We start from the raw sequence: 55,728 nt of genomic DNA on the forward strand, positions 1-55,728 counted from the left end.
ACGATCTTCGGCGTGGCGTCGGGGAAGTTGAGTGCGGCGACCAGCGCGTTGCGATCGGACACGGTGAACACGTGCGCCTCGTCGGCGGACGAACCGCCCGTCGTGCCCTGCGGCAGTGCGGTGGTGGGCTGCGAGGCCCAGCCGTCGTTCGGTGCGATGGTCTGGCGTTCAAGGCCGTGACCGGCGTGAGCGCATGGCATCAAGGCCAGTGCGAGCGTGGTCAGGACGATCTTCGTGCGATTGCGCATCGGTGCCGCTCCTTCTAGTCAGGAAGAGGCGGACGTCGGCGGTCAGGCGTGCGACGCCCGCAGGATGACTACGCAAACGATCAACAACAAAGCCCCTCTCCCGCGCGCGGGAGAGGGGTTGGGGTGAGGGCAGGCGAAGCGGTCGCGCAAGATCGCCCTCATCCGCCCTTCGGGCACCTTCTCCCGCGAGCGGGAAAAGGGCCTTGCCATCACGATCAGAACTTGTAGCGCGCACCCAGGAAGTACTGGCGCCCGGTGTGGTGGTAGACCGAGGCGCGATCGCCGATCGAATCGACCCACTGGTCCTGGAACTCGTCGGTGAGGTTCAGGCCTTCCAGCGTCAGTTCGAAGTGCTCGTTGATCTTGTACGAGGCCGACATGTCGATGGTCAGCGTTTCGGCCGTGCCTTCCACGTCGTTGTTGTTGCGGCCCGGCACCGTGGTCAGGTAGTCGTCGCGATACGCCGCCGACACGCGCGCGCTGAACTTGTCGCCTTCGTAGTAGAGCGTGGCGTTGTACGCGTTCTTCGACAGGCCGGTGAGGTCGGTGCGCAGCGAGGTCGCGCCGGCCGCGGTCATGTACTGGATCTTCGAATCGACGTAGGTGTAGTTCAGCTGCACGCCGAAATCGCTCCAGAAGCCGGGCAGGAACACGAACGGCTGCTGGTAGGTGAACTCCAGGCCCTTGAGCGGACCGCCTGGCGTGTTCAGCGGGATGTTGAACTGGAAGTCGTCGTTCACCGTCGCGCCGGTGCCGGCGAGCAGGCTCTCCGGAAGGCCCGAGGTGTAGTACGGGCGCGTTTCGCGCGAGGTCTGCACGAAGCTGTCGATGTCCTTGTAGAACAGACCCAGCGCCAGCAGCGATTCCTCGGCGAAATACCACTCGAACGACAGGTCGGCCGTCTTCGCGCGGAACGGATCGAGCAGCGGGTTGCCGCCGTTCACAACGCGGTTGCCGCCGGACACGTTCACCGTCACGCCTGGCGTGAGGTTGCCCAGGCCCGGACGGGCCATCACCTTCGCCGCGGCGAAGCGGATCAGGAAGTCCGGCGTCACGTCGGCGACGAGGTTCATCGACGGCAGCGTGTCTTCATAGCTGCGCTCGACCGTCGTCAGCACGGGCTGTCCGCCGACCGTGGACCAGCCGGTAGAGCTCTGGCGCGTGGTCACCTGGCGCAGGCCGATGTTGCCGCTCAGCGGCAGCGAGCCGATCTGCGTGTTGAAGTCGCCCTGCAGCCAGAAGCCCTGGTCGCGCTCGGTCACGGTGCGGTTGTTGCCGAGCACCGACGACACGGTGTCGCTGACGGCGAAGATGCCTTCGTCGCTGTAGAGGTCGAACGCGCGGTTGAACGCGTCGATGTCGGGAATCAGCCAGCGGCCGTCGCCGACGTTGCGGATGTCTTCCAGCTGGATCGTGCGCGTGAAGTCGGCGAGCGTCGTGCCGGCCGGCAGCGCGGGCACGACCAGTTCGGATGCGCGGCGCTCTTCGCGCGATTCGAAGGTGTATTCCTTGAACTGGCCGCCGCCCTTCAGCGTGAAGCTGTCGGTCAGCGCCCACGACATGCCCAGCGACACGTTGTCGATGGTGTTGTCGGCGTACTGCGGGCGCAGGCGGATCTCCGACACGCCGTTGATGAACGCCCACTGCGCCGGGTCATTCACGTCGAAGCCGTTGGTGATGACGGGCAGGCGGTCGTTGTTGCGGTAATCCCAGGTGTAGTTCTGCGCGTTGGTGCGATCCAGCGTGATGGTCGTCTGGATCGGGTTCTCGAACTCGGACTTCGCGCGGCCGCCTTCGAAATGCAGCTTGAAGTCGTCGGTCAGTTCGTGGTCGGCGTAGAAGTTGAACTGGGTGAACTTGGTTTCCAGTTCGTCGTAACGCGCTTCCGAACGCACGTCCACGTTGTTGAAGCGGCCGTAGACGAGGTTGCCGCGCTCGTCGACCACGCTTTCCAGTACCACCGTTTCCGGCTTGCCGCTGGCGCCGGCCGCGCGGCAGGCCGCACCCGCGGTGCCCGCGGCGCACGCGCCACGGCTGAAGGACAGGCCGTTGAGGAAGTTCTCGGTGCGCGTGGCGTCCAGGTCGGCGTACATGAGGTCGAGGCCGAGCGAGGTCTTGTCGGTCGGATCGAACTGCAGCGACGCGGTGACGCCCAGGCGCTCCTGCTCGTGCTCCATCACGCCGTAGCGCGGGATGCGCGGATGGAAGACGCTGGCCGACTCGGCCGCCGGCGTGCCGGCGAAACCGCCGCTGCTGGTGCCGTTGTCCCAGCGCACCGTGCTGTGGCCTTCTTCCAGCAGGCGGCGCTTGGTGTAGGCCACCGACAGCAGCGCGCCGAACTTGTTGTCGGCCCAGGTGTTGCTGACCAGCATCGTCGCGCGCGGGTCGAGGTCCGACGCCAGGTCGTTGTAGCCCAGCTGCGCGCCGGTGACGAAGGTGAAGCCGTCGTAGTCGAACGGACGCGCGGTCTGCAGGTCGACGGTCGCGCCGAGCGCGCCTTCCTCGATGTCGGCCGAGGAGGTCTTGCGCACCGTGATGCTGTTGAACAGCTCGGAGGCGAAGACGTTGAAGTCGAAGCCGCGGCCGCGGTTCGCGCCGCCGGAGCTGTCGGTGCCGCCGGTCGTGGTCAGCGCTTCCATGCCGTTGATGCGCACGCGCGTGAACTGGCTGTCCAGGCCGCGCACGGAAATGTTGCGGCCCTCGCCGGCGTCGCGCGAGATCGACACGCCCGGAATGCGCTGCAGCGATTCGGCGAGGTTGAGGTCCGGGAAGTCGGCGATGTCCTCGGCGACGATCGCATCGACCACGCCGATCTCGCTGCGCTTCTTGTCCAGCGCCTTCTCCAGCGCGCCGCGGAAGCCGGTGACGGTGACCGTGTCGAGTTCGGTCGGCGGCGCGTCCGCGGCGGGCGCGGCAGCGGTCGTCGTGGTCGGTGCGGTGGACGAGGCCGCTGCGGCGTCCTGCGCGAGGGCGCTCGCGGCGCTCAGCTGCAGCGCAAGGCCGATCGAGGCGGCAAGCAAGGTAACCGGTGTCTTTTTTGGTGCACGCTGAAATTGCATAGGTTCTCCCCTCCCATATGGCACTACAGCTCAAAGGCGCTTGTTGACTGGCTCAGGACGCTTGCTAAGGTGTTCCGTACGGTGGAATGACACCGATGGTCAAAACCCTAGCACCTGAGTTGGCGGATCGCATGCTGCGGTGCGCCATGGGCTCGCCGGAGCCCGGTCGCGGCAAGGCGGGACGGCCCGGGAAGCAGGCAGAATCGTCGCGGTTTTCGAATCGATGGGAGCAGGAATGAGCGCAATGAGGAACCCGGCGTGAGCCGCGTGGTCTGTTTCGGTGAACTGCTGCTGCGCCTGTCCGCGCCGGGCCGCGAGCGCGTGCTGCAGTCGCCCGCGCTGGACGTGCACATCGGCGGTGCCGAGGCCAACGTCGCCGTTCTGCTCGCGCAGCTGGGCCATGATGCGGCGATGGTGTCGACCGTCGCCGACAACGCGCTTGGCGCCGCCGCAGTCGGCGAACTGCGCCGCCAAGGCGTGGACACGCGTGCGGTGCGCGCGGCCGATGGGCGCATGGGCCTGTACTTCCTGTCGCACGGCGCGATGCAGCGTCCGAGCGAAGTCCTGTACGACCGCGCCGACTCGGCCTTCGTGCGCCATGCCGGGTACGACTGGGACGCGCTGCTCGACGGCGCGCAGTGGTTGCACCTGTCCGGCGTGAGCCCGGCGCTCGGCCTGGCGACGGCGCAGGCGACCATCGACGCGGCGCGCGCCGCGCGGCGCCTCGGCGTCAAGGTGTCCTTCGACGGCAACTTCCGCGGCAAGCTCTGGCAGGCGTGGGACGGCGACGCCGCCGGCCTGCTGCGGCAGATCTTCGAGGAAGCCGACATCGTCTTCGCCGACCATCGCGACATCGCCATCGTGCTCGGCGAACGCGTGCCGTCCGAAGGCGAGCGCGCCGTCGCCGAAGCCGCCACGCGCGCCTTCGCCGCGCTGCCGAACCTGCAATGGCTCACCTGCACGCTGCGCACGCAGCACAGCGTCGATCGGCACACGCTGTCGGCGGTCATGGTCGAACGCGACGGCACGCGTCGTCGCGCGCCGGATTACGAACTGGACGGCATCGTCGATCGCATCGGCACCGGCGATGCGTTCGCCGGCGGCGTGCTGCATGGCCTGATCCAGGGCATGGCGCCGCCGGAAGTGCTGCATTTCGGCCTCGGTGCCGCGGTGCTCAAGCATTCCATCCCGGGCGATTTCTGCCTGGCCAGCGCGCAGGAAATCCACGACGTGACGTCGCAGGCGGGCTTCCATGTCCGCCGTTGACGCGCAGGCGCTGCTGCACGGGCATCGCGTCATGCCCGTGTACACGCCCGCCAGCGTGGACGAAGCGCGGGCCGTGGCGCGCGCGCTGCAGGCCGGCGGTATCGGCGCGATCGAAGTCACGCTGCGCACCCCGGCGGCGATGGGCGCGGTCGCCGCGCTCGTGCGCGAATTGCCCGACATGCGCATTGGCGCGGGCACCGTGCTGGAGGTCGAACAACTGCGCCGGCTGAAGGACGTCGGCGCGGCATTCGCCGTGTCGCCCGGCAGCACGCCCGAACTGCTGGCCGCCGCGGTCGATCTGGAGATCGCGTACCTGCCGGGCGTGGCGACGGGCAGCGAAGTGATGGCCGCGCTCGCCGCGGGCCATCGACTGCTCAAGGTGTTTCCGGCCGAACCGATCAATGCGCTCGAACTGATCGACGCCTGGCGCGGCCCGTTCGCGCAGGCGCGCTTCTGCCCGACCGGCGGCATCGACGCCGCGCGTGCCCGCGAGTACCTGCGCCGATCCAACGTCGCCTGCCTCGGCGGCTCGTGGCTGACGCCGGCCGATGCGTTGCGCGAGGGCGATTGGGCGCGCGTGGAAGCCCTCGCGCGCGAGGCGGTGGCGCTCGCGGCGGAGTGACGCAGCGCGTCGAAAACCGCGCATCCAAGCACCGTGCCGGCACCCGGAACCGGTCGGGATCGCCAAACCTGCCTAATTCCCGCACTTTTTCGTGCAAAACCACTTGGCGGCGCGTTGGTGTTGCCCTACATTCCGCTTGCCTAGCTGCGGTTTACGGGCATCCATCAACCATCGAGTATCACGAGACACATATGGCGAAGACGAAGAAAGTGGCAAAGAAGGCCGCCCCGAAGAAGGCCGCTGCCAAGCCGGCCGCTCCGAAGCCGATCAAGGAAGTGCTGTCCAAGTCGGGCCTGGTCGCGCACCTGTCGGAAACGACGGGCGTGGTCGCCAAGGACGTCCGCAACGTGCTGGCCGCGCTGGAAGGTGCCGTGCACGCTTCGGTCAGCAAGAAGGGCGCGGGTGCGTTCACCCTGCCGGGCCTGCTGAAGATCACCGCCGTCAGCGTTGCGGCCAAGCCGAAGCGCAAGGGCATCAACCCGTTCACCAAGGAAGAGCAGTGGTTCGCTGCCAAGCCGGCCACGGTGAAGGTCAAGGTCCGTCCGCTGAAGAAGCTGAAGGACGCCGCGGCCTGATGACCGCCTGGATGCGGCGCGCGCACGCGGCCGCATCCTGTTGACGCATTCCGGGTAAGGGCAGGAACGAGGGACGAGTCGGCGGTTTACGCCGCATCTCGCGCCTGGTTCCTGCCCTTATCCGTTTTTGTATTTGTAGAAGCGACGAAGGAACGCGATTGCGTGTCGTCGCCAGCGGCGATCGGTCAATCCGCCGCGTCCAGCCAGCCCCGCGCCACCGCTTCGGCGACATCGGCGGGCGTATCCAGATCCAGCGCCAGTTCTGGCGCATCCAGCGTCCAGGCGCTATCCAGCGCGCTCAGTCGCGCGCCCAGGCCCGCATCGCCGCGCAGCGTGCGCGCATCGTCGAGCAATCGCGCACTGACCACGACCGGCACGCCGAGGCGTTCGCCGTGGCGGGTCGCCGCGCAACCAGCGGGCGCGTGCGCGGCGCCGTCGAGGAGCGCGCGCAGGTGGTGTTCGTCCATCGCGGGCTGGTCGCAGACCAGGATCAACGCCGGCAGCTCGACGCCATGCAGCGCGTTCGCGGCAGCGGCAAGGCTCGTCGACAGGCCCTGCGCCCAGTCGGAATTGGCGATCAGCTCCAGCCGATGATCCACCGCGATCACCTGCAGCGCCGCCGCCACGTCGTGCGCATGCGCGCCGGTGACGACGAGCAGCCGCGCCGGATGCGTCGCTGCCGCAAGCCGCACCGCGCGATGCACCAGCGCCTCGCCGTCGCGCGTCAGCAGTTGTTTCGGTCGGCCCAGTCGCGTGCTGCCGCCGGCGGCCAGGACGATCGCCGTGTGCCTCACGCGGGCGTGCCGTGCAGGTGACGCTGCAATTGCGCGGCGATGCTCAGCGCGATCGCCTCCGGCCCGCTGCCGCCCAGGTGCAGCCCGACCGGCGAATGCAGGCGCGGCAGCAGCGCCTCGCGCGCGTCCCCGGGCAGCACGCGGAACAGGTCGTCGCGACGACGCACCGGACCCAGCAGGCCGATGAAGCCAATCGGCGATGTTGCCAGCGCGTGCAGCGCCTCGCGATCGAGTTCGAAGTTGTGGTGCATCACCAGTGCGACGTCGAACCGTCGCATCGGCGCGACGAGGGCCTGCGCCGGCGTGAGTGCCGGCGCGTGGTCGGCGAGCGCGCCTGCACCGCTCCAGCGCGGGCGGCGTTCGACGAGCGTGGTCGTCGCGCCGAAGGCGCGCAGCATCGGCAGCAGGAAGGGCGTTTCCGGCCCCGCGCCGAACACGATCACCGACGGTGCCGCCGGCACGGTGATTGACCAGCGCGATTGCGCATCGGGCCAGGAAGGCGCTGCGGCCAGCACGCGGAAGGTGCTTTCGTTCGCCGCGTACGCAAGTTCGACCGTGCCGTCAGCATGGACGCCGAGCCGCAGCGGTTCGCCTTCGCCCCACGCCTCGACGTGCGTGATCCAGTCGCCAAGCAGCGCAAGCGGCAGCAGCGCGATGCGCAGCCGCCCGCGGCAACCGACGGCCGATCCCGAAAGCAGGTCTTCGTCGAAGCGCGTGTCGATCTCCATGAAATCGACCTGGCCCGCGCGCGATGCGTCACCGGCGCGCTGGGCGATTTCCGGCTCCAGGCAACCGCCGCTCAGCCAGCCGACCTGCGCGCCATCACCATCGAACAACGCGAGCGCACCGGCGCGCACGTAGGTCGAGCCGCTGGTTTCCAGCACGACGGCGAGCGTGGCGGAGGTGCCGCGCCGCAATGCGGCGACGGATGCCTCGAGCACGGCGCGCGCGCCGCCGACAGGCATCGCACCGGCGGATGTCGATGTGGAGGCGAACGTGTTGTCGGGGATTCGCGAGAGGTCCATTGGCGAAGGATCTGCGGCGCGCCGACGCGGCAACGTGATCGGCAGGGTACGGGAGCAACTCGGCACAACGCGCGATGCCGGAGGATCGGGCAAGGATCGGCGACGAACGGGCTAGCGGCCCCGACCATGTCGGAGGTCTACTGTAGCGGCCCGGTCCGCCGCGCGAGGCGACGGTAAGACCCGGTCGCCCCCAGCCGCCGCGAGGGATTCCATGAAGCTGCAAGTCAACGGCATCGAACACGATGTCGACGCGCCGCCCGACATGCCCCTGCTGTGGGTGCTGCGCGACGTGCTCCACCTCACCGGCACCAAGTTCGGTTGCGGCATCGCGCAATGCGGCGCCTGCACCGTGCACGTCGATGGCGCCCCACGCCGCGCATGCGTCACGCCGGTGTCCACGGTGGAAGGCAAGGTCGTCACGACGATCGAAGGCCTGTCGAAGGACGGCATGCACCCGGTGCAGCGCGCCTGGACGGAGCTGGACGTCGTGCAGTGCGGCTACTGCCAGTCCGGCCAGATCATGTCCGCCGCCGCGCTTCTGGCGAAGGTGCCAGCGCCGAGCGATGCCGACATCGACCAGGCGCTGTCCGGGAACATCTGCCGCTGCGGCACCTATCAGCGCATCCGCGCGGCGGTGCACCGGGCAGCGGAGTTTGGAAAGGCTTGAAGTTTCAACAGGACCTTCCCTCATCCATCCCCGGGGTCAGAGCCCCTCTCCCACCGGGAGAGGGGTTGGGGTGAGGGGCAACGGAGTGTCGAGGTCGAACCGCCAGTGCAGTGAGGCGCTGCGAGTTCGATGCCTTGCAGCCCCGTTCCCCCTCATCCGCCCTTCGGGCACCTTCTCCCGCAGGGAGAAGGGAAACAGAACGCGGAGACGCGACATGAATGCACGGCTGAACTCCTCCCGTCGCACTTTCCTCAAGTCCACCGCGACGATCGGCGCCGGCCTGGTCGTGGCCTTCGTCGTGCCCGGCGCGCGTCGCTTCGCGCAGGCCGCGCCCGAGGCGGCCGCCGCCGCATCCACCGGCCTTGAACCGAATGCCTACCTCCGCATCGCGCCCGACGACAGCGTCACGGTGCTGCTGGCGCATTCGGAGATGGGGCAGGGCATCTGGACGACGCTCGCGATGCTGGTCGCCGAGGAACTCGACGCCGACTGGACGCGCATCCGCGTCGAACACGCGCCCGCCGCGCCGCCCTTCGCGCACACGGCCTTCGGCATGCAGATGACCGGCGGATCGACCACGACCTGGTCCGAATTCGACCGCTACCGCCAGGCGGGCGCGACCGCGCGTGCGCTGCTGGTCGCGGCCGCCGCACAGAAGTTCAACGTGCCGGCCGCGCAGGTGCGCACCGAGAACGGCACGGCAATCGCGGGCGATCAACGCGCGCGTTACGGCGAACTGGCCGTGCAGGCCGCCACGCTGCAGGCGCCGGCGAAGGTCGCGCTGAAGGATCCGAAGGACTGGAAGCTCATCGGCCATCCCACCAAACGCCTGGATTCGCCGGAAAAGATCACCGGCCGCGCGCAGTTCGGCATGGACGTGCAGTTCGAGGGTTTACTCACCGCGGTGGTCGCACGCGCGCCGGTGTTCGGCGGAACGGTGAAATCCTTCGACGCGACCGCCGCCAAGGCCGTGCCGGGCGTGCGCGACGTGGTGCAGGTGCCCAGCGGCGTAGCCGTGGTGGCCGATCACTACTGGGCGGCCAAGCTGGGCCGCGACGCGCTGAAGGTCGAGTGGGATGCCGGGCCCAACGCCGCGCTCGATACCACATCACTGCACGAGCAGTTCCGCACGCTCGCGCTCACCGATGGCCTGCTCGCCAAACAGGCCGGCGACGCGAAGGGCGCGCTCACCCGCGCCACGCGCACCCTGGAGGCGCAGTACCACGTGCCGTACCTGGCGCATGCGCCGATGGAACCGCTCAACGCCACGGTGAAGTTCGAGAACGGCGTGTGCGACATCTGGACCGGCACGCAGTTCCAGACGCTGGACCAGCAGGTCGCCGCGAAGATCCTCGGCATCACCCCCGACAAGGTGAACATCCACACGACCTTTCTCGGCGGGGCGTTCGGCCGGCGCGCCACGCCGACGTCGGACTTCGTCAGCGAAGCGGTCGAAGTCGCCAAGGCCGCCGGAAAGCCGGTGAAAACCGTCTGGACGCGCGAGGACGACATCCGCGGCGGCTACTACCGGCCGATGTACGTGCAGCAGGCGCGCATCGCGCTGGACGATGCGGGCAAGCCCGTCGCGTGGCACCACGTGCTGGTGGGGCAGTCGATCCTGATCGGCTCGCCGTTCGAGGCGATGATGGTGAAGGGCGGCATCGACGGGACGTCGGTGGAAGGCGTGGTCGATTCGCCCTACATCGTCGATCTTGCCGACCATCGCATCGACCTGCATTCGCCACGCACGGGCATTCCCGTGCTGTGGTGGCGCTCGGTCGGCCACAGCTACAACGGCTTCATCATGGAAAGCCTGGTCGATGAGCTGGCGCATGCCGCGAAGCAGGATCCGGTGGAATACCGCCGCGCGCTGCTGGCGAGGCACCCTCGCCATCTGGCGGCGCTGAACCTGGCGGCGGAGAAATCCGGCTGGGGCTCGCCGCTGGCACAGGGCCGCGCGCGCGGCGTCGCGGTGCACGAATCCTTCGGCAGCTTCATCGCGCAGGTGGCGGAAGTATCGATCGATCCCAATCCCGGCCCGCGGCACCGCGTGCGCGTGCATCGGGTGGTGTGCGCGATCGATTGCGGCGTCGCGGTCAACCCCGAGGGCGTCCGCGCGCAGATGGAGTCGGGCATCGCCTTCGGCCTTGGCGCCGCGCTGCACAGCGCGGTGACGTTCAAGGACGGGCGCGTGCAGGAATCCAACTTCCACGATTACCGCGTGTTGCGCATGGACGAGATGCCGCAGATCGAGGTGCACATCGTCCCGAGCACCGAAAAGATGGGCGGCGCCGGCGAACCCGGCACGCCGCCGATCGCGCCGGCGGTGGCCAACGCGATCTTCGCCCTCACCGGACAGCGGTTGCGCGAACTGCCGCTGCGCCTGCCCGACACGGTCGCCTGAGGAGAACGCCATGCGGGCTTTCCGCTCACTTCCGCTCATCGTCCTGGCGCTGCTGGCCGCGTGCGCGCCGAAGGTCGATCCCGAACAGCAGGCGCAGGCGCTGGCCGCCTTCTCGACGGTGGAGAAGGTGTTCCAGCATCCGCGCTGCAGCAACTGCCACATTCCCGGCGATGCGCCGCTGCAGTTCGACACGCAGACGCCGCACATGATGAACGTGGTGCGCGGGCCCAAGGGCGAGGGCGCGCCGGGTTTGCCGTGCGCGTCCTGCCACGGCGACGCGAACCTGCCGGAAAGCTACGGCCTGAACGCGCCGCCGGGCGCGCCGCACTGGGCGCTTCCGCCGCCGGACCAGAAGATGGCGTGGATCGGCGTTTCGTCGCACGAGCTGTGTTCGATGATCCAGGACCGCAAGCGCAACGGCGATCGCGACATGGAGGCGATGTTCAAGCACGTCGCCGAAGACAAGCTGGTCCTGTGGGGCTGGGCGCCGGGCGGCAATCGCGTGCCGGTGCCGGTGCCGCACGATGAATTCGTGCGCGCGTTCCGCACGTGGATGGACGCCGGCGCGCCGTGCCCGGAGGCACCGGCGCGCGGTTGATCCGTCGTCCGTCCCAGGAAGCGGCTCTGCCGTCATCCGCGCCTTCGCGAGGATGACGGCAGCGAAGGGCATCAGGCGGTGCCGCGCCGATGCGCCCACGCATACAGCGCCGGCAACACCAGCAGCGTGAGCAGCGTCGACGACACGATGCCGCCGATCACCACCGTCGCCAGCGGACGCTGCACTTCCGAGCCCGCGCCGACGTTCAGCGCCATCGGCACGAAGCCCAGCGACGCCACCAGCGCGGTCATCAGCACCGGGCGCAGCCGGCCGAGCGCACCGTCGACGATGGCGTCGTGCAACGGCATCCCGGATTCGCGCAGGCGGCGGATGAAGCTCACCAGCACCAGCCCGTTGAGCACCGCCACGCCCGAGAGCGCGATGAACCCGACGCCGGCGGAAATCGACAGCGGAATGCCGCGCAGTGCGAGCGCGATGACGCCGCCGGTCAGCGCGAGCGGCACGCCGCTGAACACCAGCGCGGCGTCCTTCGCCGAACCGAACGCCCAGAACAGCAGCGCGAGGATCACCACCAGTGTCACCGGCACCACCACGGCCAGTCGCTGGCTCGCCGAAATCAGCTGCTCGAACGTGCCGCCGTAACCGATCCAGTAGCCCGGCGGCAACGTCACGTCGCGTTGCACGCGCTGCTGGAGTTCGGCGACGAAGCCGCCGAGGTCGCGTTCGCGCACGTTGGCGGTGACGACGACGCGGCGTTTTCCATCCTCCCGGTTGATCTGGTTCGGGCCGAGCACGGTCTCGATCCTCGCCACTTCGCGCAGGGGCACGGTGCGCGGCGCGCCGGCGGCCCAGGTCGCATCGCGGCTGGATTCGTCGGCGTTGCCGCTTTCGCGCAGCGGGATCGGCAGGTCGGCCAGTCGCGCAGGATCGGAGCGCAGCGCTTCGGGCAGGCGCACGACGATATCGAAACGGCGGTCGCCTTCGAACAATTGCCCCGCCACTTCGCCGCCGATCGCGGTCGCAACGGTGTCCTGCACATCGCCCGGGTTGAGCCCGTAGCCGGCGAGCGCGCGGCGGTCGGGCGCGATCGACAGCAGCGGCAGTCCGGTGGCCTGTTCGCTCTTCACGTCGGCCGCGCCCGGCACCGTGGCCATCACGGTTTCGACCTCGCGCGCGACGCGTACCAGGGTGTCGAGGTCGTCGCCGTACACCTTCACCGCGACGTCCGCGCGCACGCCGGAAATCAGCTCGTTCATGCGCATCTGGATGGGCTGGGTGAACTCGTAGTTGTTGCCGGGCAGGCGTTGCGCGACGGCTTCCATTTCCGCCAGCAGGCGCGCCTTCGGCTTGCGCGGGTCGGGCCACTCATCGCGTGGCTTCAGCATCACGTAGGTGTCGGTGACCGAAGGCGGCATCGGGTCGTTGGCGATTTCCGCCGTGCCGATCTTGCTGAAGACGCGCTCGACTTCCGGCATCGCGCGGAAACTGCGCTCCAGCTGCGCCTGCATCGTCACCGCCTGGCTGAGGCTGGTGCCGGGAATGCGCAACGCGTGCACGGTGACGTCGCCTTCGTCCAGGCCCGGGATGAACTCGGTGCCCAGTCGCGTTGCGAGCAGTGCGCAACCGGCGACCAGCACGCCGGCGGCACCGATCATCACCGCGCGATGCGACAACGACCATGCCAGCGCGGGCCGATACGCGCGCTGCGCCCAGGCGACGACGCGGCTTTCCTTCTCCGCGACGCGGCCACGCAGGCACAGAGCGATCGCCGCCGGCACGAAGGTGAGCGACAGCAGCATCGCGCCGGTGAGCGCCAGCACGACGGTAATCGCCATCGGGTGGAACATCTTTCCCTCGATGCCGGTGAGGACGAAGATCGGCAAATACACCGCGGTGATGATGCCCAGGCCGAACAGGCTCGGACGGATGACTTCCGCCGTCGCCGATGCGGTGAGGTCGTGGCGTTCCTCGTCGGTGAGCTCGCGCGCCAACGCGTGCTGCGCTTCGCCGAAGCGGCGCAGGCAGTTCTCGACGATGATCACCGCGCCGTCGACGATCAGGCCGAAGTCGAGCGCGCCCAGGCTCATGAGGTTGCCCGAGACGCCGCCGCGCACCATCCCGGTCATCGTGAACAGCATCGACAGCGGGATCACCGCGGCGGTGATCAGCGCCGCGCGCAGGTTGCCCAGCAGCAGGAACAGCACGACCAGGACCAGCAGCGCACCTTCGACGAGGTTCTTCGTCACCGTCGCGATGGTGCGGTCCACGAGTGCGGTGCGGTCGTAGACGGCGTGCGCCTTGACGCCCGCGGGCAGGCTCGCGTTCGCCGCCTGCACTTTGGCCGCCGCAGCCTGCGCGACATCGCGGCTGTTCGCACCCACCAGCATGAAGACGGTGCCGAGCACGACTTCGCGGCCGTCCTGCATCGCCGCGCCGTTGCGCAGTTCCGGGCCTTCGCCGACCTGCGCGACATCGCGCACGCGGATGGGGACGCCGTCGCGACGGTCGAGCACGATGTCGCGGATCGCGTCGAGGTCGGCCACCTGGCCCGGCACGCGCACGAGGAACTGCTGCCCGTTGCGTTCGATGTAGCCAGCACCGACGTTGCGGTTGTTCGCCGCCACCGCGGTCACGACGTCGCGCAGGCCGAAGCCCAGCGCGACCAGGCGCGCCGGATCGGGCGTGATGTGGATCTGCCGCGCGTAGCCGCCGATGGTGTTCACCTCGGTCACGCCCGGCGTATTGCGCAGCTGCGGGCGCACGACCCAGTCCTGCAGCGTGCGCAGGTCGGTGGAATTCCACGGCGTGCCGTCGGGTTTGCGCGCGGCGGGATCGGCTTCGACCGTGTACATGAAGATCTCGCCCAGCCCGGTCGAGATCGGCCCGAGTTCCGGCTCCAGGCCTTCGGGCAGCTGCGATTTCACCTGCTGCAGCCGTTCGGCCACCTGCTGCCGCGCGAAGAACAGGTCGCTGCCGTCCTTGAAGACGACGGTGACCTGCGACAGCCCGTAGCGCGACAACGAGCGTGTGTAGTCGAGTTTCGGCAACCCGGCCAGCGCGGTCTCGATGGGGAAGGTGACGCGCTGTTCGGCTTCCAGCGGCGAAAAGCCCGGCGCCTGCGTGTTGATCTGCACCTGCACGTTGGTGATATCGGGCGTGGCGTCGATGGGCAGGCGCTGGAAACTCCACACGCCCAGTGCGATCAATGCCGCCGTCAGCGCCATCATCAGCCAGCGGTGGCGGATGGCGAAGCGGATGAGTCTTTCGAGCAGGCCGGCGTCAGTGGTCATGGGACGCCCCCGACTTCTCGATGTCCGCCTTCACCAGATAGCTCTGTTCGACCACCACCTCATCGCCTGCGCGCAAGCCCGACAGCACTTCGACCTGCGACGCGTCGCGGCGCCCGAGTTCGAGCGGCCGCACCTCGTAGGTGTCGCCGACGCGCACGAACACGACATCCCAGTCGCGGAAGCGCTGCAACGCCGACAGCGGCACCGCCATGGCGACCGGCTGCCGCGCGACGGTGACCTTCGCGCTCACCGCCGAGCCCGGGCGCCACAGCCCATCGGCGTTGTCGAGCGTCGCGCGCGCGACCGTGCTCTGGCTGGCGGTCGCCGTGCCTGGCAGGACGCGCTCGAGCGTCGTCTGTGCCTGCACGCCGTCGCTCATGCGCGTGACCGTCACCGGCACGCCTGCGCGCAGGTGCGTGGCGTCGGCGCCGAACACATGCAGGTCGACCCAGAGCGTCGACAGGTCGGCGATCTCGAACAGCGGCGCGCCTTCGCCCGCGACCGCGCCGACCGCGGCGTTGCGCGACAGCACCACGCCGGAAATCGGCGCGGCGACGGTGTATTGCGACAGGCTCAGGTTGCTTTCGATGCTCGCGAGCGGCTGCCCGGCGCGCACGGCGTCGCCGACGTTGGCGCGCAGGGCGCGGATCGGACCCGGAAAGCGCGCCATCGCGCTGGCGACGCGGCCTTCGACTGGCGTGAGCAAACCCTGGACTTCGTGCTCGTCGGCGATCACGCCCGGCCCGGCCTTCGCGACGCGGATGCCCGACTGCCGTGCGACGGCGGCGGCGATGACGGTGCGACCCTCATAGCTCGGGAAGTTCCAGCGCAACGTGCGGCCGTCGATGCGCGCGGTGACGACGACGTCGAACGAATGCGGTTCGCCGACGATGCTGTCGGCCATCAGCCGGCCGTCCTTTCGGGCACGCAGTGCGTGCGTTTCGCGCACGTTGCCCAATCGTGTGAGGGCGACATCCACTTCGCCCGCCGTCGCAGGCAGCGGCTCGTCGTCGCGGTAGAGCCAGGCTTCGTACTTCGGCGGTGTGCCGTCTTCGGCGATGGCGAGTTCGACGGTGATGTCGTCCTGCCGCAGCAGGCGACCGCCGTGCTCGCCGCGCGCATCGGCGTCGGCGCGGTCGCCTTCTGCGGCGTGATCGTGGCCGGCGCCACTCGTTCCGGAATTGCCGCAGCCGGCCAGCGCCAGCGCGAGGAGTGCGATCGTCAGTCGGAGTTTCATGGCGTGGGTTCCTGTTCCGTGCGCGCGGCGGGCTGCACGAGGGCGTCCCCGGTCAGGCGCTGGATTTCGATGAGGGCGCGGTGGGCCTCGAGTGCGGTGTCGAGCTGCTGCCGCGCAAGGGCGGTGCGTTCGGATTGCAGCTGCGCCCATTCGAGGTAGCTGATCGCGCCGGCGCGGTAGGCGCGTTCGGCGGCGGCTTCCGCGCGCGCGAGCGTGGGCAGCACGTCGTCACGAAGGCGCAGCACTTCCAGCTGCGCGACGCGATAGCGGCCGTGCGCATCCACGAGCGTCGAGTACAGCGAGATGCCCCGCGATTCGCGTTCGACGTTGAGCATCGCCAGTCCGGCTTCCGCGGCGCGGATCTGCGGCTGAGCGCGACGCGCCCCGCCCAGCGGCATCGACGCACTGGCGACGAGCGCGACGTCGTCGGTGTCGTTGAACGCGCGCACGCCCAGCTGCCAGTCGATGTCGCCCTTCGCCTGCGAACGGGCCAGCTGCCGGCGCGCTTCGCCGATGCGGCGCTCATTGGCGAAGCGCGCGAGGTCCGGCGTGCGTTCCAGCGTCGCGGCGAGCGCGTCGAAGTCGGCGATGGCGGGAAGCGCCAGCGGGTCGGTATCGCTCGTCTCGAAGCGCGGCTCGCGTTCGCCCCACAACGCGGCGAGGTGCTGCCGCGCAGCGTCCATCGTCTGCGCCGCACGCCGCTGTTCGAGCTGCGCGCGCGCCAGCGCGGCCTGCGCGGTGAGCAGCACCGATTCCGGCGATGCACCGGCCTGGAAGCGATGGCGCGCAGCGGCGACGGTGCGCGTGCGCTGGGCGATGTCGGCGTCGGCGAGGTCGCGTCGATGCTTCGCGCCGACGACGTCGAGGTAACGGCGCGCAGTTTCGGCCAGAAGGTCGAGGCGCGCGGCTTCGCGCTCGGGCGCGAGGGCGTCGATGCGGCCCTGCGCGAGCGCACGGCGTGCGTCGCGCTTGCCGCCGCGTTCGAGCACCGACGCCAGGCTCAACGTCAGCTCGGCGCCATCGACGCCACTGTATTCGCCGGTGCCGGGCGCGTTTTCCAGTTCGACGCCGGCGCGAAGGGCGGGGCGTTGCAGGGCTTCGTCGAGTTCGGCCGCGAGGATCTCGCCGCGCAGCGCGGGCAGACGAAGGTCGGGATGGGAAGCGGCGACGCGCGCGAACGCGTCGTCCAAGGTCAATCGATCGCCGGCCCGCGCGGGCAACGCCGCAACGAGCACGACGACAAGCGCGGCGGAAGCCGCGAGTCGCGAAAACATGGGAACGCTCCGATGTGGGAATGACGGAACGCCGGCGCGAGGCCGGCAGGACGGTCAGACGGCGATCGGAGGACGGAACGGCGCCGGATGCGGCGTGGGCGCGAAGGCGACGGTCTGCGCGGGCAGCGGCGAATCCAGGTGGATCCACGGCAGCGCGAGGTCCAGCCGCGGCAGCACGGCGGCCTGCTGGCCGCAGCAATGGGTCAGGTGGAGATGGCTGTCGTCGTGCGGCTTCGGGTCGTCGCCGGTCGCAGGCGGGATCGATGCAGCCGCATGGCCCTCGGCGTGCGTGTGGCCGTCGCCAGCCACGGCGGCGTGCGCCAGGAGCTCGTGCATTTCTTCCGCGATCGCCATCGACGGCTTCAGCACCACGCCGCACAGCAGCAGGCCGAGCAGCATCAGCCGGAAAGCGTAGGCGAGGGCGGGGGCGCGAAGCATCGGCGCAGGGTACGCGGCGGACGCCGCGAAACACAATTGCGCATTGCCGCGAAGCCGTCACATGCGCTGCCTAGCCTGTGCCGGCTTTTCGCAGGGGAACGTGCAATGCGGTTCGCGGGTCTGGCGGGTGCGGGTTTGCTGATGCTGGCGCTGGCCGGATGCGAGGGCGCGCGGGCGCCCGCGGCGCAGGAGGTCTCGGCCGCGGGATCCGAAGCGCTGCCCGCGCCCGTGCTCGAACAGATGGAAACGCAGCCGCTGCGCGCGCGTGCCGAAGCCGCGCTGCGCGACCAGCGCCTGCACACGCCGGCCGGCGACAACGCGGTCGAGTACTACCTCGCATTGCGCGAACGCGAATCCGATCCCGGCGTCGCCGCCGCGCTGGGCGAGATGCAGCCGTACGTGCTGATCGCCACGGAGCAGGCGCTCGCGCAGCAGCAGCTGGACGAAGCGCGCCGCCTGGTCGGCCTGCTCGCGCGCATGGACGCGCACGCGCCGGCGTTGCCGCGTCTTCGCGAATCGCTGCGCGTGGCGCAGGAACGCGCCGATCGCGAGGAAGGCGCGCGCATCGCCGATGCCGCGAAGCCTGCGCTGGCGACACCGGTGCAGGTGATGCCCACCGCGCCGCCGACCCCCGCCCGGACGAGCCTGCCGGTAGCGACCGTCACGCCCGCGCCGATGGCGACGATCGCGACGCCGCCGCCCGCAACGCCCGAGCCCGTGACGCCGAAGGAAGCCGCGCCGCCCGCGCCGGTCGCGCGCACCGAGCCGGCGCCGACTGCCTTGCCGCGCCTGCTCCAGGACGCCGCGCCGCGCTATCCGCTGGCCGCGCGCAATCGCCGCATCGAAGGGAGCGTGCAGGTCGCCTTCACCATCCAGCCCGACGGCCGCGTCACCGACGCGCGCGCCGTGTCGGCGCAGCCGGAGGGCCTGTTCGAGCAGGCCGCGCTCGCCGCCGCCGCGCGCTGGCAGTTCGAAGCGACTTCGCGCCGCGTGACCACCACGCGCACCGTCACCTTCCGCCTGCCGCCGGATCCGAACACCTGATTGGCGCGCCACGGCGCAGCGGCGACAATGCGGGCATGAACACCACCGCCCCGCTGCTGGAAACCGTCGAATTCGAAACCGGCCCGTCGCCGACGTGGACCGTGCTCTGGCTGCACGGCCTGGGCGCCGACGGCCACGACTTCGCGCCGATCGTCCCCGAACTGGTGCGGCGCGAATGGCCGGCGCTGCGTTTCGTCTTCCCGCACGCGCCGGTGCGCCCGGTGACGATCAACAACGGCATGCGCATGCGCGCGTGGTACGACATCGTGCATTTCGATTTCGACGCGCTGCACACCGACGCCAACCGCAATCGCGCCGACGAGACCGGCGTCGCCGAATCGGTGGCGCAGGTCGAGGCGCTGATCGCGCGCGAGAACGAGCGCGGCATTCCGGCCGAACGCATCGTGCTGGTCGGCTTCTCGCAGGGCGGGGCGATCACGCTGTCGGCGGGGCTGCGCCGTCGCGTTCCGCTCGCCGGGCTGGCCGGATTGTCGACCTACCTGCCGGAAGCTCCCGCGCAGGCGGCCGCGGCGCTGCAGGCGGCCGCGACGTCGCAGCCGCTGTTCATGGCGCACGGGCAGTTCGACCCCGTGGTGCCGGCGGCGATCGGCTTGCGCAGTTCTCAAGCCATGAAGGCCATGGGCTTCGACCTGGAATGGCACGACTACCCGATGGCCCACCAGGTCTGCGCGGAGGAGATCCGCGACCTGGGCGACTGGCTGTCGCGCCGTTTTGCGGGCTGAGCGTCCCGACGATTGGTAAGCCGGCCCCGCCCGGGGCTATCCTCCCCCTGAACGGCTCTGCCGGCCTGGGGATGGACGCGCCGATGAGGGTAGTGATCGCCGATGACGAACCGCTGGCGCGCGAGCGCCTGCGTGGGCTGCTCGCCGAACAGCGTGGCGTGGAGGTCGTCGCCGAGGCGGCCGACGGCCAGAACGCGCTGCACGCCTGCGCCGAACACCGTCCCGACCTGGTGCTGCTGGACATCGCGATGCCGGGCATCGACGGGCTGGAAGCCGCGCGCCACCTCGCCGCATTCGACCCACGCCCGGCCGTGGTGTTCTGCACCGCGTACGACGCGCACGCGCTGTCGGCCTTCGAGGCCGAGGCGATCGATTACCTCGTCAAGCCCGTGCGCGCCGAACGCCTGGCCGCCGCGCTGGAGCGCGTGCGCACCTTCGCCGCCGGTCGCGAGAAGAACGGCGACGGCAATGGCGCCGGCCCCGTCGGACAGCGACGCAGCCACCTGTGCGCACGCCTGCGCGGCAGCCTGCGGCTGATCCCGATCGAGGACGTGCACTACCTGCACGCCGAGGAGAAGTACGTCGTCGTGCACCACGCGCGCGGCGAGGACCTGATCGAGGAATCGCTGAAGTCGCTGGAAGACGAATTCGGCGAGCGTTTCGTGCGCATCCACCGCAACTGCCTGGTCGCGCGGCACGAGATCGTCGAGCTGCGCCGCGCGCCCGACGGCCACGTGCAGGCCGTGCTCCGCCATGGCAAGGCGCCGCTGGAAGTCAGCCGGCGGTGCGTGGCGGGGTTGAAGGAAACGCTCAAGCACCTCTGATCCATGGCAAAACGGCTGCGGCGCCTTTCCGCGATAATGTCGCGATGAAGACGCTGCGCATCGCCACCCGAAAGAGCCCGCTCGCCCTCTGGCAGAGCGAGCACGTCGCCGACCGCCTTCGCGCGACGCATCCCGGCCTGACGGTGGAACTGGTGCCGATGAGCACGCGCGGCGACGAGGTGCTCGACCGCTCGCTCGCGGCGATCGGCGGCAAGGGGTTGTTCCTGAAGGAACTGGAGCTGGCGATGCTCCGCGGCGACGCCGACTGCGCCGTGCATTCGCTGAAGGACGTGCCGATGGAACTGGAGCCGGGCTTCACGCTGCCGGCGATCCTCGCGCGCGCCGACTACGCCGACGCCTTCGTCAGCAACCGCTACGCCAACATCGCCGGACTTCCGCAAGGTGCGCGCGTCGGCACGTCGTCGCTGCGACGCCAGGCCCAGTTGCGCGCGCTGCGTCCGGACCTGCAACTCGCCGACCTTCGAGGCAACGTCAACACGCGGCTGGCGAAGCTCGATGCGGGCGAATACGACGCGATCGTCCTGGCCTGCGCGGGATTGCAGCGCCTGGGTTTCGACGACCGCATCCGCGATCGGCTGCAGGCGCCGCAGTGGTTGCCCGCGCCGGCGCAGGGCGCGGTGGCCATCGAATGCCGCGACGACGACTTCGCCACGCGCGAGCTGTGTGAGCGCCTGGACGATGCCGCCACGCGCACCTGCGCCGAGGCCGAGCGCGCCATGAACCGCGCGCTGCACGGCAGCTGCCACGTGCCGGTGGCAGCGTTCGCGCAATTGGACAACGGGCGACTGCACCTGTCGGGCCTGGTCGGTTCGGCGAGCGATGGTGCAATCATCCGTGCCGAAGGCGAAGGCCAGGGCGATGCGCCCGAGGCGCTCGGAAAGGACGTCGCCGCACAACTGCTCGCGCAGGGCGCGGGCGACCTCATCGCCGCTTCGCACTGAGACGGCTCGCCGGCCCTGCAAGCGGCCCCGCACGGTGGCGGCGGGCTCGCGTCGTGACGACGCATCGACATCGCCGACACGGCCGCCTCACCGGGCGCGACCTAGCCTGTGCGCGGTCCTGATCCGGAGTCGGACATGCTCCAGACCGCATCGATCCTCTTCGCGATGACCGCGCTCGGCGGCCTGCTCATGGCGGCGATCCGGTTCGCGACCAAGCACAATCCACCCGCATGGCTCGCGATGGGACACGGCCTGCTGGCGGCCTCCGGCCTCACGCTGGTGATCTACGCGCTGTGCACGCAGGCGGTGCCCCCGACGGTGTTGTTCGCGCTCGTGCTGTTCCTGCTGGCCGCGGGCGGCGGGGCCATCATGAGCCTGGCGTACAAATGGCGGCAGCGACTGCTGCCGGCGTGGCTGGTGATCGCGCACGCGCTGATCGCCGCGATCGCGCTGGTGTTGCTGCTGCTTGCGGTCTTTGGCGGCAGTCCCGACCAGGCGGGCTGACCGCTCCTGCTGGAACCGCCCTGCTAGAACCGCCGACGCAGCTCGATGCTGCTTTCCGCCGTTTCCTTGCCGCCGCCGCTCTGCGTGTCGTGGCGGATCGCGAAGTCGCTTTCCAGCGTCCAGTTCGGCGCGAGGTTCACGTCGAAGCTCATCGACTGCTTGACGAAGGCCTCGCCGCGTCCGCTTTCGAACTGCACGCGCTGCGTCCACGTGGCGCGTTCGCCGACTTTCTGGCCGAGGTTGAGTTCGCCGCGCAGCACCGGGCCCGCCTGGTTGATGCCGTCGTCGTACAGCGGCGCGAGGCGGTAGCCGGCGCCGAGCGTCAGGCCGACCTGCGTCGGGCCGTCGCGCATCACCTGCATGCCGTAGCGCGCGCCGATGCGGAAGTCGTTGGAGTACGACGCCTTGCTGTCGCGCGGCGTGGCTGGCGCGCTGAGCGACGTGTAGCTCTGGCTGCCAGGCAGGCGCAGCGTGCGGTGCCGCGCGTCGCCGTTGGACTCCACCGGCATGGGTGCCGCCATCGCGACCTGCCACTCCTCATCGCCGCAGCGCGTGGAAAAGCAGTACAGCCGCATCTGCGCCGGATCGCTCGCGATGGCCATCAGCGTCGGGTCGCCGGGGGTGACCGGCATCGGCAATGTCACGAAGGGGCCGCCGAGCAGGGCGAGCCCGAGCACACCGAGCATCGTCGTGAATGGGGAACGGGGAAGTGTCCATGTTGCCCATGGAAACGGTTACAGGCAAATCGGACGCGTCCGAAAATCCGTTTTCGTTCAGGGACTTCAGTAGTAAAGCGTCACCAGGTGCCGGGCCTGGGCGAAAAACAGCCAGCGTTCGACCAGCGTTCCGGCCAGCGCCAGAAGGGCCCCGAGGGTGAACACGGGGCCGGCCAGCGCGGGATTCGCCCACGCGAACCACGACGCCACCATCGGTACCACCGCGAACAGCACCAGCGCGATGAAGCGCAACGGCCGCGCATGCTTGCGCGCGAGCACGTAGCCCATTTCCTTGTTGATGTAGTTGGCCTGCGTGTTCGGGCGTTCGAACACGTCGACATCGCGTCCGGGCAGGCCGACGGCCTCGCCGCGCGTGGCGCCCAGCGGCTGGCGGTCGATGCGATACCAGTACAGGAGCTTGAGCACGCCGGCGACGATCGCCAGCGCGAAGGTCACCAGCAGGATCACGCCGAGCGCCTCGTCCGACAGCGCGGCCCAGTTCACCAGCGCCATCAGCACCAGCCAGCCGGTGAGCACCGCGAAGACGAAGTACGCCGGCAGCACCAGCGGATGACGCCACGCGGGAATGGGCTTCAACGAGGCGTAGATCATCGCGGTGCTGGCGATCGTGCACAGCGACAGCAGCGCCATGATCGCGGCCAGCAACGGCATCGCGATCCACAGCGATTGCGGCAATGCCCCGGCAATGCCGAGCCCGAGCACGGCCAGCATCGCGACCACGACCAGCGCCGTCGCCACGGCGAACACGCCTTCGCGCGAGAGCCACGACGTGCGCCACTGCGAAAAGGCGCGCCACGCACGGCCGGGCTTGCCCAGGTGCAGCATCGAACTGAGCAGACCGGCGGTGGTGAGCACGAGGCCGAGCATGAGCAGCACGCCCCACAGCAGGATGGTCGTGCCGTTGGCGGGCGCGCGGCCCTGCAGCGCCGGCAGCAGGATCAGGCCACCGGCCCACAGCAGCAGGCCGTAGCCTGCGCCGGAGAGCGTGGTGAAGGCGATGACGGAAAACGCAGGATGCATGCGAGAGGACTCAGCGGCTGAGTACGCGGTCGAGCCAGCGCAGCATCGGCGGCAGCGCGGCGGTGTCGAGGGTTTCGTCCTGCGCGGGCGCGGCGGCGGTGGTTTCGCCGGTGCGACGCGGACGCGGCGGCAGGTATTTGTTCACGGGCTGGTAGCCCAGCTGCGGCAGCAGGTCGACGCCGCCGCGCTCGGCCACGAGCTTTGACACCTTCGATTCCGGATCGCCGAGGTCGCCGAAATGCCGCGCGCGCGTCGGGCAGGCCTGCACGCAGGCCGGCTGGCGTTCTGATTCGGCGAGGTTCTCGTTGTAGATGCGGTCGACGCACAGCGTGCATTTCTTCATCACGCCTTCGACTTCGCTGTACTCGCGCGCGCCGTACGGGCAGGCCCACGAGCACAGCTTGCAGCCGATGCACTTGTCCTCGTCGACCAGCACGATGCCGTCCTCGGCGCGCTTGTAGCTGGCGCCGGTCGGGCACACGGTCACGCACGCGGGCGTTTCGCAATGCAGGCACGAACGCGGGAAGTGCAGCGTCATCGCCGGCTGCGGCATCGGGCTGGACGCATAACCTTCGGTCGCGGCGACCTCGTAGCTGTGCACGCGGTTGAACCACACGCCCGACGGGTCCTTGCCGTACGGCTTCTCGTCGGTCAGCGGCGCGGCGAATCCGCCGGCGTTCCATTCCTTGCAACTCACCGCGCAGGCATGGCAGCCCACGCAGGTGTCCAGGTCGATGACGAGCCCGAGTTTCTTCTTCGACGGCGGCGGCAGGTCGGTCATCGGAATCTTCAGCGTTTGCGGGAACTGATCAGCCAGACGCCGATCGCGAACAGGGCGATGCCGAAGGTCACGCTCGGCAGCATGCCGATCAGCACCGGCACGATCGACGTGCCCGTTTCGGCCGGGGCGATCGGATCGAACACACCGAAGCTGATGAGGATCATCACCGCGAAGCCGAGCACGATGCACAGCCAGCCGGCGAAGAGTCGGATGGATTTCATGACGAGGTTCCTTCGCGCTTCGCACGGAATTGCGCGCCGTAGCGCAGCGGCGCGTCGTCCGCTTCGCCCATCGCCAGCGGCGCGAACTGCGGCGAGCTTTCCCTCACCGCGCCGTCCTTCGGCGCAGAGCGCGCGATGCGCACGCGCAGGTCGAACCACGCCGCCTGCCCGGTCACGGGGTCGGCGTTGGCGTAATCGCCGCGCGGGGTGATGTCGGAAATCAGGTGGTTCAGCAGGAAACCCTCGCGGCCTTCCGGCGCGTCCTTGCCCAGCTTCCACGCGCCGCGGCGCTTGCCGATGGCATTCCACGTCCAGACGGTGTCGGGCTGCACGTTCGCGGCGAACTTCGCCTGCACCGTGATCGTGCCGTGGTGCGAGGTGACCTCGATCCAGTCTTCGTCACTAATGCCGTGGCGGGCCGCGGTGTCCGGATGCAGGTACAGCCAGTTGCGCGTCGCGATCTGCCGTAGCCACGCATTCTGCGAACCCCAGGCGTGGTACATGAACATCGGACGCTGCGTGACGGCGCTGAGGGGGAAATCCTCGCGCGTGGTCTGGCCGCCCTCGAAGGGCTCGTACCACGTCGGCAGGGGATCGAAGTACGTCGCCACGCGCTCGCGGTGTTCGTCCGGCGGCTGTACCGCGCCGTGGCCCTGCGCGGCGAGGCGGAATTTCTGGATCGTTTCCGAGTAGAGCTGCAGCACGATCGGGTCGGCGTGGCCCAGGAAGCCCATCTTCTGCGCCCAATCGAGATAGCCGCGGTTGGCCATCTTGAAATAGCGCGCGTCCTCGGGAACTTCGCTTCGCCAGAAGCCGCCGTTGTCGATGTAGCGCTGCAGCTGCTGCGGATTGGGCTGCCCCTTCGCCTCGACTTCCCCATGCGCACCGCGCCAGCCGGCGAGCAGGCCGACGCCCGGCGCGCGTTCATGGCGGACGATGTAGTCGGCGTAATCGCGGTACTTCGGCGATCCGTCCTCGTTCGTGAGGCCGGGCAGGCCGATGCGCGCGCCCAGGTCGATCAGCACCGACTGGAAGCCGCGAACATCACGGCCTTCGCGCTGTTTCGCCGAGTCGAGCACCGGATGGCGAATGGCGTCCGCTGCGCCGTCGGCGTCCGAAATCGGCCGGTCGAGCAGGCTGATCGCGTCGAAGCGTTCCAGGTACGTCGTGTCGGGCAGGACGAGGTCGGCGTAGGCGACCATCTCGGAGGCGTACGCATCGGCATAGATGATGCGCGGAATGCGGTACACGCCATCGTCGCGTTTGTCGGTGAGCCACGCGATGGTCTGCGCGGTGTTCATTGACGAATTCCAGCTCATGTTCGCCATGAACATCATGAGTGTGTCGATGGGGTAGGGATCGCCCGCCCACGCGTTGCGGATGACGGTGTGCATCATCCCGTGCGCCGACAACGGATACGCCCACGAGAACGCGTGGTCGATGCGGCGCGGCGCGCCGGCCTCGTCGACGACGAGGTCTTCGGGCCCGTGCACGAATCCCAGCGGGGCGGCGTCGAGCACGCCATTGGCCTGGCGCGCCTTGCCGGGGCGATTGGGGGGCGGCAGCGGCTTGGGGAACGGCGGCTGGTAGCGGAATGAACCCGGCGCATCCACCGCGCCGAGCAGCATCTGCAGCACGTGCAGCGCGCGGCACGTGTGGAAGCCGTTGCTGTGCGCGCTGATCCCGCGCATCGCATGCATCGACACCGGGCGACCCTGCATCGAATCGTGTTCGCGACCCCACGCATCGGTCCACGCGATGGGCAACTTGAACGCGCGATCGAACGCGGCTTCGGCCAGTTCGCGCGCGATGCGGCGGATCGTGTCGGCCGGAATGCCGCAGCGCTCGCTCACCGCATCGGGCGAGTACTGCGGATCGAGGTAACGCTGCGCAACCAGATGGAACGCCGGCACCGCGCGACGGCCATCGCGCAGCGTGTATTCGCCGACCACGCGCGGCGCGATGCCGGTATCGTTGGCGCGCGCGAAGCGATGCGAGTCGATCGCGCACAGCGGATGCCCTTCCAGGTCGCGTGCGAACAGGCCGTCTTCCGCGCCGCCCGGATCGTCGACGACCAGCCAGTGCGCGTTGGTGTAGCGCACCAGGTAATCCAGGTCGATGCGGTCGGCGTTGAGCAGCTCGTGGATCAGCGCGAAGGCGAACAGGCCGTCGGTGCCCGGGCGGATGCCGATCCATTCGTCCGCGATCGCGCCATAACCGGAGCGCACCGGGTTGACCGCGACGATCTTCGCGCCGCGCGCCTTGAGCTTGCCCAGCCCGAGCTTGATCGGATTGGAGTCGTGGTCTTCGGCCACGCCCCACAGCATCAGGTACTGCGTGTGGTCCCAGTCGGGTTCGCCGAATTCCCAGAAGCTGCCGCCGACGGTATAGAGCCCCGCGGCGGCCATGTTCACCGAGCAGAAACCGCCGTGCGCGGCGTAGTTCACGGTGCCGAACTGCTGCGCCCACCAGCCGGTGAGCGCCTGCGACTGGTCGCGACCGGTGAAGAAGGCCAGCTCGTCGGGATTGCGTTCGCGGATCGGCTTCAGCCAGGACGTGGCGATGTCCAACGCCTCGTCCCATTCGATCTCGCGGAATTCGCCCGAACCGCGCCCGCCCACGCGCAGTAGCGGCTTGTCCAGTCGCGCCGGCGAGTAGTGCTGCATGATCCCGGCCGAACCCTTGGCGCACAGCACGCCCTGGTTCACCGGGTGGTCCGGATTGCCCTGGATGTAGCGGATCTGCCCGTCCTTGAGCCACACCTTGATGCCGCAACGGCACGCGCACATGTAGCAGGTGGTGGTCTTCACCTCGTCGCCGATGCTGGGCGAGGTGTCGATGGCTGGCTCGGGCTGGCGCATCCGGTCATTGTGCCTGCGCGCGGCACGGGACGACACAGCCCGTGTTCCCACTGCGCTGCAGGTATTGCACGGCGTGACGGTGTTTTGCGCGTGCGTTCGCCGATGTTCCCGGCCTGCGATGCCGCGCGGCGCGTCCCTCACGCGGCGTGCAAACGTGACCGCAGTATCGTAGTCGCCCGGTTCAGCGGGCCCGACGCACCCTTGCCGCTGGCGGCCGCCATGGCGCGGTGCGATCCTTTCCCTCCGCTTCCTCGACCGCGACCCATGGAACGCATCGAACGCATCCACGCCCTCCACCGCATCCTCAGTGCCGCGCGCTATCCGGTCACGGTGCAGCGGCTCCAGGAGGACCTGGAATGCTCGCGGGCCACGGTCTACCGCGACCTGGCGTACCTGCGCGATTACCTGATGGCGCCGGTGGTGGGCAACGGCGAGGCGGGATTCCGCTACGACCACAGCGAAGGCGAGCGCTTCGAACTGCCCGGCCTGTGGCTCAGTTCCGAGGAGCTGCATTCGCTGCTCGCCGCGCAGCAGTTGCTGGTCCGCAGCGGTGGTGGCGTGCTGTCCAATGCGCTGGCGCCGTTGCAGCACCGCATCGAGAAGCTGCTCGACGAACACGCCGGCGGACGTCGCGTGCCGGTCGAGCGCGTGCGCGTGATCCCGCACCGCACGCGCCGTCTCGACGAGACCGCGTTCCGGACCGTCGCCACCGCGGTACTGGATCGCAAGCAGCTCAGTTTCGAATACCGCGCGCGCTCCACCGACGAGCAGACGCGCCGAACGGTGTCGCCGCAACGCCTGACGCATTACCGCGAGAACTGGTATCTCGACGCGTGGGACCACAACCGCGAGGCGCTGCGCAGCTTCGCGGTGGACCGCATCAGCGCGGCGAAGCTGTCGGAGACGGCCGCGCGCGACGTGCCCGACGAGGAACTCGACAAGCACCTGGCCTCCAGCTACGGCATTTTTTCCGGCACGCCCAAGGGCTGGGCGACGATCCTCTTCACGCCCAAGGCCGCGCGCTGGGTGGCCGACGAGCACTGGCATTCGCAGCAGCAGGGGCGCTTCCTGCCCGATGGCCGGTACGAGTTGAAGGTTCCCTACAGCGCCGGCCGCGAACTGCTGATGGACGTCATGCATTACGGCAGCGATGCGGAAATCGTCGAACCGCCCGTGCTGCGCGAGCAGGCGCGCGCCTTGCTGCAGCTGGCGCTTAGCAATTACGAAAGGTGAGGCGGGCCGCTCTCCCGTCGTGATAAGGGTTGGGGTGAGGGTCGGGGCGAGCGACCGCGCTCGTACTTGCGTGGATTTCCGCACTTCGTATTCAAGACGGTGTGCAGCGAGGCATCGGGTATCGGCGTTGCCACTCACCCCAACCCCTCTCCCGTGGGGAGAGGGGCCAATACGCCGTCGCAGCCCCTGAGATGCCCCGCCCGCAGGCTGGCTCCATTCCAACGGAGACCGAGCCATGCAGACCCGTCCCGACATCCATTCCGGCCTCGACGTCCTGATGCGCCATGCCGTCGCCATCGGCGTGGCGATCGTCGCGCTGCTGCCGGCCGCGCGCGGTTTCAGCCCGACCTTCGGCTGGATGCCGCTGTGGCTGGTCGCGATGCCGCTGTGCGCGTGGTGGGCGCTGCACCGCTTCCGCATGCCGGCCCCCGAGGCCGACGAAGCCGCCGCGCCCGTCCGCATGCGCCGCCGTGCCGGGGCGCAGGCGCGTCGCCGTCGCGTGTCGATGCCGCGCAGCCGCCACTCGCAGGCCGCCTGAGCGGGACGCCCGCTCCGGCACAGCCGCGCGACGTCCGGCGACGGCGGCGGCCTTCGCGCGCTGTGCTAGCGTTCCGGGTCCATTCCATGCACCCGGAGCGCCGATGTCGAAGCTGTCGATCGCCTGCCAGACCCTGATGTTGTGCACGGGCCTGGCGGCCGCGACCCTGGCCGGCGCCGCACCCAAGGAGTCCCCCGCCGTGTCCGCCGATCCCTACGCCTGGCTCGAAGACGTCACCGCCGAGCGTTCCCTCGACTGGGTCCGGGCGCACAACGCGCAGGCCGAATCCGAACTGGCCACCTCGCCGCAGTTCAAGCAGCTTGAATCCGACATCCGCGCCATCCTCGATTCCGACGCCAAGATTCCCGGCGTCGAGAAGATCGGCGACTACTACTACAACTTCTGGAAGGACAAGCAGCACGAGCGCGGCCTGTGGCGCCGCACGACGCTGGATGAGTACCGCAAGGCGTCGCCGAAGTGGGAAACCGTCATCGACCTGGATGCCCTGAACAAGGCCGAAGGCGAGAACTGGGTGTGGCACGGCGTGGATTGCCTGCGTCCTGACTATTCGCGCTGCCTGATCGCGCTGTCGCGCGGCGGCGCCGACGCCGACGTCACGCGCGAATTCGACCTGTCGACGAAAGCCTGGGTGAAGGACGGCTTCTTCCGCGACGAGGCCAAGGGCGCGCTCGGCTGGATAGATCGCGACACGGTGTACGTCTACACGGATTTCGGCCCCGCCCCGAATGGCGCGTCGTCGATGACCAGCTCCGGCTACCCGCGCATCGTCAAGGAATGGAAGCGCGGCACGCCGATCGGGCAGGCCCGCGTGGTGTACGAGGGCAAGCCCACCGACATGTACATCGCGGCGCTGCGCGACCACACGCCGGGCTTCGAGCGCGATTTCGTCAGCCGCACGCTCGCGTTCTACAACGACGAGCTGTACCTGCGCGATGCGTCGGGTGCCCTGGAGAAGATCGACGCCCCCAACTCCGCCAGCAAGTCCGTGCACCGCGAATGGCTGCTGCTCGAACTTCGCGAACCGTACGAGGCCGGCGGCAAGACGTGGCCGGCCGGCAGCCTGATCGCCACGAACTTCGACGCCTTCATGGCAGGCAAGCGCGAGTTCACCGCGCTGTTCACGCCGACCGAGCGCACGTCGCTGGCGGGCTACACCTGGACGAAGTCGCACCTGGTGCTCAACGTGCTTGACGACGTGAAGAACCGTTTGACCGTGCTCACGCCGGCGGCGGGCGAGTGGACGCGCACCGACTTCACCGGCGCGCCGACGTTCGGCACGCTCGGCGTGTCGGCGGTCGATGCCGACGAAAGCGACGCCGTGTGGCTCACCGCCACCGATTACCTGACCCCGACGACGCTGTCGCTGGCGCAGATCGGCAGCAAGCCCGAAGTGCTCAAGACGATGCCGGTGTTCTTCGATGCGTCGAAGGACGTGATCGAGCAGCACTTCGCGACGTCGAAGGACGGCACGCGCGTGCCGTATTTCCTCGTGCGTCCGAAGAACCTGAAGCTCGACGGCACCGCGCCGACGTTGCTGTACGGCTACGGCGGCTTTGAAATTTCGCTGACGCCGGCGTATTCCGGCAGCGTCGGCAAGGGCTGGCTAGAGAAGGGCGGTGTGTACGCGGTCGCCAACATCCGCGGCGGCGGCGAATACGGCCCCCGCTGGCACCAGGCCGCGCTGAAGGCCAATCGCCACAAGGCCTACGAGGACTTCGCGGCGGTCGCGCAGGACCTCATCGCGCGCAAGGTGACGTCGACGAAGCACCTGGGCATCCAGGGCGGCAGCAACGGCGGCCTGCTCACCGGCAACATGCTCACGCAGTATCCGGAGCTGTTCGGCGCCGTGGTCGTGCAGGTGCCGCTGCTGGACATGAAGCGCTACAGCCACCTGCTGGCCGGTGCGTCGTGGATGGCCGAGTACGGCGATCCGGACACGGCCGACTGGGATTTCATCCGCACCTTCTCGCCGTACCACCTGTTCGATGCGAAGAAGACCTATCCGCCGACGCTGTTCATGACCTCCACGCGCGACGATCGCGTGCACCCCGGCCACGCCCGCAAGATGGCGGCGAAGATGCTCGACGCCGGCAAGGACGTGCGCTATTACGAGAACATCGAGGGCGGCCACGGCGGTTCGGCCAACAACGCCCAGGCCGCGCACATGAGCGCGCTCGCCTTCACGTTCCTGTGGAATGAACTAGGCGGCAAGTAACGCGTTCTCCCTCTCCTGCGAGCAGGGGAGGGGCTGAAACTCGAGCCGTTGTCCAACGCACAACCGGACCCCATCCATGAACCCGACCCACCTCCTGCTTTCGGCCCTCCTGATGAGCACGACCGCCCCGACCCTCGCCGCCACCGCCACGCCGCCCGACGCAGCCAAGAAGCCGCACGTCGTGAAGGCGCCGCACGGCGCGCAGCGCAACGACGAGTACTACTGGCTGCGCGACGACAAGCGCAAGAACGCCGACATGCTGGCGTACCTCAACGCCGAGAACGCCTACGCCGACGCCGTGATGGCGCCGCTGAAGCCGCTGGAAAACAAGCTGTACGAGGAGATCGTCGGTCGCATCAAGCAGGACGACAGCTCCGTGCCGTACCGCGAGCGCGGCCACTGGTATTACAGCCGCTTCGAGACCGGCCAGGACTACCCCATCTACGCGCGCCGCGCCGGTTCCATGGACGCCGCCGAGCAGATGCTGCTCGACGTGAACAAGATGGCCGCCGGCAAGGACTACTTCAGCGTCGGCGACTGGGAAGTCAGCCAGGACAACAAGATCCTCGCCTGGGCCGAAGACGCGGTCGGCCGTCGCCAGTACGTCATCCGCTTCAAGAACCTGGAGACTGGCGAGGTCTACCCCGACCAGATCACCGGCGTCTCGCCGAACCTCGTCTGGGCCGACGACAACAAGACCCTGTTCTACGTCGAGAACGATCCGGAAACCCTGCTCACCGTGCGCGTGAAGAAACACGTGCTCGGCACGCCCGCGTCGAAGGACGTGCTGGTGTACGAGGAGGAGGACGACAGCTTCTACATGGGCATCGACCGCTCGCGCGACGACAAGTTCATCTGCATCGGCGTGGAAAGCACGGTGTCGAGCGAGATGCGCTGCGCGCCGGCGGCCAATCCGGAGAAGTTCACCGTGCTCGCGCCGCGCGAACGCGACGTCGAATACCAGGCCGACCACCTCGGCGACCGCTGGGTGATCCGCACCAACGAAGGCGGCGCGGCGAACTTCAAGCTGATGACCGCGCCGTCGGACGCGACCTCGCGCAAGCAGTGGAAGGAGTGGGTGCCGCACCGCGACGACGTGTTCATCGAAGGCTTCGAATTGTTCGACGGGTTCACCACGATCGCCGAACGCTCCGACGCGCTGGAGCGCCTGCGCGTGCTCAAGAACGACGGCGCCGAGGAGTACGTGAAGGCCGACGAGCCGGCGTATTCGATGGGGCTGTCGGTCAACTCCGAGCACGACACGCCGTGGCTGCGCTACAGCTACACCTCGCTCACCACGCCGGGCACGACGTATGAGGTCAACGTGCTCACCGGCGAGCGCAAGCTGCTCAAGCGCGAACCGGTGATCGGCTACGACCCGGAGAAATACGTCACCGAACGCGTGTGGGCGACGGCGCGCGACGGCGTGAAGGTGCCGGTGTCGCTGGTCTACAAGAAGGGCTTCCAGAAGGACGGCAAGGCCGCGATGCTGCAGTACGCCTACGGCAGCTACGGCAGCTCGACCGATCCGCGCTTCAACGGGCCGGTGGTGAGCCTGCTCGATCGCGGCATGGTCTACGCGATCGCGCACATCCGCGGCGGCCAGGAGATGGGCCGCAAGTGGTACGACGACGGCAAGCTCTTCCACAAGAAGAACACCTTCACCGACTTCATCGACGTCACCGACGACCTGGTCAAGCAGGGCTTTGCTGCGAAGGATCGCGTCGCCGCGTACGGCGGCAGCGCCGGCGGCCTGCTGATGGGCGCGATCTCCAACATGGCGCCCGACCGGTACCGCGTGATCCTCTCGCAGGTGCCGTTCGTGGACGTGGTCACGACGATGCTCGATCCGACCATCCCGCTCACGACCAACGAATACGACGAGTGGGGCAATCCGGAAAAGAAGGAGTACTACGACTACATGCTGTCGTACTCGCCGTACGACAACTTGTCGAAGCAGGCGTATCCGGCGATGTTCGTCGGCACCGGCCTGTGGGACTCGCAGGTGCAGTACTGGGAGCCGGCCAAGTACGTCGCGCGCCTGCGCGACCTGGACCAGGGCAAGGCGCCGATCGTGTTCCGCACGAACATGGACGCCGGGCACGGCGGCAAGTCGGGCCGTTTCCGCCGCTACCGCGAGCTGTCGGAGATGTACGCCTTCATGCTCGACCAGCTCGGCGTGCCTGCCACGCCGGCGGCGGCGGCGTCGAAGTAGATTCCAAGGCGCCGAGCGCTTGAGCCCCTCTCCCTCCGGGAGAGGGGTTGGGGTGAGGGTCGGAGCACGATGGCGACGGCACTCGCGATGCCCGACTTCCTATGATTCACCCGTGACCACATCCTCCGACTCCCCGCCACCCCGCAAGGTCCGCTTCCGCTGGGCCTGGTGGCTGCTCGCGTACGCCAGCCTCGCGCTCGGCATCGTCGGGATCGTGGTGCCGGGCCTTCCCACCGTTCCCTTCGTGCTGCTGTCGGCGTTCGCGGCCGCGCGCGGCTCGCAGAAGCTGCACGACCGCCTGCTGGCGGACCCGCGATTCGGCCCGATGATCCGCGACTGGCAGGCGCACGGCGCAGTCTCGCGCCGCGCCAAGCGCCTGGCGGTGACGATGATGGCCGCCTGCGCGGCGATCATGTTCCTCACCGCGCCGCGCTGGTGGATGGCCGCGACCGGTACCGCGATCATGACCATCGTCGCGATCTGGCTATGGCGCCGCCCGGAACCGCCGTCGCCGCCGGGCGCCTGACGTCCCATCCCGGGCCACGCGGGCTACACTTCGGGCATGAATCCCGTCCGACTTTCCGCCCCTGTCGTTTCCTTTCTTGCCCTGCCACTGCTCCTGTCGGCTTGCGGCAACAAGGGCCCGTTGATCCTGCCGCCGAAGACCGTGCCGCAGGTCGTCATGCCGTCCGATGCGCCGCCGGCGCAGGACGCGCAGCAGATCGGCGATCCCAGCGATTCGCTCGACCAGGCGCCCAAGGCCGGCGGCAGCGACGCCGAGACGGACCTGAAGGACGAGGGCGACAGCGATCCCCCGGAAAACACCGACATCCCGTAACGGACTGCGACGATGACGCTGCGTTTCACCAAGATGCATGGCGCGGGCAACGACTTCGTCGTGCTCGACCTGCGTGCCGACACCGCCGAGCCCGGCGCCGCGTTGTGCCGCGCGCTGGCCGATCGCCACACCGGCGTGGGCTGCGACCAGATCCTTACCGTCGAACGCGCCGCCGACGGCGCCGCCGCGCGTTACCGCATCTGGAACGCCGACGGCTCGTCGTCGCAGCAGTGCGGCAACGGCGCGCGCTGCATCGCCGCCTGGATCGTGCGCGATGCGCAGGCGCGCGGCGAGGCACTCGGCGACGAGTTCGTGCTCGACAGCCCGGTCGGCGCGCACGCGGTCACGCGCCTGGACGGCGGGCGTTACCGCATCGAAATGGGCTTGCCGCGTTTCGCGCCCAACAGCATCCCGCTGCACGGCTTCGAAGGCGCGCAGGACGAATACGTGCTGTACCACAACGATGCCGTGTTCACCTTCGGCGCGGTGTCGATGGGCAACCCGCACGCGGTGATCGAAGTGGACGACATCGACCACGCGCCGGTCGAGACCGTCGGACCGATGCTGCAGGCGCATCCGGCGTTTCCGGAGTCGGTCAACGTTGGTTTCGCGCAGGTGCAATCGCGCGACCGCATCCGCCTGCGCGTGTACGAGCGCGGCGTCGGCGAAACGCTGGCGTGTGGCAGCGGCGCGTGCGCGGCGGCGGCGGTGCTCATGCGCCGCGGTCGCGTGAACCGCGACGTGACCGTCGCGCTGCCCGGCGGCGAGCTGCGCATCGCGTGGCCGGCCGACGACGCGCCGCTGACGATGTCCGGGCCGACCGCATTCGTGTTCGAAGGGGAGTGGAACCATGAATGAAACCCAGGAAAAGCTCGGGGCCCATGAAGTCGCCGCGTTCCTGCGCCGGCATCCGCGCTTCCTGCAGCAGTTTCCCGATCTCGCAGTGACGCTGGTCGTGCCGCGCGAGGAAGGCTCGGCGGCATCGCTCGCGAGCTACCAGCTGGAAGTGCTGCGCGACAAGAACCGCGAACTCTCGCGCCGCCTGCAGGAACTGTTCGGTAATGCGCAGGAGAACGAGCGTCTGTCGGTGCGCACGCACCAGCTCACGCTCGCGTTGATGCGGCAGGACACCGCCGCCGACACGCTGCGCGCGATGGCCGCGACGCTCGCCGAGGATTTCAACGGCGACCTGGTGCGCCTGGTCGTGTTCAAGCCGGTCGACGACCTGGACGACACCGAGTGGTTGCAGGTCATCGCGCAGGACGACGCGCGCCTGCAGCCGTTCCGCGATTGCCTGGCCGATGGCGAACCGCTGTGCGGCCGCCTGCAGCCGGAAAAGCACGCGCTGCTGTACGGCGTGCGCGCCGAAGAAGTCCAGTCCACCGCGTTGCTGCCGCTGCCGGGCGTGGGCCTGATCGCCGTGGGCAGCCGCGATGCCAACCGTTTCTTCCCCGGCATGGGCACGCTGTTCCTGCGCATGATGGGCGAATCGCTCGCCACGGCGCTGAAGCGTTTCGAGGGCTGATGCACCGCGTGCTGCGCGCTGCGGTTCCCCCTCTTCCGCAAACGGAAGAGGGCCGGGGTGAGGGCAAGCCACGATGAATGCCCAGGAAATTCCCGAGCCACGCGTCGCCGACATCGAGGATTACCTCGCGCACCTGCAGGTCGAACGCCGCATGTCGGCGCACACGCTCGATGCGTACCGGCGCGACCTGATGGCGCTCGCGCACTGGGCGCGGCAGGAAGGCGGCGACGCCGCATCGCTGCACAACGAACAACTGCGCGGCTTCGTCGCCGCCGAGCACCGTCGCGGCCTGTCGCCGAAAAGCCTGCAACGCCGGCTGTCGGCGTGCCGCAGCTTCTACGCGTGGCTGGTGAAGCAGGGGCGCATCGCGGCCAGCCCCGCCGCGTCGATCCGTTCGCCGAAAGCGCCGCGCAAATTGCCGCAGGTGCTCGATCCCGACGAAGCCAAGGCGCTGGTCGAAGTGCCCACCGATGCGCCGCTGGGCCTGCGCGATCGCGCGCTGCTGGAACTGTTCTATTCCTCGGGCCTGCGCTTGTCGGAGCTGTGTTCGCTGCGCTGGCGCGATCTGGACCTGAGCGACGCGCTGGTGAACGTGCTCGGCAAGGGCAACAAGCAGCGCAGCGTGCCGCTGGGTTCGCACGCGCGCGCGGCGCTGTCCGAGTGGCGGGCGTCCACCGGTGCGGCGAACGACGCGCACGTGTTTCCCGGTCGCGGCGGCGGGGCCATCACGCCGCGCGCCGTGCAGCTGCGCATGCGCCATCTTGCGCAGCAGCAGGGGTTGTTCAAGCGCGTGCATCCGCATCTGCTGCGACATTCCTTCGCCAGCCACATCCTGGAATCGTCCGGCGACCTGCGCGGCGTGCAGGAACTGCTCGGCCACGCCGACATCGCAACCACCCAGATCTACACGCACCTGGACTACCAGCACCTGGCGAAGGTGTACGACGACGCGCATCCGCGCGCGCGCCGGAAGGGCGGCCAGGGCTGAACCTGAGCCGCTAGCGGCGATCCCGGGTGTAAGGATTCCGTTTCGGCGAGCGCCCCGGCCCGCGATCGAGCCGCCGCATCGCCGCCCGCCGGCTTGAACCGGCCCGTCCGTGCCCCCACCGATGGGAAATCCCCCGGAGGTCGCATGGACCCGAGTCAGAACCCCAACGTTTTCCACGCCACGACCATCGTCTCGGTTCGCCGCGACGGCCACGTCGCCGTCGCCGGCGACGGACAGGTCACCCTCGGCCACACCGTGATGAAGGGCAACGCACGCAAGGTGCGTCGCCTCGGCCGCGATGGCCAGGTGCTGGCCGGCTTCGCCGGCGCCGCCGCCGATGCCTTCACCCTCTTCGAACTGTTCGAAGCCAAGCTCGAGAAGCATGGCCAGCTCACGCGCGCCGCGGTCGAGCTCGCCAAGGATTGGCGCACCGAACGCCGCCTGGGCAAGCTCGAAGCGCTGCTTGCCGTCGCCGACAAGGAAACCTCGCTGATCATCAGCGGCACCGGCGATGTCATCGAACCGGAGGACGGCATCATCGCCATCGGTTCCGGCGGCATGTACGCGCTCTCGGCGGCGCGCGCGCTGATCGCGCACACGCAGCTGGACGCACGCACGATCGCCACCGAGGCCATCGGCATCGCCGGCGACGTGTGCATCTACACCAACCGCAACGTGGTGGTGGAAGAGCTCTGAAAGCAGCCCCCTCTCCCGCTCGCGGGAGAGGGATGGGGTGAGGGCAGAAGTACCTCACGCCCTAACGCCCTCATCCGCCCTCCGGGCACCTTCTCCCGCAAGCGGGAGAAGGGACGACCCCGATACGACGACAACGACATGCCCATCAAGCCCGACACTTCCAACGCCACCATGACGCCGCGCGAGATCGTGCAGGAGCTGGACCGACACATCGTCGGCCAGCATTCGGCCAAGCGCGCCGTCGCCATCGCCCTTCGCAACCGCTGGCGCCGCATGCAACTGCCTGCCGAGCTGCGCAACGAGGTGATGCCCAAGAACATCCTGATGATCGGCCCCACCGGCGTGGGCAAGACCGAGATCGCGCGCCGGCTGGCGACGCTGGCCAACGCGCCGTTCGTGAAGGTGGAAGCCACGCGCTTCACCGAGGTCGGCTACGTCGGCAAGGACGTCGAGCAGATCGTGCGCGACCTCGCCGACACCGCGGTCAAGCTGTATCGCGAGCAGGCCAAGCAGCGCGTGCGCACGCAGGCCGAAGAGCGTGCGGAAGAACGCATCCTCGACGCGTTGCTGCCGCGCCGCCAGGGCGCGCCGACCGTGTTCGGCTTCAACGCCACTGAGGAAGCGAAGGACGAACCGTCTTCCCAGGAGAACGAGACCCGCGCGAAGCTTCGCAAGCAGCTGCGCACCGGTGCGCTGGACGATCGCGAGATCGAAATCGAAACCGCCGTGAACGTCGGCGTCGACATCATGGCGCCGCCCGGCATGGAAGAGATGGGCCAGCAGCTGCGGCAGATGTTCTCGCAGGTGGCCGGCGCGAAGACGCACAAGAAGACGCTGCCGATCCGCACCGCACGCACGCAGCTGACCGAAGAGGAAGCCGGCAAGCTCGTCAACGAGGACGAGGTGCGCGAGGCGGCGATCGAAGCCTGCGAGCAGCACGGCATCGTCTTCATCGACGAGATCGACAAGGTCGCCAAGCGCTCCGAGGCCGGCGTGACCGGCGGCGACGTCAGCCGCGAAGGCGTGCAGCGCGACCTGCTGCCGCTGGTGGAAGGCTCGACCGTGAGCACGAAGTACGGCCCGGTGAAGACCGACCACATCCTCTTCATCGCGTCCGGCGCGTTCCACCTTGCCAAGCCGAGCGACCTGATTCCCGAACTGCAGGGTCGCTTCCCGATCCGCGTGGAGCTTTCCGCGCTGAGCAAGGACGATTTCGTACGCATCCTCACCGAGCCCAAGGCCGCGCTGACGACGCAGTACGTCGAACTGCTGCGCACTGAAGGCGTCGGGCTGGAGTTCACGGCCGATGCGGTGGACCGCCTGGCCGAAATCGCCGCGCAGGTGAACGAGCGCCAGGAAAACATTGGCGCGCGCCGCCTGCACACCGTGCTGGAGCGCCTGCTGGACGTGCTGAGCTACGAGGCGCCGGATCGCGATGGGCAGTCGGTGAAGATCGATCGCGCCTACGTGGATTCGCACCTGGGCGAGCTGGTGCAAGATCCGGATCTGAGCCGGTACATCCTGTAACTGCTCTGACGCCCCTCTCCCGTTTGCGGGAGAGGGGTTGGGGTGAGGGCAGGCAATTGCAGAAGCAGGAACAGCGCCCTCATCCGCCCTCCGGGGCACCTCCTCCCGTGAACGGGAGAAGGGAACGCAGACCCCTCAGCGCGGCTCCACCACCACTTCCGTCTTCACCGAACTGGCGATGAAGCAGTTGCGGTGCGCCGATTCGTGCAGCTTCTCCAGCGCCGCCGCATCGGGTGCATCGCCTGCGAACGTGATCTTCGGACGCAACGTCACGTGCGTGACCGCCGCGCGACCCTCCGCGTTCTTGCCGAGCGTGCCGACGGCGTCGTCCTCGTAGGCGTCGATGGTGAAGCCCTTCTTCGCCGCGATCGCCAGCAGCGTCAGCATGTGGCACGACGAGAGCGCGGCCACCAGCATCTCTTCCGGATCCACGCCATCCGCGCTGCCGAAGTACGCCGGCGCGGCCGAACCGGTGATGCGCTGCCCGCGTTCGAAACGCACGTCGTGGTCGCGCGGGTAGTGTTCGTAGTCGAACGGCTGGCCGTTGCGGGTCCAGCGGATCGAGGCGAGGTGTTCGGACATGGTGGCGGCTTCCGTGGGGCGGGCCGCCACCATGCCACAGCGGCTTCAGCGCGCGACAGCCTCCGCGCCCGGCGCCGCCGCCTTGCGACGTGCGGTGTCCTCCGCGAGCTGGTCGCGCGCGGCCTGCTGCAGGCGCTCGATGCTCACCTTGTCCGGCGCCGCGCCCAGCCGCGCGGTGAGGTCGGCCACCACGCGCTTGTTCGCGTAGGTGTGCGGCGAATCGGGGTCATCGCCCTGCGCGGTGATGAACGAGCCCAGTCGCTTGGCGCTGACTTCGCGCGCCTGCGCCAGTTCGACCAGCTTGGCGCGGTATTCCAGCTCCCACGACGCCATGCCCGGGAACGCGTTCTGGTCGGCGAAGTGCTGCGTTTCGTGGCCGAGGAACACCACGCGGAATGCTTCGCTGTCCAAGCCCTCGGTGTAGCTCGGCACGACGGCGTACAGCGCTTCGGCCGTCGCCCAGCCGCCGGCGGAGCCGCGTTCGCAACGACCGTACGAGGTCCAGCCGCGGCTCACCCAGTCGTCGAGCAGTTCGACCTTCACCGTGTACGGGCCTTCGGGCAGCTCGACCTTCCACGGCCGCGTTTCCTGCTTGCGCCACATCATCAGCTCGCGCAGCGGCAGCGTGAGGCCCAGCTGCGCGCGATAGCCGTGCGCCAGCAGCTGCCCCTGCAGGATCGGCTCCAGTGCGTCCATGTCCTTCACGTCGTTCGCATCGGGACCGACGCGCTTGCGCAGCGTCGCGAGCAGCTTTGCTTCAAGCTGTGCGCGCTGCTGCGGCGCCTTCATCGCGTGCCACCAGTAATCCTGGTAGTCGTGCAGCACCTGGCGGGCGAAGTCGTCTGCGATGGCATCGGTGGCGAACACCGGCGCGTTGCCGTGGCGCGCGAGCATGCAGGCGCGATAGACCGCGTCCTTGTCGACGAAGCCGGCGGCCGGGGATGCGCGCAGCGCCGTGACCGCGCGCTGGCTGTCGCCCTGCAGGATGGCGTTGGTCGATTCGGCGATCGCGGCGGTGGCCGCCGGCGTGGACGCGGGCGGCGCGGCATGTGCGGCCGACACCGCGGCGGTGAGCGCGAACACCAGCGGGGCGAGGCGGAACGTCGTGCGGGACATGGGGAATCCGTTCGTGCGACGGCCGGCGGCCGCCTTCGCGCTCATTGCAGCGCGGTCGCCAAGGCGGCGTCTTGAACGGATTTGATCTTCCGGCGCAGCCGCGAGGGTGGGGCGCCCGTGGCTGCGCGCAGGGTTCGCGTGAGGTGCGCCTGGTCGGCGAATCCGCTGATCGTGGCGATCTCGACCAGCGGCCATCCTTCGACCAGCAGGCGCAACGCGCGACGACAGCGCAGTTCGCGACGCAGCAGTTGCGGCGCCATGCCGTGCGATTTCACGAACGTGCGCGAGGCATGTGCGAGCGACACGCCGGCCGCCCGCGCAAGCGAAGCGATGTCCTGCTCGCCGTGTTCGAGCTCGTGCAGGAACGTGCGTTGCCACGGTTGCAGCGTCGGCGTCGGCGCGGCATCGCACGCGGCGATCAGCTCCGGCAGCCGGTGCGGCGCGCGCGTGAACACCGCGAGCGCGTCCTTCGCATCGTGCACACGCAGCACGCGCAACGTGTCGCCGACGGCATCGCCGTCCAGATCGAGGTTCACCACCTTCGCGCCCAGCCGGCCGAAGCGGTTGCCGTGCGCGTGCCAGCGCGGATGCAGCACCAGCGTGCCGGGCACGCAGTCGACCGGGCCGTCGGCGCTCGCCTCGACATGGTTGCCGTCGATCACCAGCGCCGCGTACGCGCCGTCGTGCCGGTGCGTGCGCAGCACGTCGCAGGCGTCATGGCGGGTCTCGAAGCCGGTGTGGGCGTGCATGCGTGGATCCTGACGAAGGCCGCGGCCGCAGGCCAGTGGCAGAGGTTGGGCCCTGCTTGTGATGCCGCGCGCGGTCGAGGGGTTGAAGGCCGCGGCGGCCGGACCTTCCAAGGCAGGCCAGCGTGCTGCGGACCCTCAGCGTTCCGGAATGACCGCAGCGGCGATGGGGGTCAGCACGGTCCAGCCCAGCGTCTCGTAAAGAGCGCGCCCGTCTGCCGTGGCGACCAGCAGTTGCGGGGTGGTCGCCGATTCCTTCGTCGAACCGAGCGCGGCCATCACGGCCATGCCCAGGCCTTTGCGGCGATGATCCGGCGAGGTCTCGATGCGGTCATAGATGAAGGCATCGCCCGTCTGCGCCGCGGTGCCGTGAGCGGCGATGCCGCCATCGGGCGCGAGGACGCTGGCCTGCGTGACGGGCCCGGCGCAATGAAGTTCAAGCCGATAGCCGTCCGCCAACGGCCTTGAGTCCAAGGGCGCCGCCGTCGCGATCATGAAATGGTTCGTCGGCTGGATCTCCCAGCGATCGGGCAGCGCGCTTCGCAGCGCCTCGTCGGTGCCGCACAGCTTCAGCACGTGGCGTGGCGCCGAGAAGGCCTGCGCGATCTCGCGCAGGCCATCGCACATCCGCGGGAACACCCAGCGCGTGATTTCCGTCTCCGAACGCGTATCGACACGAATGCCGCCGCGATGGTGCACCGGCGCCGGCGAGCCACGCGCGACGGAGTGCGCGGCCTGCCAGGCGAAGACGAGTTGGCTGTCGACGTGGAACGAAGTCATGGAGATGCCCGGAAGTCGGTTGGAGATGCTGCGCGCATCGCACTTGATCACGCCACCGTCTCCCGCGACGAGACGACGCGGCCGGCAGTGCACGGGAGGCGCGGCCTACCCGCCCGCATCACTCCTCGATCGCTTCCACGCCCGCGAGCCTGAGCGTCTCCAGGTGCGCGCGCATTTCCTCCAGGCGCTCGGGCGGGTGGCCTTCCCAGCCGATGATCTCGCCGACCACGCGGAACGGGTGCGCCGAGCGGTACGACTTTGTGGGATTGCCGGGGAAGCGCTTGTCGGTGAGGTTCGGATCGTCCTCTATCGGCCCGGTCGGCTCGACGATGTAGACGTGGCCGCGGCCTTCGCCGACGGCCAGTTCCGCGCCCCAGATGGCCGCATCGAGCGTCGCGCTGAGGTACACGAACTTTGCCGGCGCGCGCTTTCCGTAGTTGGACGTGCGCCCGGGCTCGATCAGCGCGCCGATGGCGAGGTCGGCCTTGGTGCCGTGGTAGTAGGTCGTGCTATCGCCCATGTGCATCGCTCCGCTTGGCTGCCCGTTCGACAGGCCGGCGATGCTGCACCACGCGCCGCGGCTTGCCGCAAGCCCCGGGGCGTTATATAAATTGGTTGTGGGAGGCGCCGGGCGCCTCCCTTTTTCGTTTTCGGCGTGATCGAGTTGCGATCAATCCTCGCCGATGTCCTCGTTCCACACGGCCGGATTCGCGGCGATGTAGTCGCGCAGCATGCCGATGCATTCGGCGTCTTCCAGATCCATCACCTTGACGCCGTTCTCGCGCAGCCAGTCGATGCCGCCGCGGAAGTTCACCGATTCGCCCACCACCACGGTGCCGATGTTGAACTGCCGCACCAGCCCGCTGCAGTACCAGCACGGCGCGAGCGTGGTGACCATGATCGTGTCGCGGTAACGGCGCTGGCGACCGGCCTTGCGGAAGGCGTCGGTTTCGCCGTGCACGGACGGGTCGTTCTCCTGGATGCGGCGGTTGTGGCCGCAGCCGAGCAGGCGTCCGTCGTCGTGATACAGCGCCGCGCCGATCGGGATGCCGCCTTCGGCGAGGCCCTTGCGGGCTTCTTCGACGGCGGTGGCGAGCAGGGCGCGGTAGTCGGGGGTGTCGATCATCGGGTGGCTCCAGCGGCGCGCAACATGTCGATGTGCGGGATGCCGTCGTCGAGGTAGTTATCGGAATTACGCACGAATCCATGCCGCGCGTAGTAGTGCTCGAGATGCGCCTGCGCGCCGATCTGCACGTCGCTGCCGGGCCAGCGGCGTTCGATTTCGTCCAGCGCGATGCGCACCAGCGGATCGCCGAGCCCTCGCCCGCGCCAGGCCGGCGCGGTGAGCACGCGGCCGAAGCTGACCTGCGGATAGCTCAGGCCGGCCGGCAGGATGCGCAGGTACGCGGCGATGCTGCCGTCGTCGGCGCGACCGATGACGTGCACGACGTCCGGGTGTGCGTCCTTGCCATCGGGATCGAGATAGACGCACTGCTGTTCGACGACGAACACCTCCGAACGCAGCTTCAGCAGTGCGTAAAGCGTGCCGCCATCGAGTTGCGCGAAGGTGCGTACGTCCCAGCGAAGGTTCGGAGCATCGGTCATGCGCGCATGATGCCAGCGCGGGTCAGCGTCGGGCATCCCGTCGCGCATCGGACGTGTCGATGCGCACTTCGACCGACATGCCCGGATGCAGCCGCGCCTTGAGCGGCTGGTCGGCGTCGATGGCGATCTTCACCGGGATGCGCTGGGCGATCTTCACGAAATTGCCGGTGGCGTTGTCGGCCGGCAGCACGGCGAATTCGGAGCCGGTCGCGGGGGAGATCTCCTCCACGCGCCCGCGCAGGCGCGCGCCGCCAAGCGCATCGACGGTGAACGTCGCCGGCTGGCCGATGCGCACGAACTCCATCTGCGTCTCCTTCATGTTCGCCACCACCCACATGCGCTCGGGCACCAGGCCCATCAGCTGCGTGCCGACGTTGACGTACGCGCCGACGCGCACCGCGACCTGGCCCAGCTGCCCGTCGCGCGGCGCGAGGATGCGCGTGTTTTCCAGATCGATCTCCGCCAGCCGGATCGCCGCCTGCGCGCTCGCGACGGCGGCTTCGAGCACGCCGGTGTTGACGGTCACGCTGCGCGCGTTCTGGCGTGCGATCTCCAGCGCCGCCTGCGCCTCCGACACGCCGGCCAGCGCCTGCGTGCTCGCCGCCTGCGCCTGGTCGCGATCGGCCTGCGAGAGCAGGCGCTGGCGCGCGAGCGGCTCGATGCGCGCGAGGTCGGCCTGCGCCTTCTTCTGCAGCGCCTGCGCGTTGCGCACGGCCGCTTCGCCCTGCGCGATGCCGGCCGCGGCGGTGGCTTGCTGCTGCGTGGCGTTGGCCAGCGCGGCCTGTTCGCTCTGCAGCTTCGCCTGCGCCTGTTCGAGCCGCTGCCGGTAGATGCGGTCGTCGATCTGCACCAGCAGCTGGCCCTGCTTCACGTGCTCGAAATCCTGCACCGCGACCTTCGTGACGTAGCCGGCGAGCTGCGGCGCGATGATCGTGACCTGGCCGTGCACCGCCGCGTTTTCGGTCGTCTGGATCGCGCTGCGGAACGGCGGCAGGCGCCAGGCGTAGAGCACGATCAGCACGCCGGCCAGCGCGACGCCGGCGAAGGCGGCCATCTGCCAGCGACGCCGGCGCTTGCGTGCGGCGGTCTGCGCGGAGGCGGTGGGGTCGATCGGAGCGGGCGAATTCATGGAGCGGGCGTCGGCAGCGGAGCGGGGGAAGAGGCGGCGCGGGCGAGCGCGCGGTCGCGCTTCAGCAGGCGCAGGCGATGGATCAGCATCCACACCATGGTCAGCAGCGCGATGGCGGCGATCAGCATGAACACATCGTTGTAGGCCAGCACGTTCGCCTCGCGTGAAGCCGCGGTGCCCAGCGCCCGCATGCCCAGCGCGTTGCGCGTGGCGGGGTCGGCGACGATGGGTGCGTAGGCCGCCGCGCCGGCCTGCACGCGCGCGGCAACGAGCGGATCCTGCAACGTCAGGTGTTCGACCAGCTGACTGGAGTGGTACTTCTCGCGCGCGGTCTGGAAGGTGCCCAGCGCGGCGGTGCCGACCAGGCCGCCGAGGTTCTGCGCCATGCCGAACAGCACCACGAAGGTGATGAGGTTGCGCGGCTGCGCGATCACCTGGCCCATGCCGAGGATCATCGCCGGGCCGAGGAAATACGTGCTGCCGAAGCCGATCAGGAACTGGCTCAGCATCATGTCCTGCGGGCGCGTCTGGTTGGTCGAGTGCGCGTCGAGCAGTGCACCGATGGCAATGCACGCCAGCGCGATCGACGACGGCACGATCATGCGGCCGGGCACCAGCGTCAGCGCGCTCGCAACGATGCCCAGCGCGCAGCCGAGCGCGACCATCGCGAACATTCCGTGCATCTGGTCGTTGGTCAGACCCAGCGCCTGCATGAAGCCCACCGCGCCGGTGCTCTGTTCCGACAGCGCGAAGCGGATCAGCAAAACCGACACGCCCAGCCGCACCATCGTGCCGCTGGCGAGCCAGCGCGTGTTGATGAGCGGATTCGCGCGGAAATGCTCGACCGCGATCGCGCTGGTGAGCAGCACGATGGCGCCGGCGAGCGCCCAGCCGATCCATTCGGCGTCGAACCACCAGTCGATGCGACCCAGCGACAGCACCGCGCACAGCAGCGCCATCCCCGGCGCGAACAGCGCGAAGGTGAGGAAGTCGGTCTTCTCGAACACCTTCATGCGATCGCTCGGCGGCAGCCGCAGCATCAGCACGCCGGCCAGCGCGATCAGGGCCAGGCCCAGCTCGAACAGGTACAGCCCGCGCCATTCGCCGAACTCCAGCAGTTCGGCCGAGAAGATGCGCGCCAGCGGCGTCGCAAGCTGCGCCACGCCGATGCCGACCACCAGCCCGCGCAGGCGGTGCTCGGCGCTGAAGGCCTGCATCATGTAGTACAGCCCCAGCGTGCTGAGCGCCGCGCCCGCGATGCCATGCGCCGCGCGCACCGCGATGGCCGATTCGAGCCCGTGCACGAACAGGTGCGCGAACGCGACCAGCGCGTACAGCCCGAGGAAAACCTCGGTGAAGGCGCGAAGCCCGAACTGCTGGCGGAACTTCACCAGGATCAGGTTCACCGAGACGTTGGTCATCACGTAGGCCGCAGGCAGCCACTGCACCTCGGCCGATGTCGCGCCCAGCGCGCCCTGCAGGTTGAGCAGGTTGGCCGTCACCAGCGCGTTCCCGAGGCCGCCGGTGATCGCCACGATGAACCCCACCACGGCGAAGGCCACCCGGCGGCGCGGCGTGTGCAGCGGGGTGGAGGGCGAGCCCGGAAGCTTCGGGCGTTCGTGCTCGGCCCATTCGCGCGGCGCGTAGCGGCTCATCGGCGCGGTCGTCCTCCTGGCGCGGCATGGGCGTGAAGAGGGCGTAAGGCCCGGCCGGCGGCGGTGAATTCTCGCACGGGGTGCGATAATCGCCGCATGAACGATCCCCGCCAGAAGCCAGACGCCACATCCGGCACGACCCACTTCGGTTTCCGCGACGTCCCCACCGGCGAGAAGCAGAAGCTCGTCGGTCAGGTCTTTTCGTCCGTCGCGAGCAACTACGACCTGATGAACGACCTGATGTCGATGGGCATCCACCGCGTGTGGAAGCGCTATTTCGTCGGCACCAGCCAGGTCAAGCGCGGCGACCGCGTGCTCGACCTCGCCGGCGGCACGGGCGACATCGCGCTGCTGCTGCGCGACCGCGTGGGCGAGGCCGGCAGCATCGTGCTGGGCGACATCAACGGCGCGATGCTGCGCACCGGCCGCGACCGCATGACCGACATGGGCAAGGTCGCCGGCTTCGAATACGTGCAGATGAACGCCGAGAAGCTGCCGTTCCCGGATGGGAGTTTCGACCTGGTGACGATTGCCTTTGGCCTGCGCAACGTCACCGACAAGGACGCCGCGCTGCGCGAGATGCATCGCGTGCTGACGGTCGGCGGACAGGCGCGCGTGCTGGAGTTCTCGGAAGTGAAGGCCGAATGGTTCAAGCCGATCTACGACTTCCATTCGTTCAAGGTGCTGCCGCGCCTGGGCAAGCTGTTCGCCAACGACGCCGACAGCTACCAGTACCTGGCCGAGAGCATCCGCAAGCATCCGCCGCAGGACGAACTGAAGGCGATGATGCAGTCGGCTGGCTTCGCGCGCTGCGATTACCGCAACCTGTCGGCCGGCATCGTGGCGATCCACACCGGTTACAAGGTCTGACGTCTGACGCCGTCCCGGCGAAAGCCGGGACCCAGGTGCGGAGCGTGCGGGCACATCCGGGGCACCTGGCGCTTCAGGGAGCTCCCTCGCCGGCGAACGACATCTCCGTCATTCCCGCGAAGGCGGGAATCCATGGACGTTGCATGCTTTCCCCGCGCGTTTCCAACGTGGGATGCGCCTCGCTGCAGTTCGTCAAGACCACTCGTAGAGCGTGAAAAGTCCCTGGATTCCCGCCTTCGCGGGAATGACGATCCAAAGCAACAAGAGCTCCAAGCAACAACAAGCGCTCCAAAGCAACAACAAGCGCTCACTCTCCCGGCTGCTTCCGCACCGCATCGGGCACCGGATACCGCACCAGCAACGCCCGCACCACGCCGTTGGTCCAGCCGAATCCGTCCTGCAGCGGGTATTCGCCGCCGCCTCCGTGCGCCTCGCCCGTCGCGTCGTACTTCTCGACGAGCTTGTGCTGGTCGTTGAACACGCGCTGCACCTCGCCGAGGAAGTTCGTCGCGATGTCCTTCGCCAGCGCGTCTTCGCCGTAGCGACGCAATCCTTCGACCGCGACCCACTGCAACGGCGCCCACGCGTTCGGCGCGTCCCATTGCTGGCCGGTGCGCAGTGTCGTGGTCAACAGGCCACCGGGATGTAACAACTGCGTGCGCACCGTCACCGCGGTGAGCTTCGCGCGCTGTGGTGACGCTATTCCGACGAACAGCGGATACAGCGAAGCCGCCGTCACCTTCGTGCTTATCTGGCGACGCTGCCAGTCGTAATCGGCGTAAAAGCCGTCGGCGTTCCACAGGTGCTTCTCGATCGCCGCAGCGCGTCGCGATGCGCGCTCGTCGAACTCGCGCACGCAGTCCGGCTGCGCAGTCTTGCGACAGGCGAGGGCGATGGTCGCTTCCAGGTGATGCATGAGGCTGTTGAGATCGACCGGTACGAATGCGGTGGTGCGGATCGTGCCAAGCGTGTTGCCGTCGCCCAGCCAGCGGCTCGAATAATCCCAGCCGCTTTCCGCACCGGCGCGCAGTTCGCGGAACACTTCCGTCGGCGGGCGCTGCGGCTCGCTCGCTGCGGTGCGCACGTCGTGCAGCCATGCTTCCGGACGCGGCGTGTCGCGGTCGTCCCAGTAGCGATTCAGCACGTTGCCGTCGTCCAGGCGCACGACGCGCCGCGAGGCCTGTCCGGGCGCGAGCGACGACGCGCCCTGCATCCAGAACGCATGTTCGCGACGCAGCTGCGGCAGGTAACGGCGATACGCCGTGTCGCCCTCGACGCGCGCCTCCAGCTCGACCATGTGCGAGAAATACGGCGGCTGCGAGCGGCTGAGGTAATAGCTTCTCGCGCCGTTCGGAATGTGGCCGTAGGCGTCGATCAGCGCGGCGAAGTTGGCAACCATGTCGCGCGCGCGATCCCGCTGTCCGCTTTCGACCAGGCCGAGCATCGTGAAATACGAGTCCCAGTAGTACATCTCGCGGAAACGTCCGCCGGGCACGACATACGCATGCGGCAACGTCAGGCGGCTGTCGTACGGCAGCGGCGCCGGATCGATGCGCGTGAGTTGCGGCCACAGGCCGTCGATGTGCGCTTCGAGCGTGCGCCCGACCTTCACCTGCGAGGTCGCGACCTGCGTGGGTACGTCGAAATTCACCTTCACGAATGTCGCCAGTCGGAAGTCCGTCGCGTCGCGCTGCGCGAGGAAGTCGGCCTCGATGTCCGCCGGATCGCGCAGCGGACGGGCGTCGGCGAAGGTCTTCTGGTCGTCGAACACAGGCACCTGTTGCACCACGGCGAACAGCGCCGGCATTGCGAGATCGGGCGTTTCGACAGGCGTTTCGACGCGCGCGGTCGCAGGCGCGTCCGTGCGCTGCGGAGTGGATGCAACGCAGGCGACCAGGCCGCCCAGAAGCAGGGCGGCAAGGCCAGGCCGAAAGGCGGTTTCCAGGGCGCAGCGGTTCAATACGGGCTCCGGGCGAGGCTCCGGGCAGGGTAGGCGTCCGTGCATCGGTGCGGCGTGAGGTGGGCCGGCAGGCCGCGCTACACTCGCCCGCTCACCCGCCAGAACCGGTTCTCCCATGCGTTATTCGATGCTGACCCTGTGCCTCGCCGCCGCCCTCGCCGCCGGTTGTTCGCGCGACGCCGCGCCGCCCGCCGGCACCGCCGCGAAGGACACCGCCGCCGTGACCACCGCCGACCAGAAGACGACCGCCATCGTTGACGAATACTCCTTCGCACAGCCCGACAAGGTCCGCATCGATGACCTCGCGCTGGAGCTGAAGGTCGATTTCGACAACAAGCAGCTCGGCGGCAGCGCGACCTACACGCTGGAGTGGCTCGACAAGAACGCCACGCAGCTGGTGCTGGACACGCGCGACCTGACCATCGAGAAGGTCGTCGGCGAACGCAGCGACGGAAAGTGGGAAGACCTGAAGTTCGCGCTCGCCGACAAGGACAAGGTGCTCGGCAGCAAGCTCACCATCGAGGCGCCGCAGCGTAATCCGCGCATCCGCGTGACCTACCACACCTCGCCCGATGCCTCGGGCCTGCAGTGGCTCACGCCGGAAATGACGCAGGGCAAGAAGACCCCCTTCATGTTCAGCCAGTCGCAGCAGATCCACGCGCGTTCGTGGGTGCCGCTGCAGGACACGCCGCAGGTGCGCTTCACCTACACCGCGCACGTGACCGCGCCGCAGGAAGCGATGGTGCTGATGAGCGCCGACAACGATCCCAAGGCCGCGCGCGACGGCGACTACACGTTCAAGATGCCGCAGAAGATCCCATCGTACCTGCTGGCGATCGCCGCGGGTGACCTGGTGTTCCAGCCGATCAGCGGACGCGCCGGCGTGTGGGCCGAGCCGGGGATGGTGAAGAAGGCAGCCGACGAGTTCGCCGATACCGACAAGATGATGCAGACGGCCGAGCGCCTCTACGGCCCGTACCGCTGGGAGCGTTACGACATCCTCGTGCTGCCGCCGTCGTTCCCGTACGGCGGCATGGAAAACCCGCGCCTGACCTTCGCCACGCCGACGGTGATCGTGGGCGACAAATCGCTGGTGTCGCTGGTCGCGCATGAACTGGCGCACAGCTGGTCGGGCAACCTGGTGACGTTCTCCACGCCGAAGGACAGCTGGCTCAACGAGGGCTTCACCAGCTACGTCGAGAACCGCATCGTCGAGGACCTGTACGGCAAGGAAGCGGCCGACATGGAGAAGGTCATCTCGCGCAATGAACTGGGCGCCGAGTACAAGGAGCTCGATCCCAAGCTGCAGGTGCTGGCGCTGCGTCCGGGCACGCTGGCCGATCCGGATGGCCAGAGCAGCTCGACCGTCTACACCAAGGGCGCGTGGTTCCTGCAGTTCCTGGAAGAGCGCTACGGCCGCGAGGCGTTCGATCCGTTTCTGAAGGAATACTTCAACCACTTCGCGTTCCAGTCGATCCCGACGACGACCTTCGTCGAGTACGCGAAGAAGAACCTGCTGGAGAAGTACCCGGGCAAGGTGACCGAAGCCGAGCTCGACCAGTGGATCTACGAGCCGGGCGTGCCCGATACGGCGCCCAAGACCGTGTCGCCGCGTTTCGACGCGGTGGACGCCGCGCGCAAGGCGTGGCTCGACAGCGGCACGCTTCCCGCGAAGGACGCAACGTCGAAGTGGAGCACGCAGGAATGGGTGCACTTCATCGACGGCATGCCGGAAACGCTCAAGCCCGAGCAGCTGGCCGCGCTGGATGCCGCGTTCCACTTCACCGGCACGCCGAACGGCGAGATCGCGCAGCGCTGGTATCCGCTGGCGGTGCGCAGCGGATACACGCAGGCGAACCCGGCCGCGGCAGAGTTCATCGCGCGCGTGGGCCGTCGCAAGCTGATCATGCCCACCTACGCCGAACTGGTGAAAACGCCGGAAGGCCTGAAGCTCGCCGAAGACACCTTCGCCAAGGCGCGCGCCGGCTATCACCCGATCACCACGCAGTCGGTGGAAGAGACGATCGCGAAGGCGAAGCAGCCGGCGAAGTCGTAAGAACAGCGGCGTCCCCGCAGCGGGGCGCCGTAAGCCCCTCTCCCACCGGGAGAGGGGTTGGGGTGAGGGGCGGGACGTGCGCTGCGGTGGCCTGCCGACCCCGCACTTTCATGGGATACGAGGTGACCGTGCCGCGCCATCGCCGCCTCCGCCTCATTTCCATCGCACTGCTCGCGCTGCTGCTCCTCGCGGCGGCGCTTCTCTGGCACAAACCCTACGCGATCATCAGCGGCGACTTCACGCGTCAGCGCATCGCCGCGGGCCTGTCGAAAGCCAGCGTGCAGATCGGCGACGACCATTGGGTCTACGCCTACAACGACGACGCGCCGCGCAATGCGCCCACCGTCGTGATGCTGCACGGCTTCACCGGCAGCAAGGAAAACTGGTTTCCGGTTGCGCGTCGCTTGCGTGAGCGTTACCGCGTCGTCGTGCCCGACCTGCCAGGCTGGGGCGAATCGAATCGCATCGACAACGCCGACTACGGCTTCATCGCGCAGAGCGAACGCGTCGCGCGTTTCCTCCAGGCCGTATCACCTGACGAACCCGTCGTGCTCCTCGGCCATTCGATGGGCGGCGGCATCGCTGCGCTCACCGCGGCGCGGCATCCGGAACGTGTCGCGCGCGTGGCGTTGATCGATGCGGCCGGCGTGCGTTTCCGTGACAACCGCTTCGGCATCGACGTGCTCGCCGGGAGGAATCCGTTCGCCGTGTACGACGAAGCGTCGCTGCAACGCTATCTCGACACGGTGTTCTTCGACGATGCCGCGAAGCCGACGATCCCCTGGCCCGCCGACCGCGTCTACATCGCGCGGCGAACGCAGGACGCCGCATTCGAACAGGCCGTGCTCGATCGCATCGGTCGCAGCGACGAGCGCTTCCTGCCAGGCGATGACGCCGTGCGCATCCGCCAGCCGGCGCTGCTGCTATGGTGCCGCCAGGACGCGGTGATCGACGCGAGCGCGCTCGCGCTGTACGCGCAGCGCATCCCGCAGGCGCGGCGCATCATGCTGGAAGGCTGCGGCCACATGTCGATACTGGAAAAGCCCGACGCGGTCGCGAACGCCGTGGTCGAACTGATCGAACGAGGAAGGCAACGATGAAACATGCCGCAATGGAACGCGCTGCAATCAAGCACGCTGTAATCAAGCGCGCCGCAATCAGATGCTCCACCGTCGTGCTCGCAGGCGCCCTCGCCGCGTGCCAGCCGGCGAGCGATCCGAAGGCCGAAGCCGCCGCGCAGGCGGCCGCGCAGGAGCAGGCCGCCGACGAAATGGCCAAGGCGTTCGAGGCCGAATACGGCAAGCAGAACTGGGAACTCGCACGTGCGCACGGCGACGTGCTCGCGGCCAAGTATCCGAGCAGTGCGGCGTTCGGTCGCATCGAAACGCGCTACAACGAAGTGCGGGAAAAGGCCGCGCAGGCGCGCGAGCAGCGCCGCACCGCCGCGTTGTGGACGTACCAGACGCAGCCGGTCGAGAAGGGCGAGCAGGTGTCGGCGTCGATCTACGCGAAGAATCCCGTCGACACCGACGGCAGCGGTCCGCGTCCGGTGCAACTGATCTTCCGCGATCGTCCCGACTGGGGCCGCAGCAGCTACCTCGTGCTGGAGAAGGGCGATTTCGACTGCTACGGCGGCTGCAAGGTGAAGCTGAAGATCGACGACGCCGCGCCGAAGCCGGTGGACGCGAGCCGGCCCAAAACCGACGAGGCCATCGCGATGTTCATCGAGGACGAGAAGATGCTGTGGAAGACGGTGAAGGCCGCGAAGGTCATCGCCCTTGAGTTTCCGGTGAAGGCCGGCGGCACGCGCACCGCGGTGTTCGAGGTGGGCGGGCTGGATGCTTCGAAGATGCCGAAGTGGAATTGAGCTGCTGCTGCGACCGAAGGGAGTGCGTAGTTGAGAAGGTGCCCTGCACCTGATCCCGGGCGGATGACGGCAAGGAAGAGTCAGGGCTGCAACGGGGAGTGCTTCACTGCATCGCACGTTTGAGGCTGCCGCTTCGTTGCCCCTCACCCCAACCCCTCTCCCGTGGGGAGAGGGGCTAAAGCGAGGACGCCGTCGTGCACATCGCCTTACACCAACATCCGTAAGCTCGATCCCGATGCCGGCGCACGTCGTCGCGCATCAGGCGGCACGCACACGGATGACGCGGGCCGGTCAGCAAGCCACGCGGTCGCGATCGGAACGCAGGCGGCATGGCCCATCGGGTGGAGGACGCCATGCTCTCCCCACGTCTGCACAACCTGCTCGACCAGGGCCAGGCGCCCTACACGACGCTCACGCATCCGCGCACGGTGACCGCGCACGAGACCGCATCGGCGGTGCGCGTGGAGCCCAACCACTTCGCCAAGACGGTGATGCTCAAGGCCGACGGCCGACTCGCCATGGTCGTGATGCCGGCGGCGTATCGCGCGGATCTTTACCGCCTGTCGCTCGCCCTTGGCGGCGTGCCGGTGGAACTGGCGGAGGAGACCGAATTCCGCGATGCGTTCCCCGACTGCGAGCCGGGCGCGATGCCGCCGTTCGGCCATCTCTACGGCATGCCGGTCTATATCGATTCCCGACTGGCGCACCAGGAAGAGATCGCATTCAACGCCGGCAACCACACCGAAGTGGTGCGCATGCCGTACCGCGAGTTCGAGCGCCTCGCCGCGCCGGAGATGCTCTGGCTGGCGCACATGATGTGACGCGTGCGGATACGAAAAACCCCGCGAGATGCGGGGTTTTTCGATCGCGTCCGATGCTCCGCCGCGTTACAGCGCGTAACCGAACTGCTGCTTGAACTGTTCGTTGAACTCGTCGAAATCGAAGCGCTGGTTCTGCGTGCCCGGATGTTCGACCTTCAGCGCGCCCATCAGGTTGCCCATGCGGCCGATGGTGAGCCAGTCGTAGCCCTTCTCGATGCCGTAGATCAGGCCGGCGCGGAACGCGTCGCCGCAACCGGTCGGATCGGTCACGCGGCGCTCGTGCGCGGGCGGGACGTCGATGGTCTTCTCGGGCGTGTGGATCTGCGAGCCATGCGGTCCGCGCGTGGTGATGTAGGCCTTCACGCGCTTGACGATGTCGTTTTCGCTCCAGCCGGTGCGTTCCTGCAGCAGGTTGGATTCGTAGTCGTTGACGGTGACGTAGTCGGCCAGCTCGATGAAGTTGCGCAGTTCCTCGCCGTTGAACAGCGGCATGGCCTGGCCCGGATCGAAGATGAAGGGAATCCCCAGCTCGGCGAATTCCTGCGCGTTCTGCAGCATGCCTTCGCGACCGTCGGGGCTGACGATGCCGAACGTCACGCCCGGAACGTCGCGCACGTGGTTCTCGTACGAACGCATCATCGCGCCCGGATGGAACGCGGTGATCTGGTTGTTGTCGTGGTCGGTGGTGATGAAGGCCTGCGGCGTGAAGAGCTCTTCGATCTCCTTCACCTGCGACAGGTTGATGCCCTGCTGCTGGAAGTGCTCGCGATAGGGCGCGAAGTCCTGGCCGACGGTCGCCATCGGGATCGGATCGCCGCCGAGCAGCTTGAGGTTGTAGGCGATGTTGCCGGCGCAGCCGCCGAACTCGCGGCGCATCCGCGGGACGAGGAAGGACACATTCAGGATGTGCACCTTGTCGGGCAGGATGTGGTTCTTGAACTGGTCGGGGAACACCATGATGGTGTCGTAGGCCAGCGAGCCGCAGATCAGTGCAGACATCGAAATTCCCAAGGTTCAGGGCCGTCCGCGGCGCGGTTACGGCGTGGTGCGTGAGGTCACGGAGCAGCGGCCCAGCGCCGCGCGGGCGCTAGGGTAGCCGCTGGGGGCGCCCGCGGCCAGCGGCCGCCCAGCTGAACCGTTCGCCCGCCCCGGCATAGGACGCTTCCGAAACGTGACGGGAGAGGGCACGAAGTGCCCGGAATTGCAGGTATTTTCCTTGTGCCGCAAGGGGGTGGTTGCTAGGCTAGCGAACCCCTCACGCGCCTCTCACGCCCCCACCTTTTCGACGGCCGATCCTCGATGTTCAAGAAGTTTCGCGGCATGTTTTCCAACGACCTGTCCATCGACCTGGGCACGGCGAACACCCTCATCTACGTCCGCGGGCAGGGAATCGTCCTGAACGAGCCGTCCGTCGTGGCCGTCCGCCAGGACCGCCTGATCGGCGGCAACCGCACCGTGGCGGCGGTGGGCAGCGAGGCCAAGATGATGCTCGGGCGCACGCCGGGCCACATCACGACCATCCGGCCGATGAAGGACGGCGTCATCGCCGACTTCACCTACACCGAGGAAATGCTCAAGCACTTCATCCGC

The 55,728-nt window shown here is 68.6% G+C and carries 52 protein-coding genes and 1 pseudogene (2 of these 53 running past the window's edge); 29 read left to right on the forward strand and 24 right to left on the reverse strand.

Features of this window, described 5'->3' with window-relative positions; genetic code table 11:
* Nucleotides 1-248, reverse strand: the 5' end (the start) of a protein-coding gene (locus GOY17_RS01975) for a pectate lyase family protein (RefSeq protein ID WP_157029071.1). The gene continues 1,096 nt to the left of window position 1, outside the view; only the first 248 of its 1,344 coding nucleotides appear in the window; its start codon is at nt 246-248; its stop codon lies beyond the left edge, outside the window.
* A gap of 215 nt (nt 249-463) precedes the next feature.
* The gene (locus GOY17_RS01980) at nt 464-3,307 is read right to left on the reverse strand and encodes a TonB-dependent receptor (protein ID WP_157029072.1); all 2,844 of its coding nucleotides are present in this window, start codon (nt 3,305-3,307) and stop codon (nt 464-466) included.
* A 258-nt stretch (nt 3,308-3,565) separates the two neighbouring features.
* Here GOY17_RS01980 and GOY17_RS01985 point away from each other — a divergent pair, with 258 nt between their 5' ends.
* The 3 genes from GOY17_RS01985 (at nt 3,566) to GOY17_RS01995 (ending at nt 5,770) form a co-directional block, all read left to right on the forward strand.
* Nucleotides 3,566-4,573 carry a sugar kinase gene (locus GOY17_RS01985; protein ID WP_157029073.1) on the forward strand — a complete coding sequence of 336 codons (1,008 nt, stop codon included), beginning with the start codon at nt 3,566-3,568 and terminating at the stop codon, nt 4,571-4,573.
* A complete protein-coding gene (eda, locus tag GOY17_RS01990) occupies nt 4,560-5,195 on the forward strand; it encodes a bifunctional 4-hydroxy-2-oxoglutarate aldolase/2-dehydro-3-deoxy-phosphogluconate aldolase (RefSeq protein WP_157029074.1) in 636 nt (211 codons plus the stop codon). The genes GOY17_RS01985 and eda overlap by 14 nt, the downstream gene beginning before the upstream one ends.
* A gap of 191 nt (nt 5,196-5,386) precedes the next feature.
* Nucleotides 5,387-5,770 (forward strand): HU family DNA-binding protein, encoded by a 384-nt coding sequence (locus GOY17_RS01995; protein ID WP_115841128.1) that lies wholly within the window; start codon nt 5,387-5,389, stop codon nt 5,768-5,770.
* 185 nt (nt 5,771-5,955) lie between these two features.
* Here GOY17_RS01995 and GOY17_RS02000 read toward each other — a convergent pair whose 3' ends face one another.
* Both GOY17_RS02000 and GOY17_RS02005 read right to left on the reverse strand, forming a co-directional pair.
* Nucleotides 5,956-6,564: a nucleotidyltransferase family protein gene (locus GOY17_RS02000; RefSeq protein WP_157029075.1), complete on the reverse strand. Its 609-nt coding sequence runs from the start codon at nt 6,562-6,564 to the stop codon at nt 5,956-5,958.
* Nucleotides 6,561-7,589 (reverse strand): XdhC family protein, encoded by a 1,029-nt coding sequence (locus tag GOY17_RS02005; protein WP_232338505.1) that lies wholly within the window; start codon nt 7,587-7,589, stop codon nt 6,561-6,563. Before GOY17_RS02005 ends, GOY17_RS02000 begins: the two co-directional genes overlap by 4 nt.
* Before the next feature lie 211 nt (nt 7,590-7,800).
* Here GOY17_RS02005 and GOY17_RS02010 point away from each other — a divergent pair, with 211 nt between their 5' ends.
* The 3 genes from GOY17_RS02010 (at nt 7,801) to GOY17_RS02020 (ending at nt 11,258) form a co-directional block, all read left to right on the forward strand.
* The gene (locus GOY17_RS02010) at nt 7,801-8,256 is read left to right on the forward strand and encodes a (2Fe-2S)-binding protein (protein WP_115841130.1); all 456 of its coding nucleotides are present in this window, start codon (nt 7,801-7,803) and stop codon (nt 8,254-8,256) included.
* Nucleotides 8,257-8,470: 214 nt separating this feature from the next.
* Nucleotides 8,471-10,660: a xanthine dehydrogenase family protein molybdopterin-binding subunit gene (locus tag GOY17_RS02015; RefSeq protein ID WP_157029076.1), complete on the forward strand. Its 2,190-nt coding sequence runs from the start codon at nt 8,471-8,473 to the stop codon at nt 10,658-10,660.
* 10 nt (nt 10,661-10,670) lie between these two features.
* The gene (locus GOY17_RS02020; protein ID WP_157029077.1) at nt 10,671-11,258 is read left to right on the forward strand and encodes a hypothetical protein; all 588 of its coding nucleotides are present in this window, start codon (nt 10,671-10,673) and stop codon (nt 11,256-11,258) included.
* Between the two features lie 71 nt (nt 11,259-11,329).
* Here GOY17_RS02020 and GOY17_RS02025 read toward each other — a convergent pair whose 3' ends face one another.
* The 4 genes from GOY17_RS02025 to GOY17_RS02040 are packed head-to-tail and all read right to left on the reverse strand — an operon-like array spanning nt 11,330 to nt 17,458.
* Entirely contained in the window at nt 11,330-14,491 is a 3,162-nt protein-coding gene (locus GOY17_RS02025; RefSeq protein WP_198173898.1) for an efflux RND transporter permease subunit, read from the reverse strand.
* Between the two features lie 7 nt (nt 14,492-14,498).
* Nucleotides 14,499-15,746 (reverse strand): efflux RND transporter periplasmic adaptor subunit, encoded by a 1,248-nt coding sequence (locus GOY17_RS02030; RefSeq protein WP_157029079.1) that lies wholly within the window; start codon nt 15,744-15,746, stop codon nt 14,499-14,501.
* Nucleotides 15,743-17,020 carry a TolC family protein gene (locus GOY17_RS02035; protein WP_157029080.1) on the reverse strand — a complete coding sequence of 426 codons (1,278 nt, stop codon included), beginning with the start codon at nt 17,018-17,020 and terminating at the stop codon, nt 15,743-15,745. Before GOY17_RS02035 ends, GOY17_RS02030 begins: the two co-directional genes overlap by 4 nt.
* Before the next feature lie 54 nt (nt 17,021-17,074).
* On the reverse strand, nt 17,075-17,458 hold the full coding sequence (locus GOY17_RS02040) for a hypothetical protein (protein ID WP_157029081.1): 384 nt from the start codon (nt 17,456-17,458) through the stop codon (nt 17,075-17,077).
* A 105-nt stretch (nt 17,459-17,563) separates the two neighbouring features.
* On the opposite strand from GOY17_RS02040, the gene GOY17_RS02045 reads away from it, so the two are divergent.
* The 5 genes from GOY17_RS02045 to GOY17_RS02065 all read left to right on the forward strand — a co-directional run bounded on the left by GOY17_RS02045 (nt 17,564) and on the right by GOY17_RS02065 (nt 21,535).
* Nucleotides 17,564-18,502 (forward strand): energy transducer TonB, encoded by a 939-nt coding sequence (locus GOY17_RS02045; RefSeq protein ID WP_157029082.1) that lies wholly within the window; start codon nt 17,564-17,566, stop codon nt 18,500-18,502.
* Nucleotides 18,503-18,537: 35 nt separating this feature from the next.
* Nucleotides 18,538-19,245 carry an alpha/beta hydrolase gene (locus GOY17_RS02050; RefSeq protein WP_157029083.1) on the forward strand — a complete coding sequence of 236 codons (708 nt, stop codon included), beginning with the start codon at nt 18,538-18,540 and terminating at the stop codon, nt 19,243-19,245.
* A gap of 83 nt (nt 19,246-19,328) precedes the next feature.
* Nucleotides 19,329-20,069: a LytR/AlgR family response regulator transcription factor gene (locus GOY17_RS02055; protein ID WP_115841478.1), complete on the forward strand. Its 741-nt coding sequence runs from the start codon at nt 19,329-19,331 to the stop codon at nt 20,067-20,069.
* A gap of 44 nt (nt 20,070-20,113) precedes the next feature.
* The gene (gene hemC / locus GOY17_RS02060) at nt 20,114-21,031 is read left to right on the forward strand and encodes a hydroxymethylbilane synthase (RefSeq protein ID WP_157029084.1); all 918 of its coding nucleotides are present in this window, start codon (nt 20,114-20,116) and stop codon (nt 21,029-21,031) included.
* A 135-nt stretch (nt 21,032-21,166) separates the two neighbouring features.
* Complete coding sequence (locus tag GOY17_RS02065; protein WP_157029085.1) at nt 21,167-21,535, forward strand: hypothetical protein; 369 nt, start codon at nt 21,167-21,169, stop codon at nt 21,533-21,535.
* 23 nt (nt 21,536-21,558) lie between these two features.
* Here the strand turns inward: GOY17_RS02065 and GOY17_RS02070 are convergent, their stop codons facing one another.
* From GOY17_RS02070 to GOY17_RS02090, 5 genes are all read right to left on the reverse strand, one after another.
* Entirely contained in the window at nt 21,559-22,221 is a 663-nt protein-coding gene (locus GOY17_RS02070) for a DUF481 domain-containing protein (RefSeq protein ID WP_115841140.1), read from the reverse strand.
* A 96-nt stretch (nt 22,222-22,317) separates the two neighbouring features.
* Nucleotides 22,318-23,292: a dimethyl sulfoxide reductase anchor subunit family protein gene (locus GOY17_RS02075; RefSeq protein ID WP_157029086.1), complete on the reverse strand. Its 975-nt coding sequence runs from the start codon at nt 23,290-23,292 to the stop codon at nt 22,318-22,320.
* 10 nt (nt 23,293-23,302) lie between these two features.
* A complete protein-coding gene (locus GOY17_RS02080) occupies nt 23,303-24,073 on the reverse strand; it encodes a 4Fe-4S dicluster domain-containing protein (RefSeq protein ID WP_157029087.1) in 771 nt (256 codons plus the stop codon).
* A gap of 8 nt (nt 24,074-24,081) precedes the next feature.
* On the reverse strand, nt 24,082-24,294 hold the full coding sequence (locus GOY17_RS02085; RefSeq protein ID WP_157029088.1) for a hypothetical protein: 213 nt from the start codon (nt 24,292-24,294) through the stop codon (nt 24,082-24,084).
* The gene (locus GOY17_RS02090; protein WP_157029089.1) at nt 24,291-27,155 is read right to left on the reverse strand and encodes a molybdopterin oxidoreductase family protein; all 2,865 of its coding nucleotides are present in this window, start codon (nt 27,153-27,155) and stop codon (nt 24,291-24,293) included. Before GOY17_RS02090 ends, GOY17_RS02085 begins: the two co-directional genes overlap by 4 nt.
* Nucleotides 27,156-27,419: 264 nt before the next feature.
* Between GOY17_RS02090 and GOY17_RS02095 the strand changes: the two genes are divergently transcribed.
* From GOY17_RS02095 to hslU, 12 genes and pseudogenes are all read left to right on the forward strand, one after another.
* Nucleotides 27,420-28,388: a helix-turn-helix transcriptional regulator gene (locus GOY17_RS02095; protein WP_115841145.1), complete on the forward strand. Its 969-nt coding sequence runs from the start codon at nt 27,420-27,422 to the stop codon at nt 28,386-28,388.
* 235 nt (nt 28,389-28,623) lie between these two features.
* On the forward strand, nt 28,624-28,926 hold the full coding sequence (locus GOY17_RS02100) for a hypothetical protein (RefSeq protein ID WP_157029090.1): 303 nt from the start codon (nt 28,624-28,626) through the stop codon (nt 28,924-28,926).
* Between the two features lie 103 nt (nt 28,927-29,029).
* Nucleotides 29,030-31,162 (forward strand): prolyl oligopeptidase family serine peptidase, encoded by a 2,133-nt coding sequence (locus GOY17_RS02105; protein WP_157029091.1) that lies wholly within the window; start codon nt 29,030-29,032, stop codon nt 31,160-31,162.
* Nucleotides 31,163-31,238: 76 nt separating this feature from the next.
* A complete protein-coding gene (locus GOY17_RS02110) occupies nt 31,239-33,377 on the forward strand; it encodes a S9 family peptidase (protein WP_232338506.1) in 2,139 nt (712 codons plus the stop codon).
* A 112-nt stretch (nt 33,378-33,489) separates the two neighbouring features.
* Nucleotides 33,490-33,903 carry a YbaN family protein gene (locus GOY17_RS02115; protein WP_157029093.1) on the forward strand — a complete coding sequence of 138 codons (414 nt, stop codon included), beginning with the start codon at nt 33,490-33,492 and terminating at the stop codon, nt 33,901-33,903.
* Nucleotides 33,904-33,939: 36 nt separating this feature from the next.
* Nucleotides 33,940-34,005: pseudogene (locus GOY17_RS18885) on the forward strand (hypothetical protein); the annotation flags it as partial.
* Between the two features lie 18 nt (nt 34,006-34,023).
* Complete coding sequence (locus GOY17_RS02120; protein ID WP_157029095.1) at nt 34,024-34,215, forward strand: hypothetical protein; 192 nt, start codon at nt 34,024-34,026, stop codon at nt 34,213-34,215.
* 12 nt (nt 34,216-34,227) lie between these two features.
* Complete coding sequence (dapF, locus tag GOY17_RS02125; RefSeq protein ID WP_157029097.1) at nt 34,228-35,073, forward strand: diaminopimelate epimerase; 846 nt, start codon at nt 34,228-34,230, stop codon at nt 35,071-35,073.
* Nucleotides 35,066-35,740, forward strand: coding sequence for a DUF484 family protein (locus GOY17_RS02130; RefSeq protein ID WP_157029099.1), 675 nt, complete (start codon nt 35,066-35,068; stop codon nt 35,738-35,740). Before dapF ends, GOY17_RS02130 begins: the two co-directional genes overlap by 8 nt.
* Before the next feature lie 73 nt (nt 35,741-35,813).
* On the forward strand, nt 35,814-36,728 hold the full coding sequence (gene xerC / locus GOY17_RS02135) for a tyrosine recombinase XerC (RefSeq protein ID WP_157029101.1): 915 nt from the start codon (nt 35,814-35,816) through the stop codon (nt 36,726-36,728).
* 144 nt (nt 36,729-36,872) lie between these two features.
* The gene (gene hslV, locus GOY17_RS02140; RefSeq protein ID WP_115841153.1) at nt 36,873-37,424 is read left to right on the forward strand and encodes an ATP-dependent protease subunit HslV; all 552 of its coding nucleotides are present in this window, start codon (nt 36,873-36,875) and stop codon (nt 37,422-37,424) included.
* A gap of 138 nt (nt 37,425-37,562) precedes the next feature.
* Nucleotides 37,563-38,951: an ATP-dependent protease ATPase subunit HslU gene (hslU, locus tag GOY17_RS02145; RefSeq protein WP_269750038.1), complete on the forward strand. Its 1,389-nt coding sequence runs from the start codon at nt 37,563-37,565 to the stop codon at nt 38,949-38,951.
* Nucleotides 38,952-39,086: 135 nt separating this feature from the next.
* Here the strand turns inward: hslU and GOY17_RS02150 are convergent, their stop codons facing one another.
* The 9 genes from GOY17_RS02150 to GOY17_RS02190 form a co-directional block, all read right to left on the reverse strand.
* Nucleotides 39,087-39,533 (reverse strand): OsmC family protein, encoded by a 447-nt coding sequence (locus GOY17_RS02150; RefSeq protein ID WP_157029103.1) that lies wholly within the window; start codon nt 39,531-39,533, stop codon nt 39,087-39,089.
* Between the two features lie 45 nt (nt 39,534-39,578).
* Nucleotides 39,579-40,649 carry a hypothetical protein gene (locus GOY17_RS02155; protein WP_157029105.1) on the reverse strand — a complete coding sequence of 357 codons (1,071 nt, stop codon included), beginning with the start codon at nt 40,647-40,649 and terminating at the stop codon, nt 39,579-39,581.
* 41 nt (nt 40,650-40,690) lie between these two features.
* Complete coding sequence (locus tag GOY17_RS02160) at nt 40,691-41,398, reverse strand: helix-turn-helix domain-containing protein (protein ID WP_157029107.1); 708 nt, start codon at nt 41,396-41,398, stop codon at nt 40,691-40,693.
* A gap of 135 nt (nt 41,399-41,533) precedes the next feature.
* Nucleotides 41,534-42,175, reverse strand: a complete 642-nt coding sequence (locus GOY17_RS02165) for a GNAT family N-acetyltransferase (RefSeq protein WP_157029109.1) — start codon at nt 42,173-42,175, stop codon at nt 41,534-41,536.
* A gap of 118 nt (nt 42,176-42,293) precedes the next feature.
* Complete coding sequence (arr, locus tag GOY17_RS02170; protein WP_198173782.1) at nt 42,294-42,695, reverse strand: NAD(+)--rifampin ADP-ribosyltransferase; 402 nt, start codon at nt 42,693-42,695, stop codon at nt 42,294-42,296.
* Nucleotides 42,696-42,845: 150 nt separating this feature from the next.
* A complete protein-coding gene (locus tag GOY17_RS02175) occupies nt 42,846-43,301 on the reverse strand; it encodes a nucleoside deaminase (protein ID WP_157029111.1) in 456 nt (151 codons plus the stop codon).
* Entirely contained in the window at nt 43,298-43,780 is a 483-nt protein-coding gene (locus GOY17_RS02180; protein WP_157031570.1) for a GNAT family N-acetyltransferase, read from the reverse strand. The genes GOY17_RS02175 and GOY17_RS02180 overlap by 4 nt, the downstream gene beginning before the upstream one ends.
* Nucleotides 43,781-43,802: 22 nt before the next feature.
* Entirely contained in the window at nt 43,803-44,909 is a 1,107-nt protein-coding gene (locus GOY17_RS02185; RefSeq protein WP_157029113.1) for an HlyD family secretion protein, read from the reverse strand.
* The gene (locus GOY17_RS02190) at nt 44,906-46,564 is read right to left on the reverse strand and encodes an MFS transporter (RefSeq protein ID WP_157029115.1); all 1,659 of its coding nucleotides are present in this window, start codon (nt 46,562-46,564) and stop codon (nt 44,906-44,908) included. Before GOY17_RS02190 ends, GOY17_RS02185 begins: the two co-directional genes overlap by 4 nt.
* A gap of 96 nt (nt 46,565-46,660) precedes the next feature.
* Between GOY17_RS02190 and ubiE the strand changes: the two genes are divergently transcribed.
* Nucleotides 46,661-47,434 carry a bifunctional demethylmenaquinone methyltransferase/2-methoxy-6-polyprenyl-1,4-benzoquinol methylase UbiE gene (gene ubiE / locus GOY17_RS02195; RefSeq protein WP_157029117.1) on the forward strand — a complete coding sequence of 258 codons (774 nt, stop codon included), beginning with the start codon at nt 46,661-46,663 and terminating at the stop codon, nt 47,432-47,434.
* A gap of 307 nt (nt 47,435-47,741) precedes the next feature.
* Here the strand turns inward: ubiE and treA are convergent, their stop codons facing one another.
* Nucleotides 47,742-49,394, reverse strand: coding sequence for an alpha,alpha-trehalase TreA (gene treA / locus GOY17_RS02200; protein WP_332310575.1), 1,653 nt, complete (start codon nt 49,392-49,394; stop codon nt 47,742-47,744).
* 115 nt (nt 49,395-49,509) lie between these two features.
* Between treA and GOY17_RS02205 the strand changes: the two genes are divergently transcribed.
* The 4 genes from GOY17_RS02205 (at nt 49,510) to GOY17_RS02220 (ending at nt 54,138) form a co-directional block, all read left to right on the forward strand.
* A complete protein-coding gene (locus GOY17_RS02205) occupies nt 49,510-51,450 on the forward strand; it encodes a M1 family metallopeptidase (RefSeq protein WP_157029120.1) in 1,941 nt (646 codons plus the stop codon).
* Nucleotides 51,451-51,578: 128 nt separating this feature from the next.
* Complete coding sequence (locus GOY17_RS02210) at nt 51,579-52,550, forward strand: alpha/beta fold hydrolase (protein WP_232338507.1); 972 nt, start codon at nt 51,579-51,581, stop codon at nt 52,548-52,550.
* 11 nt (nt 52,551-52,561) lie between these two features.
* Nucleotides 52,562-53,317 (forward strand): hypothetical protein, encoded by a 756-nt coding sequence (locus GOY17_RS02215; RefSeq protein WP_425482318.1) that lies wholly within the window; start codon nt 52,562-52,564, stop codon nt 53,315-53,317.
* Between the two features lie 353 nt (nt 53,318-53,670).
* Nucleotides 53,671-54,138, forward strand: a complete 468-nt coding sequence (locus GOY17_RS02220; RefSeq protein ID WP_115841166.1) for an aminoacyl-tRNA deacylase — start codon at nt 53,671-53,673, stop codon at nt 54,136-54,138.
* Between the two features lie 66 nt (nt 54,139-54,204).
* On the opposite strand, the gene GOY17_RS02225 is transcribed toward GOY17_RS02220, so the two are convergent.
* On the reverse strand, nt 54,205-55,137 hold the full coding sequence (locus tag GOY17_RS02225; RefSeq protein WP_115841167.1) for a carbohydrate kinase family protein: 933 nt from the start codon (nt 55,135-55,137) through the stop codon (nt 54,205-54,207).
* A 300-nt stretch (nt 55,138-55,437) separates the two neighbouring features.
* Here GOY17_RS02225 and GOY17_RS02230 point away from each other — a divergent pair, with 300 nt between their 5' ends.
* On the forward strand, nt 55,438-55,728 hold the 5' end (the start) of the coding sequence (locus tag GOY17_RS02230) for a rod shape-determining protein (protein ID WP_115841168.1). It continues 756 nt past the right edge of the window; 291 of the gene's 1,047 nt are visible here — the first part of the coding sequence; its start codon is at nt 55,438-55,440; its stop codon lies beyond the right edge, outside the window.

Origin of the sequence: Lysobacter soli, from assembly GCF_009755585.1 — a bacterium.
GTDB classification, from domain to species: Bacteria; Pseudomonadota; Gammaproteobacteria; order Xanthomonadales; family Xanthomonadaceae; genus Lysobacter_J; species Lysobacter_J soli.

What these genes read in the sequence shown, in the direction of transcription:
- GOY17_RS02085 (WP_157029088.1), bottom strand. Translation starts at nt 24,294, where the DNA reads ATGAAATCCATCCGACTCTTCGCCGGCTGGCTGTGCATCGTGCTCGGC.
- GOY17_RS02220 (WP_115841166.1), top strand. Translation starts at nt 53,671, where the DNA reads ATGCTCTCCCCACGTCTGCACAACCTGCTCGACCAGGGCCAGGCGCCC.
- GOY17_RS02045 (WP_157029082.1), top strand. Translation starts at nt 17,564, where the DNA reads ATGCGGTTCGCGGGTCTGGCGGGTGCGGGTTTGCTGATGCTGGCGCTG.
- GOY17_RS02180 (WP_157031570.1), bottom strand. Translation starts at nt 43,780, where the DNA reads ATGACCGATGCTCCGAACCTTCGCTGGGACGTACGCACCTTCGCGCAA.
- GOY17_RS02100 (WP_157029090.1), top strand. Translation starts at nt 28,624, where the DNA reads ATGCAGACCCGTCCCGACATCCATTCCGGCCTCGACGTCCTGATGCGC.
- hslV (WP_115841153.1), top strand. Translation starts at nt 36,873, where the DNA reads ATGGACCCGAGTCAGAACCCCAACGTTTTCCACGCCACGACCATCGTC.
- GOY17_RS02105 (WP_157029091.1), top strand. Translation starts at nt 29,030, where the DNA reads ATGTCGAAGCTGTCGATCGCCTGCCAGACCCTGATGTTGTGCACGGGC.
- eda (WP_157029074.1), top strand. Translation starts at nt 4,560, where the DNA reads ATGTCCGCCGTTGACGCGCAGGCGCTGCTGCACGGGCATCGCGTCATG.
- GOY17_RS02155 (WP_157029105.1), bottom strand. Translation starts at nt 40,649, where the DNA reads ATGTCCCGCACGACGTTCCGCCTCGCCCCGCTGGTGTTCGCGCTCACC.
- hslU (WP_269750038.1), top strand. Translation starts at nt 37,563, where the DNA reads ATGCCCATCAAGCCCGACACTTCCAACGCCACCATGACGCCGCGCGAG.
- hemC (WP_157029084.1), top strand. Translation starts at nt 20,114, where the DNA reads ATGAAGACGCTGCGCATCGCCACCCGAAAGAGCCCGCTCGCCCTCTGG.
- GOY17_RS02050 (WP_157029083.1), top strand. Translation starts at nt 18,538, where the DNA reads ATGAACACCACCGCCCCGCTGCTGGAAACCGTCGAATTCGAAACCGGC.
- dapF (WP_157029097.1), top strand. Translation starts at nt 34,228, where the DNA reads ATGACGCTGCGTTTCACCAAGATGCATGGCGCGGGCAACGACTTCGTC.
- GOY17_RS02015 (WP_157029076.1), top strand. Translation starts at nt 8,471, where the DNA reads ATGAATGCACGGCTGAACTCCTCCCGTCGCACTTTCCTCAAGTCCACC.
- GOY17_RS02130 (WP_157029099.1), top strand. Translation starts at nt 35,066, where the DNA reads ATGAATGAAACCCAGGAAAAGCTCGGGGCCCATGAAGTCGCCGCGTTC.
- GOY17_RS01980 (WP_157029072.1), bottom strand. Translation starts at nt 3,307, where the DNA reads ATGCAATTTCAGCGTGCACCAAAAAAGACACCGGTTACCTTGCTTGCC.
- GOY17_RS02225 (WP_115841167.1), bottom strand. Translation starts at nt 55,137, where the DNA reads ATGTCTGCACTGATCTGCGGCTCGCTGGCCTACGACACCATCATGGTG.
- GOY17_RS02065 (WP_157029085.1), top strand. Translation starts at nt 21,167, where the DNA reads ATGCTCCAGACCGCATCGATCCTCTTCGCGATGACCGCGCTCGGCGGC.
- GOY17_RS02035 (WP_157029080.1), bottom strand. Translation starts at nt 17,020, where the DNA reads ATGTTTTCGCGACTCGCGGCTTCCGCCGCGCTTGTCGTCGTGCTCGTT.
- GOY17_RS02165 (WP_157029109.1), bottom strand. Translation starts at nt 42,175, where the DNA reads ATGACTTCGTTCCACGTCGACAGCCAACTCGTCTTCGCCTGGCAGGCC.
- xerC (WP_157029101.1), top strand. Translation starts at nt 35,814, where the DNA reads ATGAATGCCCAGGAAATTCCCGAGCCACGCGTCGCCGACATCGAGGAT.
- GOY17_RS01995 (WP_115841128.1), top strand. Translation starts at nt 5,387, where the DNA reads ATGGCGAAGACGAAGAAAGTGGCAAAGAAGGCCGCCCCGAAGAAGGCC.
- GOY17_RS02090 (WP_157029089.1), bottom strand. Translation starts at nt 27,155, where the DNA reads ATGCGCCAGCCCGAGCCAGCCATCGACACCTCGCCCAGCATCGGCGAC.
- GOY17_RS02150 (WP_157029103.1), bottom strand. Translation starts at nt 39,533, where the DNA reads ATGTCCGAACACCTCGCCTCGATCCGCTGGACCCGCAACGGCCAGCCG.
- GOY17_RS02185 (WP_157029113.1), bottom strand. Translation starts at nt 44,909, where the DNA reads ATGAATTCGCCCGCTCCGATCGACCCCACCGCCTCCGCGCAGACCGCC.
- GOY17_RS02095 (WP_115841145.1), top strand. Translation starts at nt 27,420, where the DNA reads ATGGAACGCATCGAACGCATCCACGCCCTCCACCGCATCCTCAGTGCC.
- GOY17_RS02160 (WP_157029107.1), bottom strand. Translation starts at nt 41,398, where the DNA reads ATGCACGCCCACACCGGCTTCGAGACCCGCCATGACGCCTGCGACGTG.
- GOY17_RS02175 (WP_157029111.1), bottom strand. Translation starts at nt 43,301, where the DNA reads ATGATCGACACCCCCGACTACCGCGCCCTGCTCGCCACCGCCGTCGAA.
- GOY17_RS02005 (WP_232338505.1), bottom strand. Translation starts at nt 7,589, where the DNA reads ATGGACCTCTCGCGAATCCCCGACAACACGTTCGCCTCCACATCGACA.
- GOY17_RS02010 (WP_115841130.1), top strand. Translation starts at nt 7,801, where the DNA reads ATGAAGCTGCAAGTCAACGGCATCGAACACGATGTCGACGCGCCGCCC.
- GOY17_RS02190 (WP_157029115.1), bottom strand. Translation starts at nt 46,564, where the DNA reads ATGAGCCGCTACGCGCCGCGCGAATGGGCCGAGCACGAACGCCCGAAG.
- GOY17_RS02110 (WP_232338506.1), top strand. Translation starts at nt 31,239, where the DNA reads ATGAACCCGACCCACCTCCTGCTTTCGGCCCTCCTGATGAGCACGACC.
- GOY17_RS02075 (WP_157029086.1), bottom strand. Translation starts at nt 23,292, where the DNA reads ATGCATCCTGCGTTTTCCGTCATCGCCTTCACCACGCTCTCCGGCGCA.
- GOY17_RS02020 (WP_157029077.1), top strand. Translation starts at nt 10,671, where the DNA reads ATGCGGGCTTTCCGCTCACTTCCGCTCATCGTCCTGGCGCTGCTGGCC.
- ubiE (WP_157029117.1), top strand. Translation starts at nt 46,661, where the DNA reads ATGAACGATCCCCGCCAGAAGCCAGACGCCACATCCGGCACGACCCAC.
- arr (WP_198173782.1), bottom strand. Translation starts at nt 42,695, where the DNA reads ATGGGCGATAGCACGACCTACTACCACGGCACCAAGGCCGACCTCGCC.
- GOY17_RS02030 (WP_157029079.1), bottom strand. Translation starts at nt 15,746, where the DNA reads ATGAAACTCCGACTGACGATCGCACTCCTCGCGCTGGCGCTGGCCGGC.
- GOY17_RS02205 (WP_157029120.1), top strand. Translation starts at nt 49,510, where the DNA reads ATGCGTTATTCGATGCTGACCCTGTGCCTCGCCGCCGCCCTCGCCGCC.
- GOY17_RS02080 (WP_157029087.1), bottom strand. Translation starts at nt 24,073, where the DNA reads ATGACCGACCTGCCGCCGCCGTCGAAGAAGAAACTCGGGCTCGTCATC.
- GOY17_RS02070 (WP_115841140.1), bottom strand. Translation starts at nt 22,221, where the DNA reads ATGCTCGGTGTGCTCGGGCTCGCCCTGCTCGGCGGCCCCTTCGTGACA.
- GOY17_RS02055 (WP_115841478.1), top strand. Translation starts at nt 19,329, where the DNA reads ATGAGGGTAGTGATCGCCGATGACGAACCGCTGGCGCGCGAGCGCCTG.
- GOY17_RS02040 (WP_157029081.1), bottom strand. Translation starts at nt 17,458, where the DNA reads ATGCTTCGCGCCCCCGCCCTCGCCTACGCTTTCCGGCTGATGCTGCTC.
- GOY17_RS02215 (WP_425482318.1), top strand. Translation starts at nt 52,562, where the DNA reads ATGGAACGCGCTGCAATCAAGCACGCTGTAATCAAGCGCGCCGCAATC.